Annotated in this window: 45 protein-coding genes, 1 pseudogene and 1 riboswitch; of the genes and pseudogenes, 21 read left to right on the forward strand and 25 right to left on the reverse strand. The window is 33.2% G+C overall.

The features are described from left to right. Positions 1-328 precede the first annotated feature (328 nt). Positions 329-844, reverse strand: coding sequence for a hypothetical protein (locus tag JE46_RS22685; protein ID WP_031457582.1), 516 nt, complete (start codon positions 842-844; stop codon positions 329-331). 166 nt (positions 845-1,010) lie between these two features. Here JE46_RS22685 and rpmH point away from each other — a divergent pair, with 166 nt between their 5' ends. Together rpmH and carB are read left to right on the forward strand one after the other, a co-directional pair. Next, positions 1,011-1,172, forward strand: a complete 162-nt coding sequence (gene rpmH / locus JE46_RS22690) for a 50S ribosomal protein L34 (RefSeq protein ID WP_008464848.1) — start codon at positions 1,011-1,013, stop codon at positions 1,170-1,172. Between the two features lie 143 nt (positions 1,173-1,315). After that, positions 1,316-4,171, forward strand: a complete 2,856-nt coding sequence (gene carB / locus JE46_RS22695) for a carbamoyl-phosphate synthase large subunit (RefSeq protein WP_031457583.1) — start codon at positions 1,316-1,318, stop codon at positions 4,169-4,171. A 76-nt stretch (positions 4,172-4,247) separates the two neighbouring features. On the opposite strand, the gene yiaA is transcribed toward carB, so the two are convergent. From yiaA to JE46_RS22720, 5 genes are all read right to left on the reverse strand, one after another. Further along, positions 4,248-4,646 carry an inner membrane protein YiaA gene (yiaA, locus tag JE46_RS22700; protein WP_031457584.1) on the reverse strand — a complete coding sequence of 133 codons (399 nt, stop codon included), beginning with the start codon at positions 4,644-4,646 and terminating at the stop codon, positions 4,248-4,250. Between the two features lie 150 nt (positions 4,647-4,796). Next, complete coding sequence (locus JE46_RS22705) at positions 4,797-5,333, reverse strand: DUF4252 domain-containing protein (RefSeq protein ID WP_031457585.1); 537 nt, start codon at positions 5,331-5,333, stop codon at positions 4,797-4,799. A gap of 1 nt (position 5,334) precedes the next feature. After that, a complete protein-coding gene (locus tag JE46_RS22710) occupies positions 5,335-5,862 on the reverse strand; it encodes a DUF4252 domain-containing protein (protein WP_031457586.1) in 528 nt (175 codons plus the stop codon). A 15-nt stretch (positions 5,863-5,877) separates the two neighbouring features. Further along, the gene (locus JE46_RS22715; protein WP_031457587.1) at positions 5,878-6,366 is read right to left on the reverse strand and encodes a hypothetical protein; all 489 of its coding nucleotides are present in this window, start codon (positions 6,364-6,366) and stop codon (positions 5,878-5,880) included. Then, positions 6,353-6,862 carry an RNA polymerase sigma factor gene (locus JE46_RS22720; protein ID WP_031457588.1) on the reverse strand — a complete coding sequence of 170 codons (510 nt, stop codon included), beginning with the start codon at positions 6,860-6,862 and terminating at the stop codon, positions 6,353-6,355. Before JE46_RS22720 ends, JE46_RS22715 begins: the two co-directional genes overlap by 14 nt. 247 nt (positions 6,863-7,109) lie before the next feature. On the opposite strand from JE46_RS22720, the gene JE46_RS22725 reads away from it, so the two are divergent. After that, entirely contained in the window at positions 7,110-8,579 is a 1,470-nt protein-coding gene (locus JE46_RS22725; RefSeq protein WP_031457589.1) for a S41 family peptidase, read from the forward strand. 78 nt (positions 8,580-8,657) lie between these two features. Here the strand turns inward: JE46_RS22725 and JE46_RS22730 are convergent, their stop codons facing one another. The 9 genes and pseudogenes from JE46_RS22730 to JE46_RS22770 all read right to left on the reverse strand — a co-directional run bounded on the left by JE46_RS22730 (position 8,658) and on the right by JE46_RS22770 (position 17,393). After that, on the reverse strand, positions 8,658-9,632 hold the full coding sequence (locus JE46_RS22730) for a T9SS type A sorting domain-containing protein (protein WP_031457590.1): 975 nt from the start codon (positions 9,630-9,632) through the stop codon (positions 8,658-8,660). A gap of 52 nt (positions 9,633-9,684) precedes the next feature. After that, positions 9,685-10,716, reverse strand: a complete 1,032-nt coding sequence (locus JE46_RS22735; RefSeq protein ID WP_031457591.1) for a YncE family protein — start codon at positions 10,714-10,716, stop codon at positions 9,685-9,687. A gap of 2 nt (positions 10,717-10,718) precedes the next feature. Next, the gene (locus JE46_RS22740; protein WP_031457592.1) at positions 10,719-12,554 is read right to left on the reverse strand and encodes a TonB-dependent receptor plug domain-containing protein; all 1,836 of its coding nucleotides are present in this window, start codon (positions 12,552-12,554) and stop codon (positions 10,719-10,721) included. A gap of 27 nt (positions 12,555-12,581) precedes the next feature. Beyond that, a riboswitch (cobalamin riboswitch) is annotated at positions 12,582-12,811 on the reverse strand. Between the two features lie 67 nt (positions 12,812-12,878). Beyond that, positions 12,879-13,415: an alpha-ribazole phosphatase gene (gene cobC, locus JE46_RS22745; protein ID WP_031457593.1), complete on the reverse strand. Its 537-nt coding sequence runs from the start codon at positions 13,413-13,415 to the stop codon at positions 12,879-12,881. Continuing rightward, positions 13,400-14,185 (reverse strand): adenosylcobinamide-GDP ribazoletransferase, encoded by a 786-nt coding sequence (locus tag JE46_RS22750; RefSeq protein WP_031457594.1) that lies wholly within the window; start codon positions 14,183-14,185, stop codon positions 13,400-13,402. Before JE46_RS22750 ends, cobC begins: the two co-directional genes overlap by 16 nt. 45 nt (positions 14,186-14,230) lie before the next feature. Continuing rightward, a complete protein-coding gene (gene cobT, locus JE46_RS23930; protein ID WP_031457595.1) occupies positions 14,231-15,910 on the reverse strand; it encodes a nicotinate-nucleotide--dimethylbenzimidazole phosphoribosyltransferase in 1,680 nt (559 codons plus the stop codon). Between the two features lie 173 nt (positions 15,911-16,083). Beyond that, complete coding sequence (gene cobU, locus JE46_RS22760; RefSeq protein ID WP_031457596.1) at positions 16,084-16,593, reverse strand: bifunctional adenosylcobinamide kinase/adenosylcobinamide-phosphate guanylyltransferase; 510 nt, start codon at positions 16,591-16,593, stop codon at positions 16,084-16,086. 36 nt (positions 16,594-16,629) lie between these two features. Next, a pseudogene (locus JE46_RS22765) lies at positions 16,630-17,003 on the reverse strand (four helix bundle protein). Between the two features lie 27 nt (positions 17,004-17,030). Continuing rightward, on the reverse strand, positions 17,031-17,393 hold the full coding sequence (locus JE46_RS22770) for a DUF5522 domain-containing protein (protein ID WP_031457597.1): 363 nt from the start codon (positions 17,391-17,393) through the stop codon (positions 17,031-17,033). Positions 17,394-17,545: 152 nt separating this feature from the next. Between JE46_RS22770 and JE46_RS22775 the strand changes: the two genes are divergently transcribed. The 3 genes from JE46_RS22775 to JE46_RS22785 are packed head-to-tail and all read left to right on the forward strand — an operon-like array spanning position 17,546 to position 20,517. Further along, the gene (locus JE46_RS22775; RefSeq protein WP_031457598.1) at positions 17,546-18,688 is read left to right on the forward strand and encodes an ABC transporter substrate-binding protein; all 1,143 of its coding nucleotides are present in this window, start codon (positions 17,546-17,548) and stop codon (positions 18,686-18,688) included. Position 18,689: 1 nt separating this feature from the next. Further along, on the forward strand, positions 18,690-19,718 hold the full coding sequence (locus tag JE46_RS22780) for a FecCD family ABC transporter permease (protein ID WP_031457599.1): 1,029 nt from the start codon (positions 18,690-18,692) through the stop codon (positions 19,716-19,718). A gap of 22 nt (positions 19,719-19,740) precedes the next feature. Further along, positions 19,741-20,517, forward strand: a complete 777-nt coding sequence (locus JE46_RS22785; RefSeq protein ID WP_031457600.1) for an ABC transporter ATP-binding protein — start codon at positions 19,741-19,743, stop codon at positions 20,515-20,517. Here JE46_RS22785 and JE46_RS22790 read toward each other — a convergent pair. From JE46_RS22790 to JE46_RS22805, 4 genes are all read right to left on the reverse strand, one after another. Next, the gene (locus JE46_RS22790; protein WP_031457601.1) at positions 20,504-21,085 is read right to left on the reverse strand and encodes a hypothetical protein; all 582 of its coding nucleotides are present in this window, start codon (positions 21,083-21,085) and stop codon (positions 20,504-20,506) included. The genes JE46_RS22785 and JE46_RS22790 overlap by 14 nt on opposite strands. 149 nt (positions 21,086-21,234) lie before the next feature. Further along, positions 21,235-21,714, reverse strand: a complete 480-nt coding sequence (locus JE46_RS22795; RefSeq protein ID WP_157505987.1) for a hypothetical protein — start codon at positions 21,712-21,714, stop codon at positions 21,235-21,237. Positions 21,715-21,716: 2 nt separating this feature from the next. Then, positions 21,717-22,172, reverse strand: a complete 456-nt coding sequence (locus JE46_RS22800) for a tRNA (cytidine(34)-2'-O)-methyltransferase (protein ID WP_031457603.1) — start codon at positions 22,170-22,172, stop codon at positions 21,717-21,719. Positions 22,173-22,268: 96 nt separating this feature from the next. After that, positions 22,269-22,835 carry a pseudouridine synthase gene (locus JE46_RS22805; RefSeq protein WP_031457604.1) on the reverse strand — a complete coding sequence of 189 codons (567 nt, stop codon included), beginning with the start codon at positions 22,833-22,835 and terminating at the stop codon, positions 22,269-22,271. A 137-nt stretch (positions 22,836-22,972) separates the two neighbouring features. Between JE46_RS22805 and JE46_RS22810 the strand changes: the two genes are divergently transcribed. The 3 genes from JE46_RS22810 (at position 22,973) to JE46_RS22820 (ending at position 27,929) form a co-directional block, all read left to right on the forward strand. After that, positions 22,973-23,347, forward strand: a complete 375-nt coding sequence (locus JE46_RS22810) for a hypothetical protein (protein WP_031457605.1) — start codon at positions 22,973-22,975, stop codon at positions 23,345-23,347. A 149-nt stretch (positions 23,348-23,496) separates the two neighbouring features. After that, positions 23,497-24,249 (forward strand): SDR family NAD(P)-dependent oxidoreductase, encoded by a 753-nt coding sequence (locus tag JE46_RS22815; RefSeq protein ID WP_031457606.1) that lies wholly within the window; start codon positions 23,497-23,499, stop codon positions 24,247-24,249. Between the two features lie 263 nt (positions 24,250-24,512). Continuing rightward, entirely contained in the window at positions 24,513-27,929 is a 3,417-nt protein-coding gene (locus JE46_RS22820; protein WP_031457607.1) for a T9SS-dependent choice-of-anchor J family protein, read from the forward strand. 72 nt (positions 27,930-28,001) lie between these two features. Here the strand turns inward: JE46_RS22820 and JE46_RS22825 are convergent, their stop codons facing one another. The 5 genes from JE46_RS22825 to JE46_RS22845 are packed head-to-tail and all read right to left on the reverse strand — an operon-like array spanning position 28,002 to position 32,541. Then, positions 28,002-28,535, reverse strand: coding sequence for a MepB family protein (locus JE46_RS22825; RefSeq protein WP_031457608.1), 534 nt, complete (start codon positions 28,533-28,535; stop codon positions 28,002-28,004). 16 nt (positions 28,536-28,551) lie between these two features. Then, positions 28,552-30,675 (reverse strand): hypothetical protein, encoded by a 2,124-nt coding sequence (locus tag JE46_RS22830; RefSeq protein WP_031457609.1) that lies wholly within the window; start codon positions 30,673-30,675, stop codon positions 28,552-28,554. Then, positions 30,672-31,223, reverse strand: a complete 552-nt coding sequence (locus JE46_RS22835) for an RNA polymerase sigma factor (protein WP_031457610.1) — start codon at positions 31,221-31,223, stop codon at positions 30,672-30,674. The genes JE46_RS22830 and JE46_RS22835 overlap by 4 nt, the downstream gene beginning before the upstream one ends. A 51-nt stretch (positions 31,224-31,274) precedes the next feature. After that, positions 31,275-31,673: a hypothetical protein gene (locus JE46_RS22840; protein WP_031457611.1), complete on the reverse strand. Its 399-nt coding sequence runs from the start codon at positions 31,671-31,673 to the stop codon at positions 31,275-31,277. 7 nt (positions 31,674-31,680) lie between these two features. Further along, on the reverse strand, positions 31,681-32,541 hold the full coding sequence (locus tag JE46_RS22845) for a protease complex subunit PrcB family protein (protein ID WP_031457612.1): 861 nt from the start codon (positions 32,539-32,541) through the stop codon (positions 31,681-31,683). A gap of 180 nt (positions 32,542-32,721) precedes the next feature. Here JE46_RS22845 and rmuC point away from each other — a divergent pair, with 180 nt between their 5' ends. The 3 genes from rmuC (at position 32,722) to JE46_RS22870 (ending at position 35,901) form a co-directional block, all read left to right on the forward strand. Then, entirely contained in the window at positions 32,722-34,095 is a 1,374-nt protein-coding gene (rmuC, locus tag JE46_RS22850) for a DNA recombination protein RmuC (RefSeq protein WP_031457613.1), read from the forward strand. A 38-nt stretch (positions 34,096-34,133) separates the two neighbouring features. Beyond that, a complete protein-coding gene (locus JE46_RS22855; protein WP_031457614.1) occupies positions 34,134-34,682 on the forward strand; it encodes an acyl-CoA thioesterase in 549 nt (182 codons plus the stop codon). A 649-nt stretch (positions 34,683-35,331) separates the two neighbouring features. Further along, complete coding sequence (locus JE46_RS22870) at positions 35,332-35,901, forward strand: YceI family protein (RefSeq protein ID WP_031457617.1); 570 nt, start codon at positions 35,332-35,334, stop codon at positions 35,899-35,901. Between the two features lie 10 nt (positions 35,902-35,911). Here JE46_RS22870 and JE46_RS22875 read toward each other — a convergent pair whose 3' ends face one another. Next, the gene (locus JE46_RS22875; RefSeq protein ID WP_031457618.1) at positions 35,912-36,823 is read right to left on the reverse strand and encodes a TIGR01777 family oxidoreductase; all 912 of its coding nucleotides are present in this window, start codon (positions 36,821-36,823) and stop codon (positions 35,912-35,914) included. A 97-nt stretch (positions 36,824-36,920) separates the two neighbouring features. Between JE46_RS22875 and JE46_RS22880 the strand changes: the two genes are divergently transcribed. The 9 genes from JE46_RS22880 (at position 36,921) to JE46_RS22925 (ending at position 43,852) form a co-directional block, all read left to right on the forward strand. After that, positions 36,921-37,583 (forward strand): TetR family transcriptional regulator C-terminal domain-containing protein, encoded by a 663-nt coding sequence (locus JE46_RS22880; RefSeq protein ID WP_031457619.1) that lies wholly within the window; start codon positions 36,921-36,923, stop codon positions 37,581-37,583. After that, a complete protein-coding gene (locus JE46_RS22885; protein ID WP_031457620.1) occupies positions 37,580-38,887 on the forward strand; it encodes an ABC1 kinase family protein in 1,308 nt (435 codons plus the stop codon). The genes JE46_RS22880 and JE46_RS22885 overlap by 4 nt, the downstream gene beginning before the upstream one ends. 11 nt (positions 38,888-38,898) lie before the next feature. Next, a complete protein-coding gene (locus tag JE46_RS22890) occupies positions 38,899-39,165 on the forward strand; it encodes a TIGR03643 family protein (RefSeq protein WP_031457621.1) in 267 nt (88 codons plus the stop codon). Continuing rightward, positions 39,162-39,845, forward strand: coding sequence for an SDR family NAD(P)-dependent oxidoreductase (locus tag JE46_RS22895; RefSeq protein WP_031457622.1), 684 nt, complete (start codon positions 39,162-39,164; stop codon positions 39,843-39,845). The genes JE46_RS22890 and JE46_RS22895 overlap by 4 nt, the downstream gene beginning before the upstream one ends. Positions 39,846-39,851: 6 nt before the next feature. Beyond that, a complete protein-coding gene (locus JE46_RS22900) occupies positions 39,852-41,270 on the forward strand; it encodes an SDR family oxidoreductase (protein WP_031457623.1) in 1,419 nt (472 codons plus the stop codon). Between the two features lie 264 nt (positions 41,271-41,534). Further along, entirely contained in the window at positions 41,535-41,792 is a 258-nt protein-coding gene (locus tag JE46_RS22905; protein WP_031457624.1) for a DUF7660 family protein, read from the forward strand. Position 41,793: 1 nt separating this feature from the next. Continuing rightward, entirely contained in the window at positions 41,794-42,162 is a 369-nt protein-coding gene (locus JE46_RS22910) for a hypothetical protein (RefSeq protein ID WP_031457625.1), read from the forward strand. 174 nt (positions 42,163-42,336) lie between these two features. After that, the gene (locus JE46_RS22915; protein ID WP_031457626.1) at positions 42,337-42,885 is read left to right on the forward strand and encodes a hypothetical protein; all 549 of its coding nucleotides are present in this window, start codon (positions 42,337-42,339) and stop codon (positions 42,883-42,885) included. 481 nt (positions 42,886-43,366) lie between these two features. Next, positions 43,367-43,852, forward strand: a complete 486-nt coding sequence (locus JE46_RS22925; protein WP_031457628.1) for an RHS repeat domain-containing protein — start codon at positions 43,367-43,369, stop codon at positions 43,850-43,852. The last annotated feature ends 178 nt before the right edge of the window (positions 43,853-44,030 follow it).

Here is a 44,030-nt window from a genome sequence, read left to right on the forward strand (position 1 = left end):
CTTAATTACTATTCTGAAGCTTATTCAATAAAACTGACAAAGTCCTAATCAGGGCATAAGTAGCAAACTTTGATAGAAGAGAAGGTTCACTTTGTCAGTTTGGTTGTTGATTAAAATTACTTTAAATCTTCCTAACAAATCTAAAGGATAGAAGTGAAAATCCTTTTGTGGCGCTTCTTTAGCGACACAAAAGATTGCAACGGATAGCAGGAAATAGCTCCTGAAAATTTCAATAAAGAACTTCTAAATTCCAAATTGAAATTATAAAATAAAAAAATCCCAAACTCTTTTGGAATTTGGGATTTTAAATATTGTGGTTTTAAAGAATCTAGATTTTCTTCATTTGCTCTTTCATCATTGTAATTTGTTCTTTCAGCATTCCCTGTTTGTCTAATTTCTTAGCTTCATTAAGTAAATTGGTAGCTTCAAGTTTTCTACGGCGTGACATGGCAACTCCTGCAAGATTTAATTTTGCTACGGCTAAATCCATATCCATAGACAAGCCTAATTCGATTGCTTTTTTAAAGTGTTTCTCAGCCTGGTTTATATTGGTTTGCGACAACATGATTCCGTGTAAGTAATTAAAGTATCCCTGTTGCTTTCTTACCAATGCAGTTTCAGGATTTTTAATGTATGCCAGCCATTTTTTAGCGCCCTCAAAATCTTGTTTTCTTAATTTAAGGAAAGCCAATAGGATAAATTCGTTTTTGAAGTAAAGGAAAACAGGAATTGCAGTCAGTAAAATAAGGAAGATTCCATTTCCGATATTACTTTCTGTAAATTGCCAAACGCCAGCGACTACAAGAAGTCCGGCTAAAATAAGTTTAATATTTTTATGAAACATAATAGGTGTATATTTGTGATTGCAAATATAGTAAAATGAATTAAAAATATTTTTATTAAAGTACTTGCCAGAAAAAAAAGTCTTTGTATATTTGCACTCGGTTTTGGAATAAGGATATTCAAAAACAAAAAAGAGATATTAGATACTATTTTAAAGATACAAAGCAATGAGCAAAAGAACGTTTCAACCATCGAAAAGAAAAAGAAGAAATAAGCACGGATTTATGGACAGAATGGCTTCTGCGAATGGAAGAAAAGTTCTAGCGCGCAGAAGAGCTAAAGGAAGACATAAATTAACTGTTTCTAGCGAGCCTAGACACAAAAAATAATGTTTCTATAAACATAAATAAGGCGTTACTTTTTTTAGTACCGCCTTTTTTTATACCTTGTCAGTAAATAAAGAGGTTAAAATTCTGGTTTTTAACAAACTACTGCAGATTTAAATAAAATATAACTACACAATACAAATAAAATGCCTAAAGACACATCAATAAAATCAGTTTTAATAATAGGTTCAGGACCTATTGTTATTGGTCAAGCTTGCGAATTCGATTATGCAGGATCTCAATCTGCACGTTCTATTCGTGAAGAAGGAATTGAAGTTATCTTGATAAACTCAAATCCAGCGACTATTATGACCGACCCATCTATGGCCGATCATATTTATTTGAAACCATTAACTACAAAATCGATTATTGAAATTCTGAAGGAACATCCACAAATTGATGCTGTTTTGCCTACAATGGGTGGACAAACGGCTCTAAACTTGTGTCTTGAAGCTGACGAAAAAGGAATCTGGCAGGATTTTGGAGTAAAATTAATTGGTGTTGACGTAAACGCCATCAATATTACCGAAGACAGAGAGCAATTCAAGCAACTGCTTCAAAAAATAAATGTACCTACTGCGCCTGCTAAAACCGCTACTTCTTTCCTTGAAGGAAAAGAAATTGCTCAGGAGTTTGGGTTTCCATTAGTAATTCGTCCTTCGTTTACATTGGGTGGAACAGGAGCAGCTTTTGTACACAGCAAAGAAGAGTTTGACGAAAAACTAACCTACGGATTAGAAATGTCACCAATTCATGAAGTCTTGATTGACAAAGCTTTATTAGGATGGAAAGAGTATGAGTTAGAACTATTGAGAGATAAAAATGACAACGTTGTAATTATCTGTTCGATTGAAAATATGGACCCAATGGGAATCCATACCGGAGATTCGATTACCGTTGCTCCTGCAATGACTTTATCTGATACCACTTTCCAAAAATTACGTGATTATGCGATCTTAATGATGCGTAGTATCGGAAATTTTGCCGGAGGATGTAATGTGCAATTTGCGGTTTCTCCTGATGATAAAGAAGATATCGTTGCCATCGAAATTAATCCTCGTGTATCCCGTTCTTCTGCTTTAGCATCAAAAGCAACCGGATATCCGATTGCTAAAATTGCTTCTAAACTGGCCTTAGGTTACAATTTAGATGAACTACAAAATCAAATTACAAAATCAACTTCAGCTTTATTCGAGCCGACTTTAGATTATGTAATTGTAAAAATACCTCGTTGGAACTTCGATAAATTTGAAGGAGCTGACAGAACTCTAGGACTTCAAATGAAATCCGTTGGGGAAGTAATGGGAATTGGACGATCGTTTCAAGAAGCATTACACAAAGCTACTCAATCATTAGAAATCAAAAGAAATGGGTTAGGAGCTGACGGAAAAGGATATACGAACTACGAACAAATTATCGAGAAACTGACTTTTGCAAGCTGGGATCGTGTTTTTGTAATTTATGATGCGATTGCAATGGGAATTCCGTTGAGCCGTATTCATGAAATCACAAAAATTGATATGTGGTTTTTAAAACAATATGAAGAGCTTTATACTTTAGAGAAAGAAATTTCGAACTATAAAGTTTCAAATCTTCCAAAAGAACTGTTGCTAGAAGCGAAACAGAAAGGTTTTGCCGACAGACAAATTGCTCACATGATGAATTGCCTGGAAAGCGAAGTACATACTTTGCGTATGGATCAGAATATCAACCGTGTGTTTAAACTGGTTGATACTTGTGCGGCAGAATTTAAAGCACAAACACCTTATTACTATTCTACTTTTGAGGCTGAAATTGAAAAAGTAAATGGCGAGCGTTATGTAGATAATGAAAGCATTGTGACTGACAAAAAGAAAATCATTGTTTTAGGTTCAGGGCCAAACAGAATTGGACAAGGAATTGAGTTTGATTATTCTTGTGTGCACGGAGTTTTAGCAGCAAAAGAATGTGGTTACGAAACGATTATGATCAACTGTAATCCGGAAACAGTTTCGACTGATTTTGATACAGCTGATAAATTATACTTTGAGCCTGTTTTCTGGGAACATATTTACGACATTATTCAGCATGAAAAACCGGAAGGAGTTATCGTTCAGTTAGGCGGACAAACCGCTTTAAAATTAGCTGAAAAACTATCTAAATATGGTGTAAAAATCATCGGAACCAGTTTTGATGCACTTGATTTAGCTGAAGACAGAGGGCGCTTCTCAGACCTATTGAGAGAATTACATATTCCTTTCCCACAATTCGGAATTGCTGAAACAGCTGATGAAGCTTCTGCCTTAGCAGACACTTTAGATTTTCCATTATTGATTCGTCCTTCTTATGTATTAGGAGGTCAGGGAATGAAAATCGTTATCAATAAAAAAGAACTCGAAGAGCACGTTATCAACTTATTGAAAACAATTCCAGGAAATAAATTGCTTTTAGATCATTATTTAGCCGGAGCAATCGAAGCAGAAGCTGATGCAATTTGTGATGCTGATGGTAATGTGTATATCATCGGAATTATGGAGCATATCGAACCTTGCGGAGTTCACTCTGGAGATAGTAACGCTACATTACCTCCTTTTAACTTAGGAGAGTTCGTGATGCAGCAGATAAAAGATCATACTTATAAAATTGCGAGAGCTTTAAAAACAGTTGGTTTGATCAATATTCAGTTTGCAATTAAAGATGATACAGTTTATATTATCGAAGCAAATCCGAGAGCATCCAGAACAGTACCGTTTATTGCAAAAGCCTATGGAGAGCCTTATGTAAACTACGCTACAAAAGTAATGTTAGGTCACAATAAAGTAACGGACTTCGATTTTAATCCACAATTAAAAGGATATGCTATCAAACAGCCGGTATTCTCTTTCAGTAAATTCCAAAATGTAAATAAAGCATTAGGGCCTGAGATGAAATCAACAGGGGAGAGCATTTTGTTTATTGATGATTTAAAAGATGATCAATTCTATGAATTGTATTCAAGAAGAAAAATGTATTTGAGTAAATAATACAAGATTCTAATAAAAAAAGCCTCAAAATCTAAAATTTTGAGGCTTTTTTGCATTTAATAAAAATATTAATTTTTTATTCGTTTTGGCTAAATGACATATTATCTCTTGTGTTTTTTTGAACAGAAATAGCGCCAAACAACGCTAGTAAAAAAGCAAAAGCATAAAATCCTTTTTCACTTGGTAAAATAGTTGCATTCCAAAGTCCAACAACTAAAAGTACAATTGATAAAAGTGTTCCAAACCAGCAAATCCCATAATAAATATCAGTTACAGGAAGATTTTCAAGTCGGTCCCTAACACTTTTCTGCAATGAAACTACTGCAAATAATCCGAACATTAGAACGGTAAAATAATATCCTTTTTCATTTAACAGCATTTCGGCTCTTGCTAATCCAACTATAAATCCAATTGTTCCTGCCCCAAGAGCTACCCAAGATGCCGCTATAAAGGCATTTGATGTTTTTTGTACCATGTTTAATAATCTAGTTTTGGTTATAGGCAAATATAATTAAATTCGGCACACATTAAAATAAAAACCGAACTAAATTATAACGTATAATCTTTCAAATGTATACAGCAAAAAAGCTCCTGAATTGGAGCTTTTGTTGAAACCTGAGATAGATTATTTAACCAATTCCTGTAATGGTTTTAATTGTTCCATGTCGATTTTTGATTCTTTCAAAACCGATATTAAAGTTATAATGTTATTTGGATTCATATTCTTTCCTAAAACACGAACAACAGCAAAACCATTTTCTTTTCTGTTGGCAAAAATTATAAATTCTTCGATGTTTTCATCAGTGCCAACATAACTTATTGAGGCGCCATCTTTACCGGAACCAACTTTCATTAACTCCTGATATTTGGCATTTTTTAAAATCGCTTTTACTTTTGCCCGCTCTGTTTCAAATTGTGCCTGATTTTTATCATTGGCTTTGAAAGCGAGAATATTCATCTTGTCGAAGGACTTTAAGGCTTCGTTTTGCTCTGGTGATAATTTAGTTTTTTCTAGGTTTAGAATGCTTGGAGAAACATCCAATGCAATAAAATCCTTATTCTCTGTATTTTCTACAAAGTATTTTTGTAATGAAGGTTCAGAATTACAACTTATTAAAGTTAGCAATGCTAAAAGTGCCGGGATAAAAATACCAACTTTCATCTTATTTTTTGCCTTTAGAGGCTTTTTTTAAGTCTGTACCGCCCGGTAATTTCATTTTATCTGTCAGGACAGCAATTTCATTTAAATCAAAGTTTCCTGTCAAGGATAATAAAACGGTGTCTTCATTTTTTGCACCATCGATAAACATGAATAATTCTTTGATTTTAGTATCAGTAGCGCCTGATTTAACATATATTTTCACGTTTTTCCCGCTATCATTTATGCGCATCAATTCTTCTAAATTTGCTGTTTTGATATATTTATCAGCAGAAAGCTTCATATCGGCTTCAATTTTTGAGTTTTTTGTAGTAAACACTTTTAAATTGTCCAGTTTTTTAATAAGATTCATGTATTGTTGAGTTTCTTTATCAGATGGATCTACTTTTACCTTACTCATTATGTCAAACATTTTTTTATTGACAATTACTGATGTTACGTCGTCCTGCCCGTCAAATTTATCAAATGCATTTTGTGCATAAAAGGCATGTGTAAAAAAAGCCAAAATTACTGTTATGATGAAATTTTTCATATCTGTTTAATTTAATTATTGTTTGAAAATTTTATTTTTTGATTGTTCGTATTCTTTAATGTATTGTACACTTTCAATACCTACATTAACATTATTTGACAATAGAGCCAAAGCTTTTTGTGTTTCGGCAAAGGCTTTTTCAGGATTGTCATAGGTTCCTAATTCTGATTGCGCAACAACCGGAGTTGTGGTTTTTTCGCTAGTATAAAAATAGGTTCCAATTCCTAGTAAAACAACAACAGAAGCTGCAATTGATAACCACCCCACATTTTGTTTTTTAGTTTGTAGCGGAATTGCTTTGCCTGTTTGATCGAGGTCCTCGAGTTCATACGTCGATTTTTGTTGTTTTACCTGGGAGAAATAACTGAAAATTGGTTGGTATTGCTCCAAATGCTGCGCAACATTTGATGAGGAAAAATAGTCTCGTAATTCATTTTCTTCAGCAATACTTGTTTCTCCCTGAAAGTATTTTTCTAATATATTTTCTATTTTATTTAATTCCATAACGGTGTGTGTTAATCATTGATTCTCTTATTTTTTTTCTCGCTCTTGAAAGTGCTACTCTTATAGCTGTTTCATTCATGTTAACAATTTTTGCGATTTCATCGAATTCATATTGTTCAACATCGCGGAGCTGAATTAGTATTTGAAGCTGTTCAGGCAACTGGCTTATTATTTTTTCTACCCATTCTAAACTATCCGAGTCTTCTAGTTTTTTGTCTAATTGAGGTTCACGATCCGTAAAATTATTATGTACAATTTTAAGATTATCTGCTCTTTTAGATTTTAATTGATCCAGACAATAATTTTTAGTCATTGTCATCGCTACAGCCTCGACATTATTATACGTGCCTAAATTGTCTTTTTTGTTCCATAATTTTACCATAACTTCCTGAGTTGCATCTTCAGCCTCTTCAGTGCTTGTCAATAATCTTTTTGCCAGACGAAAAACTTTGTCTTTAAAAGGATTTATTAATTCTATAAATACAACTTGGTTCATTTGTGGTTTTTTATTGATTTTTGGCCGGTAATATAGAATTCACATATTTCTATTTGTCTTTGATCTGTTTATGATCATATTCATTTCATAAATCAAAGATTTGGTTGGCTTATATATTCAAGACGAGGCAGTATTATTTTTGTTACAAGACAAGTTAAAAAAATGTTGTAAAAAAACCCTGTACATTTATATAGTTAAAACTAAAGGTACTATTTTTACGTTTATACTATATTGAAACCACTATTTTATGAAAAAAACATTAAGAAGTCTCGTTTACTTTCTTTTGATTGCATCTAGCCTGCAATCTTGTGACGATAAAGATGATGTTGCTACTCCAAAAGATCTGCAAATAAATAATTTTATATGGAGAGGATTGAATAAAGTTTATTTATGGCAAGCCGATGTTCCTAATTTGGCCGACAATCGTTTTACGGGTCAGGAGGATTTAAATTCTTTTTTGGAAGGCTATTCAACGCCAGAAGATTTATTTCAAGATTTGCTAAATAAACCTAAAAGCAAGTACCCTAATGGAGATGCTATCGATCGTTTTAGCTGGATTGTAGATGACTATACCGTTTTAGAGCAAGAATTAAATGGTATTACAAAAAATAGTGGTATTGATTTTGGATTAGGAAGGCAAGCAGAAGGATCAAATGATTTAGTAGGCTATATACGTTATATTATTCCTAACTCTGATGCTTCAAAGAAAGATATTAAACGAGGTGATTTATTTACCAGTGTGAATGGAATACCACTTACAGAATCAAATTATAGATCATTACTTTTAAATTCTGAGTATGATAGTTATACCTTAAATTTAGCCAATTATAATGGTAGTACTTTTGAGTTAAACGGTAAATCTGTAGCGTTAACAAAAACGGTTTTAGAAGAAAATCCAATTTTAATCAATAAAATAATAACTTCGGGAAGCCATAAAATAGGATATTTAATGTATAATGGTTTTTATGCTGAATATGATAATGAACTAAATCAGGTTTTTGGCAAGCTGAAAACTGAAGGAGTTACTGATTTAGTTCTGGATTTAAGATATAACCCAGGAGGTTCAGTTCGTTCTGCGATTAGATTAGCAAGTATGATTACAGGACAATTCTCAGATGATATTTTTGCAAAAACACAGTATAATGCCAAACAGATGAATAGTCTAAGCAGTTCACAATTAGAGTCATTAAATAGCAGATTTGTATCATCCTTTGACGGAAAGGCAATAAATAGTTTAAAATTAAACACACTGTATGTTATAACCACAGGAAGTACAGCTTCTGCAAGTGAGTTAGTTATTAACGGTTTAAAACCATATATTAATGTAATTCAGGTTGGAGAAACAACTGTAGGTAAAAATGTTGGATCTTATACCGTTTATGACTCCAAAACTTTATCTAAAACACGAGTAAATCCGATACACAAATATGCGATGCAGCCTTTGGTTTTTAAAATTTCGAATTCTGCTAATTTTGGGGATTATACAGGAGGATTGGCGCCCACTTTTGCACAAGATGAACGTGTGAGCAGTTACGGAGTTTTAGGTGATGCGTCTGAACCTTTATTGAATCTGGCCATTTCTAAAATAACAGGTTTAACGTCAAAAAGAATTCAAACTGAAAAAGGACTTGTTCTTCCTTATTTTACAGATTCAAAATCAATGCGTCGCTTTGGAAAAGAAATGTATTTTGAAAGTATTCCAAAAGAGTTTCTATAATTGTAAAAATATAAAAAAGGCTTTCATTTCTGAAAGCCTTTTTTTTCCAAAACAATTTTAAAAAAAAAACAAAATTAACTAATTGATAATTATTTTTTTAACCGCTTTTCTATCCTGAGCGGTTATCTCAAACAGGTATGTTCCGGGAATTATATCAGAAACTATAATATCGTTGTAATTTGATGTAGGGAGATTTTTCACAATTTTTCCGGTTATATCAAAAATGATAATACTGGTTTTTTCGTTGCTATTTAAATAAACAATATCTGAAGCAGGATTTGGATATAACATCACAGAATCAATATTAAAGTCTTTACCCCCTAATGTTGCTGATTTCTGATTAATCACGCCCACGCCATTCAAATCAAAACCTCCTGCCGCAAAACCAGTCGAGTAAGGATCATTGATTATATTTCCTTTACTGTCATAAGAGGCATACAAAGGATTAATTGTACCAATTACATCGATTATTTTAACATATGTAATATTGTTTTTATCTAACAGAGTATTATCCTGAATGTCTGATAAATCAAATGGAGTTCCAAAACCAGTACGATATTTTCCGGCTAGGTTATTAATGTATCTGCAATCAACTGCTCCAAAACCTCCAATTTGAGTTGTGGTTTGTGTTTCGCTATGTGAAGGAAACCTGAAAAAATTAATACCATCTGAGCTGACTTCTACAAAGGCCAATTCTAAAAAAGTATCAGAAAAACCATTTTCAAAAACAGCAAAATCAAATCCTGAACCATTAACGATTGGAGTGTCGAAAGTTAAGGTTGCGCTTCCCCCATCACCCAGACACACAACACCTGATCCTGATGTACCGCCTTTCATTCCGTCTTCGGGTGTTCCGGTAGAAGCTAAAGGGCTATTTGCTATAGCAATATCCTGAGGACCTCTTACAACTGTAATCCCTGTTGCCCAGCCTATAAAAACGGAACTGTTTTTTGCTATAGCTGTACTGCCGGTCTGACCTGCTGCCGGGGCATATGATTGTGCAGAAATTAGCGATGATGTAAGTAATAAGGTAAAAAGTAATTTTTTTATCATAATGGTTGTTTAAAAATGCCCTTATAATTTTGTTATAAGGGCATTTTGTTTTTTAATTGTTTGAATAAAAACCATTTGGTCCTATGCCAACAGTCAAAGTTTTTAATGCTGTTCCTGTAGTAGAATATACTGTAACAATTCCGTCTGCAGTAAATCCATTTGCATCTCCGGAATATATTTTACCATCAATTACCCCAAATCCATAAAAGGTAGACCAGCTGTTATCTGTAACTGAAAATAAAGGTGTGTTTGAAAAAGCTGTAGCATTTGTATTTATTGCATATACGCCAGTTCCTTGGGTATAATATATTTTATTTCCGTCAATGTCCATGTTTAAAGCGTCTTTCAATGTAGTGGACTCGATTGATGTTACAGCGTCATTTGCAGCATTAATTTTAAAAAGTTTAGTCCTGTCTTTGTTTCCGCATAATACATATACGGTACCATCATACACCTCAATAGAGTTTACTCCTTCTTCAACAGTGATAGTTGTAGAAACTGTATTAGTTGATTCATTTATTACGGTAACTTCATTTCCTTTTCCAAATGCACCGTTTGTTACGTATAATTTTCCATTTGCAGCTACGATTTTTTCAGCAGTTTTGTTTAATGAAATCGAGGTAATATAAGCATATGTTGTAGCGTTATAAACTGTTACGGCATTTGAGATAGCATTAGTTACATATAATTTATTGTTTAAAACGACACTGTAACGCGGGTTTTCTAGTTTTTCAGTAATGGTTCCAAGGCTTGCAAAAGTATATCTGTTAACAACCTCTACTTCATTAGAATTGTTTATAACAATAAACGCTTTGTCATCACTGAAGCTTAATGATTGTGCTACATCTCCTAATACTTTTGTAGGGTTTACAACAGAAAATATGTTGTTTTGTGAAGTCATTAAGTCGTTAGATATATAAGATACCGATGCATTTGGATTTCCAAAATTTCCTTCGTTTAAAATCAATACACCATTGTCATATGCTCCTAATGGGGTGTCAATTATAGTATTATCATCACTGCTGCAGGAAGCAAATAAAAAAGCAGATGCAATAAGTCCTAAATAAAGATTTTTAAATTTCATTTTTAATAATTTAAGTTTAAATAAATGGTTGCGTTTCTTCCAGGCATATAGCGGCTTGGTTGCGCTTCATATTTTTCGTTCCATAAATTGGCCATTCTGACACCAATTTTAAAAATATTTTTTTTGCTGAAATTATAATCTGCACCAACGTTTGAAACATTATAAGCATCCAAAATGTATTTTGGATTGTTATCTGATGTGGTGAAAATTTCTCCTGTATACATAATTTGATAATAAGCCGAAATCTTTTTGTAGTAATAAGATAATGAGCCGGTAAGTTTATGGTATGGTACGTAAAAAAGCTGTTTGTCAGTTTTATCGTTTAATGAAACTGTATAAGCATATGTTCCGCTAAAATCAAATGTATGCTTATTAAAGTTTTTCTTCCATCCCAAGAGTGCTTCAGCACCATAAATAGTAACACTGTCTGTGTTTTCCGGAGACCAGTTTCCGGTATTGTTCGGCAGCCATCGAATCATATTTTTTATTTTCATTCCATAGGCAGTAACCGTTAATCGGAAGTCTTTATGTTTAAATTCATTTCCTATTTCTGCCTGAAAAGAGCTTTCAGGTTTTAAGTCAGGATTACCACTTCCTGTCCAAAATAAATCGTTAAAGGTTGGAATCCTGAAATTTCTGGATATATTAAATTTAAGCTGATAAAAATCTGAAAAATTATATCGTGAACCTGCAGAAAAAAGAACAGGACTTTTATAAACGTCTGAAATCTCTTTTCTGGCACTCAATTCGTAATTCCATTTTTCGTTTAAATTATGTTTCCATAAAATACTTGCTCCGCCAATTTCACGATTGTTTCTGCCAACTCCTGAACCTAATCCATTATTTTTTGTATAATCTAAAATTGCACTAATTTTTATTACAGAAGAGATTGCATAATCAATATCATATTTTCCGATAAAACTTTTTACACCCCCTGAAGTAAAGCTTTCATTTTTTATATCTTCATAATATTTATAATGTTCTGAGATATAAGCAAGTCTTAAATTGGTTTCAAATTTGTTAAAACTGCTGCTCCAGGTCAATAAATTACGGGTATTGTAATCCTGATATTTTGTTTTTGTTGCATTTGGAGATGTCAAAGAAAAGTGACGCTCTCCATCAAAAATTTCGCTGTAAAATTTGATACTGTTATTCTGGTTTATTTTGTATCCAATAGCTGCGTCAAATGTATTGTTGTAATATTGTCCATTAGTATTCCATACTTTCTGACCTATATATTTAAAATCGTTGTCTGAATTGTTTCTGGTAAAGCTAGCATCCACACTCCATTTTTCGGTAGATGCTGTAATACCATAAACTGCACTTAACGTATTAAATTCGCCATAGTAAATCTGAAATTCATTTTTGAATGTATTTGTAAATTTCAAATCATTGTTTAAATGAATCGTACCGCCAATTGCACCACTGCCATATACTACACTTCCTCCGCCTGCTTTAACATCAATAGAATTAAAACCACGTGTAGAGATAGTGTTAAAATCAGCCTGACCAAGTAATTGAGAGTTTATATTTATTCCGTTCCAGACCACAACTGTTTGTTGTGATGTTGTTCCTCTAAATGACGGAGATGAAGTCATTCCTAAACCATTCTCTTTAAAATAAATAACGGTGTTGTAGTTTAAAAGAGAAGTTAATGAAGATTCATTTTTACTGATTATAGAGTCACTTAATCGTTGAATCGATTGTGTATTTGCAAATCTTTTAAGATTTGAATCCGAAACAATAACTTCTTTTAATTTTGTAATAGAGTCATTCTGCGCCCAAATAATCTGGCACAAAAGCAGAAAGGAAAAAATAAATCGTTTTTTTAAAGTCATAATTTCTACACTCTTTTTCCCGAGAGTTCGATATTTGTTAATAAGGCAGGTCTCCTGGCTTGCGTCTTGCTGTTTACCTTCCCATCACGGATGACAGTGGTTTTGTAGATAACAACAAGCATTCTTTAAAAAGAATTAAGCTTACAGTTGCGGGTACAGCTCAAGATTTATGGTTTTAAAATATTTAAAATCAGTTACTTGATTCCCTTTTAATGTGTTTTGATAAATAAAACACAACCTTAATTGCGTGCAAAGATAAAGTTAAAAATATGTAAAAATCAAATTTGTTTTACTTTTTAAAAGAAATTCTAAACAAATGATACTTTAAAAAATTATTTTGATGACTTCTCCAAAATCTACTTTATTTTGAAAAGCATCTTTTAATGGTAATGACGAATGATGACATAAAAAGCTCCTGATAATACCTGCATGAGCGATTATAATAACCGGATGATTTATTTTTTTTGATTTTTTTTCGGATAAGAAATCATTAGCCCTTTCATGCAATTCAACAAAGGATTCTCCATTTGAAACTTTAATATTGACAAAATCTTCCATCCACGGATTGAGCTGTTCTTGCGGAATACTATTCCAGTTTTTCATTTCCCAATCACCAAAGTTCATTTCCATCAGGCGTTTATCTTCCTCATAAGAAATAGTTTTTATATTATTTTGAATGTATTTTGCCAAAGTAACACATCGTTTCAATGGACTCGAAAAAATTATTGCTTTAGAAGGTAGTTGTGAAAGAATGTTTTCGAAAACAGACTCAAAAGGCTCCGCTAAATCCACATCAGATTGTCCGTAGCAAATTCCTTTTTCGCAGGTCGTTTCGGTATGGCGAACTAAATAAATTTCCATATAAAAAGAATGCTTAAATAATAAACCACTTCGCAAACTTGTTGGGTAGCGCCCAGACAATCACCGGTATAGCCGTCAATCCATTTTTGAAAATAACGAGCCAGAAAATAACGGGTTAAGAAAACAGGGATGAGGGCTAAAAGTAGTTTGTATTGAAAATAGGAGAGTGCCAATAAAGGAAGCAGTCCGAAGAAAAAGGAACCGAAAACTTCTTTCCAGCTATGGTTTTTTGCAATGGGCTTGCTTTTACTCGAAGCATCATCGCGCGAATATTGATGTGTAAAAATAATTGAGATTGCAGCCAAGCGACTTAAGGAATGTGCAGAAATAAACAGCAGAAAAACCAAATATTTTTCATTCGAAAAAAGCAAAACAGATTCAGAAAGTAATTTGAATTTCAATAAAAAAAGCAGCACTAAACCAATCGCACCATAAGCGCCAATTGCACTGTCTTTCATAATCATGAGGATTTTTTCTTTAGTCCAACCTCCGCCAAAACCATCGCAGACATCAGCAAAGCCATCTTCGTGAAAGGCGCCTGTTGTGAGTATAGAAGCAATGATTGCTAAAATTACAGCTGTTTCTGTAGAAAGAAAAAGATAAGAAACATAGAAAGCAACAAATGATATGCTTCCCACAATCCAGCCAATTAAAGGGAAATATCGTGTGGCTTTGTTTAAATATTCAGGATCGTGACTGATGTTTTTCGGACATGGAATCCGGGTGTAAAACATTAGACATGTAAAGAAAATATGTAGTTCTTTTTTCATTAAAAGATTTGATTTTTATATTTTAATTGAAATTTGCAATTGCTTTTATTTCCTACTCACTCCCGCACTTTCAAAACTTGCCATTTCATTCAAAAAAGCCTCGGCAGATTTCAGAATAGGAAAAGCAACAGCACAGCCTGTTCCTTCTCCAAGGCGCAAATCTAAATTTAAAATTGGTTTTACCTGCAGATAGTTTAATAATTTTTGATGTGCTTTTTCAGCAGAGCAGTGGCAGAAAACAGCATTTTGCAAAATATCAGGATTTATTTTCGAAGCAATTAAAAAGGCAACACTGCAAATAAAACCATCAACCAAAATAATCATATTGTTCCCGAAAGCTGTTAACATTCCGCTTGTCATTTGTATGATTTCAAAACCTCCAAAGTAAGCGAGCTGCTGCATTAATTCGGCCGGACCAGAATAATTTTCAATCGCTTTTTTAAGAAGATTTTGTTTCTGAATTAATTTTTCGTCAATAACTCCTGTTCCTTTTCCAACACATTCTTCAATCGGAAAACCGGTTAAAACGCTCATCAGAACTGAAGCTGTCGAAGTGTTTCCAATTCCCATTTCGCCAAAACCAATGCAATTAGAACCTGTTTTGGCAATAGTTTCGACAACTGATTTTCCTTTTTCAAAACACAACTGCAATTCGGTTTCACTCATTGCAGGTGCATGCAAAAAAGATTGGGTTCCTTTAGCAATTTTAGCATTGATCAATTTAGCATTGGTTGGAAAATCATAGTTCACACCAGCGTCTACGATTGATAGTTCGATATTATTCTGCTTACAAAAAATATTGATCGCAGCACCGCCTTCCATGAAATTGCCAACCATTTGTCTGGTTACATCCTGCGGATAAGCACTTACACTGTGATTTGCAATTCCGTGATCAGCTGCAAAAACGACAATATTAGGATTGTTTATTTTTGGATTTAAAGTTTTAAAAACTGTACCTAACTGAAAAGCCAAAGTTTCTAAAGTGCCTAAAGCACCAACAGGTTTGGTTTTAGAATCTATTTTTTCCTGTAGCAGTCTGCTGAAATTGGTTTCGTCTTCAGTTTCAGATTGAGGTTTTAAAACAAAATCCGACACATGATTCAGAGCAACACTTTTAATTTCTGTACAATCCGGAGTTTCAGATTTTTGTTTCCAATGCAGTTGCTGTAACATCGGTTGATTATCGTAATTGGTTGCAGGTTTTCCTATGCAGAAATAACCAAGAGGTTCAATGTTTTCGGGTAGGTTAAGTATTTTTTTAAACTGATAATAATTTAAAATCGAAACCCATCCCATCCCATATCCTTGCTCTGTAAGGGAGAGCCAGATATTTTGAGCTGCACAAACCGAACTAAATTTTACTGCCTCATTGCTTCCAACAGTTCCAATTGTAAATTGATTCAGAACCGATCTGTCGTACGCAATGATAAGCCCGATTGGGGCTTCTTCAATCGCTTCCAGTTTCAGGGATTTGTAATGTTCTTTTTGCTCGGGATTATCTGTAAGTTCTTCGGCCTTTTTATTATAATCCAAAAATAAATTTTTAACTGCACTCTTTACTTCTGCAGATTTGATGATATAATATCTTGTAGCATCCGTTAATCCTACAGAAGGTGCCCAATGTCCGGCCTGTAAAGCTTTTTCGATTACTTCATCAGGAACTTCATCGGCGGTAAAATGTCGGGTATCACGGCGTGATTTTAATATATCGTCCAGATTGCTCATTTTCAAAAATCAATTACAATGTCAAAATCAATATTAATTACAATTTCAAAAATCAATTGCAATAATCTTGATGTTTGAATTTATGTAAAGTTAAGGCAGAGCTTTGGAATTTGGAATTTAAAATGTTGGAATTTGTTTGTTAATTGATATTGATTTTTGCCATTGAAATTTGCCTAACCTTTTATTTTAACCGGAATACCTGAAACCATCAAAACCACTTCGTCTGCATTTGAAGCCAGAAACTGATTCATCCAGCCTTGCAGTTCGGTAAATTTTCTGCCAATGTGAGTATCGGCATGAACACCCATTCCAATTTCGTTTGTTACAATAATCAGGTTAGTATTGGGTTGACTGGCTATTTTTTCAAATTCGCTTTTTGCTTCTTCAAGTGATAATGAAACATCATTTTTGGTATCAACAAAAAAATTAGTCAGCCAGAGCGTTACGCAGTCAATCAAAGCTGTTTTGTCTGAAAAGTCAATTTCACTCAAATATTTTTCTTTTTCAATATTGGCCCATCGTTCGTCGCGTTCCTGTTGATGACGGTCAATTCGGTTCTGGAAATCAGCATCCCATTTTCTGGCTGTAGCGACATAAATTGGCGCATTTGAAAGTTGTAAAGCTAAAGTCTGAGCGTAGCTGCTTTTTCCGGAACGTTCACCTCCGGTAATTAAGTAAATCATTATTTAAATTGTTGATTATAAATTGTTAGTTATTAATTAAGAAAGAACTTGCTTAGCCATAACTTGGCTTTTAGTATTTTTAATTATGCTGGTTATTAATTTTAATATTGTAATTGCATTATTGTTAATGTTCCCGAATTCTTTTTCATTTAAATAGTCAGTTGCTTTGAGAAGTTCCAACCAATAAATTGTTTCATTGGCTTCTTTTTGAGCTATTGCAAATTTATGAATAAAATCATTTTTACTTTCAGCGTGCTCTGCTTCTCTTATCATAGCACCAATACTGGTTTCGGATCGCAGGAGCTGTTTGGAGAGAGTGATTTTTTTTTCTCAATGCATAAATATTGATGTAATTTGACTATTCGAATAGCAAAATCAAAACTTTTATCTTTTACAATGTTATTTTTCATTAACAACTAACAATTTATGATTTATAATTAATAAGGGCAATGACGACAGGCATTCCCGCAGCAGGTTCCTCTTTTTAAATGAAACCAGGTTTTAAAAACATAATTGCCATTTTCAATGTAATAATCAATGTCTTCAATTAGTTTTTCAGTTTTTGGTAAGCATATAGCTTTGTTTTTAAGTGCTTTTTTAGGAGTAATAGTTTCTACATAGGCATCAATTTTGTCGATACATGCTTCTTTAAAACATTCTGGACAAAGACAGTCTCCTCCTTCTGAAAGATTAAATATCGGAGGAAAGTCATTGCACCAGCAATTGTTTTCAGGAGAAATATTTCCGCAGCTAAAGGAAGATTCACAGCTTGAACAAACTTTCGTTTTTATATTATTCATAAATATTTAAAAATTGGTTTGTCTAAATTTGTAAGAATAAAGGTAGATAAAAAATAATAATAAATTACGTTACCTTTGTCATTATTGATAAAGACATTATTGGGAAGCAGACAATAATAATGCCATATTTCCTGAAACAATATAACATGCATATGAAACATTTATTTTCTAAATTTATTTTTATTGTCTCATTTTTTATACTGACAGGATGTAAGAAAAATGAAAGCAATCAAATTGTAACTTCTAAAATTCCTAAAAATACTATCGAGTATGCTTCCGGACTTTCTATTGTAAAACACGAAGGATACTCAATTGTGACAGTTTCGAATCCCTGGCCGGAAGCCAATAAAAAGTTTAAATATATTTTAAAAGAAAAAAATGCTGAAGTGCCTGACAGTCTACAGAATTATACAACGATTAAAGTGCCTTTGGAATCAGTTGTGGTGACTTCAACAACCAATATTCCGTTTCTTGAAATGCTCGATGTCGAAAACAAACTGACGGGGTTTCCGCATACAGATTATATTTCTTCTGAAAAAACCAGAGCATTAATAGATAAAGGTGCTGTTAAAAATGTGGGGCAGAACGAAAAATTAAATATGGAACAATTAATAGAATTGTCACCGGATTTGATTGTGACTTTTGGAGTAGACAATAATAATCCAATGTTGGATAATTTGAAAAAAAGTGGCTTAAATGTACTAATTCAGGCTGATTGGATGGAGCAGTCTCCACTTGGCAAAGCAGAATGGATTAAACTTTACGGGGCCTTATTTGGAAAAGAAGACAAAGCAAAAGAATTATTCGATAAAATTGTGACAAGTTATGATCAGGCAAAAAAATTAGTAGCCGGAAAACCTGTAGCTTCTACTGTTTTGTACGGTTCAATGTATGAAGATGTATGGTATGTGGCAAAAGGAAACAGCTGGGTTGCCAAATTTATGAAAGATGCTCAGTCTAATTATTTATGGTCAGATTTAGAAGGCACCGGAAGCCAGGGCTTGTCATTTGAAAAAGTTTTAGACAAAGCCCAAACCGCAAACTTCTGGATTGTTTCAGGATCCTTTAAAACTTTAGACGAATTACAAAAAGCAAATCCGCATTATAATGAATTTGATGCTTTTAAAAACGAATCAGTTTATTGTTTAGAAAGTAAGTTTGGAGCCACAGGCGGAACTATTTATTATGAATTATCACCAAGCAGGCCTGATTTGGTTCTGAAAGATTATATTAAAATTTTTCATCCGGATTTATTGCCGGGTTATGAGTTTACTTTTGCAACTAAACTGAACTAAATTGCCGAACAGAAAAAGAAATACGATTTTATTTAGCATTTTAGCTTTAGGACTTCTTCTGATGTTTTTTGCGAGTATTAGTTTGGGTTCGGTGAATATTCCGTTTAAAGATGTTTATGCAAGTTTAACGGGAGGTGAGGCTAGTAAATCGACTTGGGAATATATCATTATTAACTATCGTTTGCCAAAAGCCATTACCGCCATTTTAGTTGGAACGGGACTTTCAATAAGCGGTTTGCTGATGCAGACTTTGTTTAGAAATCCGCTTGCAGGACCTTATGTTTTAGGATTAAGTTCAGGTGCAAGTTTGGGCGTAGCTTTTGTGATTCTGGGGGCAGGCTTTTTGCCGTCCTTTTTGAAAATAATTGCATTATCATCATACGGAATTGTTTTGGCTTCGACTTTAGGAAGCACACTCGTTTTACTCCTGGTTTTGTTAGTTTCACAGCGATTACGGGATACAATGGCAATTTTGATCGTTGGATTAATGTTTGGAAGCTTTACAACGGCAATCGTAAGTGTTTTGACCTATTTTAGTACTGCTGAACAGCTTCAGAAATTTACTTTTTGGTCCTTAGGAAATCTTGGAAACCTTTCATGGAAATCAATCATTGTTTTAGCTATTAGTGTGTCTTTTGGCTTAGTTTTAAGTGCATGCAGTATCAAGCCTTTGAACGCTTTGCTACTGGGAGAAAATTATGCAAAAAGTATGGGGCTGAATTTCAAGAAAGCCAGATTAATAATCATTTTTGCGACCAGTATTCTAGCCGGAAGTATCACCGCTTTTGCAGGTCCGATTGCTTTTATTGGCCTTGCAGTTCCACATATTGCAAAACTGACTTTCCAAACCAGTAATCATATGATTTTGTTTTGGAGTACTTTGCTTTTTGGAGCTATTATCGTGCTATTCTGTGATATAGTTTCTCAAATGCCCGGTTTTGATGTGACGCTTCCAATAAATGCTATTACGTCTATAATTGGGGCACCGGTTGTGATTTGGTTATTGGTACGAAAAAGGAATTTCAAGTAATTAGTTTAAATCAATGGCAAAAATGAACACAATCCTCTCCACTTCAAATTTAAGTATTGGCTACAAAACCAAGAAAGTTGCTGTGACTATTGCTCAGGATTTAAATTTGACTTTTGATTCAGGAAAACTCATTGCTTTAATTGGAGCCAACGGAGTAGGAAAGTCGACATTGCTGAGAACGATTACAGGAATTCAGCCAGCATTAGAAGGAAGTGTCTCTCTAAATGATAAAAATATAAACACCTACAAACCATTAGATTTAGCACAAAGCTTAAGTTTGGTTTTAACTGAAAAATTGCCTCCAAGCAATCTTTCGGTATTTGAATTGGTTGCCTTGGGCCGCCAGCCTTATACCAATTGGGTAGGAACTTTAACAGAAATCGATATTGAGAAAGTAAGTCAGGCAATGCAGTTGACACAAATTGAACATTTAGCTGCAAAAAGGCATTTTGAAATAAGCGATGGTCAATTGCAAAAAGTTTTAATCGCAAGAGCTCTGGCACAGGACACTCCTTTAATTATTCTGGACGAACCCACAACGCATCTCGATTTACTGCATAAAGTTTCACTATTCAAATTGCTGAAAAAGCTAACACAGGAAACTCAAAAATGCATTTTATTTTCAACGCACGACATTGATCTGGCTATTCAGCTCAGCGACGAAATGATTATCATGACTCCGGAAATGGTAGTTCAGGACGAACCTTGTAATTTAATTTCAAAAGGATGTTTCTCTGCTTTATTTAAAGACGAACATATTGTTTTTGATGCTGAGAAAGGGAAGTTTATTGTGACTTAATTTTGGATATTTTCCAATCCTTTATTTTCCAATCTATAGTATAGAAAATCCCAACCAACACTAATAAAATAAAAACCTTCATTAAAATCTCCAAAAATATATTGGAAGGATAGATAAATAAAGAAGATTTTATTCGCCACGAACTTGGCAGATAATCACGATTAAAAAGACTGTAAAAAGAGATTATATTTTCTATTGTTAGAATAAATATGAAACTGAAAAGCAATCTTAAAAAAACATTTCTTCTTATTTTCTTAAACCTAAGCAACTGTGTCATCAAGATCCAGACCAAAGGTTCGATCCAGAATGTTACCCAATATTTTCCAAAAATCAACTCATAATAAGAAAACCGTCCTTCCTGATCAGAACTATTGAGATTTATAAAAATTTCGACAACTAAAAGCACTGCATAAATTATTCCCGTAAAAACAATAAAACGCGAAACTTCTTCGTCCAGATTTTTTAAAAATGCTTTTTTGCTAAAAATTGAAACAATAAAAAACAGCAAAGTAAAAATGCTGAAAGCAAAAAATAAATCAGTAAGAAAGAGTTTTAATTCGAATATCATTTTCTGTTTCTATTAGAAGCTATTCCCGCTCTCCGCTGTATCTTTTATTTTTTTAAAGGAAAAAAATAAAAGGATGCCGCTTCGATCTGGGCTAGGGCAATTGTTTTCAAAAGGAATTAATATTTTCAAATTTAAAGAAAAAGATAGCTCTAAATCTTTCCGGCTTTTTCATTCTCAAAACGGCCTCGCTGTATATAAAGACAATGTTTTAATTCGCTGCTGTCAATGCTTAAAGAAGCAATATCAAATTTCATTACTTGTCCAGAATCTTTAATAAAGTAAACAAAATAGTGATCACTTCCTTCATCAGTGTATACACTCTCGACTCTTTCATTTTCAATATTGTCCCAGCTTTCTAACATGTCATCTTGGTATTGAATCCCTTTAGCATTAATCCTAAACTGAATTTCGTTTATTCGCTTTATAGATTCTGTTAAATAAGGAATTTGAAATAAAAATATACCCGCTGTCAAAAGTGCGACCCAAAATTTATTATCTACAAAATAATAAATTGAAACTCCCATTAGTGCCGTCATAATTACTATTCTAAGGAGAATATTCATTCGAGTGAAATAAATCTTAGTTTCTTTAGAATAGCTGAGGTTATTTAAATCAATAATGGGTCTCATAATTATTTCTTCAAAGCAATTTGTCTTTTAGCTTCGCCCACTACAAAAGCAACAGAATTGGCAATATTAAAACTTCGTATTAATTTTGACATCGGGATAGTCAAATGATTTTCGAATCTTGCCATAAACTCCTTACTCAAACCAACACTTTCTTTACCAAAAACCAGCCAGTCACCATCCTGAAATTCATTTTCGAGATACGATTTATCAGAATGTGAACTCATTAAAAACACACGCGATTGATCCGGAATCTGTGCTATCCATTCTTCAGCATTTTGATATTCGGTTACGTCAAGGTGAACCCAATAATCCAAGCCGGAACGTTTTAGGTTTTTATCATTAATTACAAATCCAAACGGATGAATTAAATGCAGTCTGCTTTCTGTGCCTACACACAAGCGGCCAATATTTCCGGTATTGTTTGGTATTTCCGGTTCTACGAGAACAACGTTTAGCATCTTTTTGAGTTATAAGTTATGAGTTATAAGTTATGAGTTATAAGTTATGAGTTATGAGTTTTTTGGAATTATCTAATGGACTAATTGTCACATTATCTAATTCTCAAATTGATCTACCTCTCGGACTTCTCCGGCTTTTAAGCCTTGCAAATATACATTTCCTATCCGAACTCGTACAAGCCTTAAAGTCGGAAAACCAACTGCTGCTGTCATTTTTCGAACCTGACGAAATTTTCCTTCATTAACCGTTATCGAAGCCCATGAGGTTGGACCATGACGTTCGTCCCTGATCTTTTTGGCTCTTGGACCAAAATCAGGAATTTCGGTAACGATAAAAGCGGTACAGGGTTTTGTTTTGTATTTTAATCCTTCAAAACCAATTTCTACACCTTGCTGCAATTGTTCAATTGCTTCGGGAGTTATAATTCCGTCAACCTGAACGTAATATTCTTTGTCAACTTTTTTGCTTCTTATCTGTTCGCTGACTTTTCCGTCTGTAGTAAGCAAAAGCAAACCTTCAGAATCTTCATCGAGCCTTCCTATTGCCATTGTCCCTTCCGGAAAATCATGCAATTCACCTAAAAGCTTTTTCTTCCTTTTTAATTCATAAATAAATTGGCTGAGGTAGCCATAAGGTTTAAAAAGAATAAAGTGTCTGTGCATTTTTAATTTTTTGCAAAGATAGTTTGTTTCATCTTCATTAAAAATAATCGTATAATAAACTAAAGGCAATGTTAAACCATTTAGTTTTAAAATTTAGAATTCGTAATATTATAATAGTAATTTTAAATAATAATGATATGAAAACTAATAATTTAGGTTCAAAAAAGATAAATGGAGTACAAAAAAATATAGACGAATCGAAAGGAAAAAATATTTCGCACGACGGCAAATCTGAGGATGCAAATTTAAAAAAAGAAGTTGTTACGGATGTGCAGGGAAATAAACAAATAGTAGAAAGGGCAAGGAATGAAAACAAAGAGATTCAGAAAATTGAGAATGCAACTTCAAATAATCCAAATTCAAGTCGTGGAGTAGAAACTGAAGAAGAGGCAAAAAAGACTGTCGAAAACAAAGACCGGAATTCGGATATAACGCCAAACCGCTATCCAAATTCAAATCCGGACAACCATGAAGATCGCGGAAACATGAAATTGGATGAGGAAGAAAATTGATTACGGATTTTTTTGTTAGTTGATGTAATTATATTGTCAAATAACATATCATTAGCAATTACAGTTAATTTTATTGTAAACTCAGTTTTTATATTTTCTGTCCATTAATATGTTTGTAACTTGTATATACAAATTTAAATTTATTAAAAATGGCACTTTTAGAAAACAAAGTGGCTTTTGTATCAGGAGGAGGTTCAGGAATTGGACGTGCTGTAGCAGAAGCCTACGCTCGTGAGGGAGCAAAAGTAGTAATTTCGGATATAAATGCTGAGCACGGTGACGAAACCGTAAAAGCTATAAAAGATGCAGGAGGAGAAGCTTTTTTTATTAAAGGAGATTCTTCGAGCGCAAGTGATAATAAAAGAATGGTTGAAACAGTGGTTGAAAAATATGGCAGTCTGGATATAGCCTGCAACAATGCGGGTACGGGTGGACCGGCAAAACCTACAGGTCAATATGAACCGGAAGAATGGGACAAAGTAATTGCATTGAACTTAAATGGTGTTTTTTATGCTTGCCGATATCAGCTGGAACAAATGGAAAAAAACGGTGGCGGAAGTATTGTAAATATTGCCTCTATTCATGGGCAGGTTGCTGCTCCAAACAGTCCTGCTTACACAGCTTCAAAACATGCGGTTGTGGGATTAAGTAAAAACATCGCAGTTGAATATGCTCAAAAAAATATTCGTTGTAATGCTGTTGGACCCGGTTATATTGAAACGGCTTTGCTGAAGAACAATTTAGACAAAAGCGCCATGGATGCAGTAGCTGCAAAAGCGCCTATGAATCGTTTAGGAACTTCAGAGGAAATTGCTGAATTAGTTGTTTTCCTAAGTTCTGAAAAAGCTTCTTATACAACGGGAAGTTACATTATTGCAGATGGCGGTTACACTTCAGTTTAGGTTTTTTTTGAAATATATTATTAGGCTGTCTGTTTTTCAGATGGCCTTTTTTGTGCTCTTTTGTTAAAAAGGAATAGCGTAAAAAATGTAAATTTAGCTGTTTAATTGTTGTTTTGTTAAAAATATTAAATAGAAGTTTCTTGAAAAGAGTGTTTTGTTGTGAAATGTTTATAAGTTTAGTGTGTTTAAGTTTATGGTTTTATAATATTCTCTTAACTTTAAAGGGTATAAATTTATTGTCTTAAAAATTTATTTTAAAGCTTATGAAAAACATTTACTTCTTCAGGCATCTAATGGTTTTTTTATGTCTGTTCGGCTTGTCAGCTAATCTGACTGCACAGACAATGCCAGACCCGGTAGGATCATTACCATACACGGAAACTTTTATCGGCCTATCAGCGAGTTCTATAGTTTATCCATCTGGATTTCAGGGATGGAACGCAGCATCTGCTCCAGGATCTGTTTTTAATACAAGTGCGACACTTGCAGGAGACAAACCACTAACAGCGAGTAGTTCTGCAAGTACCACCAGTGGAAATATTCATAATTATAATGGCAAAATTGGTTTCCTGAATAATAGCAGTTCAGATTTAACAATTGGTTTTGCATTTAATGCAACAGGACAGTCTGCAATAATGGTACAATATGATGCCATGACAATCCGTAATCCTTATGACGGAGGGAGCAATATCCGTATTAATGAAATGGTTCTGCAATACAGGGTAGGTACTACTGCGCCTTTTACATCATTATTAGAAACTGTCTATAGAAATAATACGACTACACAAACTGGTTCGGGAGTTGTTACACCACAAAATCCACAAACTATAAAAGTAACTTTGCCTGCAGCATGTAATAACCAGCCTGTAGTGCAAATCAGATGGATTTCAAGACAAGTATCAGGCAGCGGGTCCCGACCATCTTTTGCAATTGATAATTTTGATATGAGGAGTGATGTATATGCTCCGGTTAATATTACTGATTATCCAAAAATAAATAATATCCTGGGGGAAAGTTTTGATTTTGTCAATAAAATAAATGAAATTGGTAAAACGTATTATGTTTTGTTGCCTGGAGGAAGCACAGAACCATCAGTTGCTCAGGTAAAAGCCGGTCAGGATGCATCCGGAGCTGTTGCTTTACAGTCAGGTTATTTAGATATTACAGATTTCTCTCAGGAATATTTGAAAAGTTTTACAGGATTAAATTTGAATACAATTTACGCTGTTTTTTCAGTTTCTGAGGATCTTTATGGAAATATTCAGTCCGTTGTAAATAAGGTAGATGTTACAACTTCTAGTGTAGTTACTCCATCTTTGTCAACTTCAGTTTCTTCTCTTGATTTAGGTTTTTCCGAAGCCAATTACAGCTCTGAAAGCTTAAGTTACCAAATTCAGGGATCAAGCCTTACTGCTGATGTAACAGTTACAGCACCGGCCAATTTTACTATTTCTAAAGATAATAACACATTTGGTTCTTCTTTAATATATGCTGTATCAGATTTTGCTTCAAATACTACACCAACAGTTTATGTTCGGTTTACACCAACTTCTGTATCTGGTTTTTCAGGATCGATAGTACATGAATCAGCCGGAGCAGCGGTAAAAAACATCACTTTATCAGGTGTTGGAATCAATCCTTATGTTCAGGGATTTAATGATGTAAATGTATTAACCAATAGCGGCTGGAAACAATATAATGCAGCTGGTAACTTAAATGCATGGGGACATACAACGACTGTAAGAAATGTAAATTCAGGAAGCGGTGCTGTACTTATAAACGGATATTCTGATACAGGTGCGAGCAAAGACTGGTTGATTTCGCCGAGATTGCGTTTGAATAATTTTAGTCAATTTGCATTGCTGTCTTTTTCTTCACGTAAATTTTATGCAGGTCCGGAGTTAAAATTAATGGTTTCGACAGATTATGATGGTAAAAGTAATCCTGAAACAGCAACCTGGACCCCGTTAAACGGTAAATTCCCAACAGTAACCGGAATTTATACTGCTTCAAAATACATTGATTTAAGCGGGTTTAAAACCAATAATACTTATTTAGCCTGGGTTTATGAAACTACAGCAGGAGGATCTAATTTTGCTGCAGAATGGTCATTGGATGATGTAGCAATTACTGATGAGGCAGGTTATGTGGATGCAAATCCTGTTTTAGATTTTGGTGATGTAAATGTAAATGCGGTATCAGTAATTCAGTCTTTTATTTTCAACGCAGAAGGTTATGGCGATATTACACTTACTGCTCCTGCAGATTATAAATTGTCTTCAGATAATGTTTCATTTCAGTCCAGTATTGTTGTTGATGCTACTGAAGCGGCAAACAATAAAACGATTTATGTACAATTTTCTCCTACGGTAAAGCAATTAACTATTTCCGGAAGTTTAACAGTCACTGGCACTTCGTTGAATAAACAAATTGGATCATTTACAGGTTCTTCACTTCCAAAAGCAGATACTTTTGATGTCGTAACCTATAACTTAGAATTTTTTGGTACTGATGTGAAAGGTACTGATAATGTAGAATTTGGCCCAACAGATGATGCCCTGCAGATTGATAATGTAGCGAAAGTAATGAATAAACTAAATGCTGATGTTTATGTAGTTCAGGAAGTATCTGATGATCCGTCTTTGGATCTTTTGATTCAGAAACTAAATATTAACGGCAAAACATTTGACAAAACAATTTCGACATCATGGTCGTATTCATTTAATGCTCCTGACCCGAATTTTCCTCCTCAAAAATTAGTGGTACTTTATAATACACAAACAACAACTGTAAAAAAGACTCGTGTAATGTTCAAAGAATTGTATGATGATGTGCGTGCTAATACAGTAACTTTATCTGGTTATCCGGGCGGAAATGATGATAGTTTTTTCTCTTCAGGACGTTTGCCGTATCTGGTTCAAATAGAAACTAATATTGGCGGAGTTACAAAAGAGATTAACCTGATTGACCTTCATGCCCGTGCGAATAGCGGAACAGATATAGGGAGATATAATATGCGTAAATATGATGCTCAATTTTTGAAAGACAGTCTGGATGTTCATTATCCAAACTCTAATTTGATAATTTTGGGAGATTTTAATGATGATGTAAAAGCGTCTGTTATTACTCCAAATCCTTCATCTTACGAATCGTTTGTTAATGATACCAGTAATTATAATGCGCTAACTTTGGGAATCAGTCAGGCAGGTGCCTATAGCTTTTTAAGCTCTGGAGGATTTCTTGATCATATTGTTATTTCAAATGAGTTAGCAGATGAATATATTCCCAATTCAATCGCTGTTTATGATCCGCGTGTGGATATTGCTAACTATACAACCACAACTTCAGATCATGGTCCGGTAATTGCCCGCTTTGAACTGAGTGCAGATAATCTGGGAACAATTGATTTTGAAACTAATAAAGCATTTGCCGTAAAAACATTTCCTAATCCGGCAACAGATGTGATAAATGTTGTTGTAAAAAGCAATACAGAAAAAAAATTAAAATTAAGATTGTATGATAGCAATGGACGTTTAACAGGGAATCCTGTTGACGTTAGAGCAAATGAGGATATAAATACTACAGCGGTTCCTGTAAATTATTTACAAAGTGGATTTTATATTTATACTTTGACTGAAAATAACAAAGTTGTGTTTAAAGGAAAGATTATAAAAAAGTAGAACAGAAAATAATCAATTACTCAAAAGGCAGTTCAAATCCGAACTGCCTTTTTTGATTCTTTTAAAAAGTACTTATTGAACATCAAATATTTTTTTTATTCTTGAAACAAAAGATTGGTTTTCTGATATTTCTAAAAAATAATCCAACTGCCACTGTTGTGTTTTTTGAGCCTGTTTACTTGTTGTAGTATCCCATGGCGGATAAACTCTCGTAGCTCTTTTGCCTTCTTTGGTTGCTGTAGAAAAAATCCCTTTTTCTAGCAAAACAGCTTTGGGAAAAATAAATTGCCCAAAACTATTTTCTTTTCGCACACTAATAATTACAAAATCTATTGTGTCCGAAAAGTCAAAGGGTTCAATGGTTCCTGATATATTACGTTTCCATAAAGTGACAAATTGCCCCGTCTTTGTTGGCGTAATTTTAGCTTCTCTATAGCAGATTGTCTTTTTATTAATCTCAAAACGATAAGCACTATATTCAGCACTTTCTGCTTCTGGTTGAGGTTGTGTACATTCTAAATTGCAATAATCGTAAACCAGTTCTTTAACTAAAATTAAATCATCTGGAAATGTCTTCAGATTAATCCAACTGTCCGGAATTTTCATAATTTAATATCTTGATTTAAAACGAAACATTCAAACCAAAATTAAATGCCCACTGAAATTGATTAAAAGTTTGTTTGGTTAATGGATTGATGTAGTAATTCATACCAGGCTGAACAAAAACATTTGTTTTTTTGTATAAACGATATTGTAAAGTACTGCTTAGTAAAGTTCCGTAAACAAAGTCACTGGCATTTAAATTATCACCTATTGAATCTCCGTTTAAGGTCACATTGTTTGAAATTAATTTCCCTACAAAACCACCCGTATTTAGACTTAAACTGGTTTTACTTTTGCTAAAAATCGCATAAGAAACTTCAAGGGGCATCTCAATATATTTTAAACTCTGTTCGATATTCCCATTTTCTGAATTATCACTTTTTAAAGCGTTTTGAGTATTTTTTGAAACAAAAACATAGCTGGAGTTGGTTGTTATCTTTGGCGCAACTACTGCAGAACTCTGAATTAAATAGTCGCTTATTGCAGGATATGAAGCTGTTTCAGATGTTTGGTAATAAGAAACATTAGCGATACTTTGACCTAATTCGTTAATTTTTAAACCAGAACTTACAGCCCATTTTTTATTGAGTTTGTAATTTGTCTTTACTCCGTATGCGTTCGTTTGTTTGGATTCGTTAACATTTCCTAAAGTCTTTTGCTTACCGTAATTTTGAGAATTTGCAACTCCTGCAAAAACGTCCAATGACCATTTTTCAGAATTAGGAATAGATTTACTTTCTTTGTCTTTTTCAGTTTTAACCTCTACAATTCCCTTTTCTAAATTTTGTAATTCTACTAATTGAAGTGAATCCACTTTGGTTAACGAATTCGTATATTCAGAATTTTTCTTTTGATTATTTTCAGCAAGAATTATTTTTGTTGTTAGGGCTTCGTTTGAAACTTCTTTTGTTGTATTTTGTTTGTTTTCTGAAATTAAATTAGAAGAGTTTAAAACAGTAACAGCATTGTTTTTTGAAGCTAATTTTTCTTCAAAAATAGAGTTTGGTACTTGATTGTTTGAAAAAGAATTGAAAAAAATTTGCTTTCCTGCTGTGAATGTTTTTTCAGCTACCGCCTGATTCTCATTTCTTTTTTCAGCTTGTAAAGCCTGATTGTTTGAAGAAGAATTGAATGAATTTTGTTTTCCTGCTGTGAATGTTTTTTCAGCTACCGCCTGATTCTCATTTCTTTTTTCAGCTTGTAAAGCCTGATTGTTTGAAAAAGAATTGAACGAATTTTGTTTTCCTGTTGTAAATGTTTTTTCAGCTACAGCCTGATTTTTATTTCTTTTTTCAGCTTGTAAAGCTTCATTATTTGAAGAAGAATTGAACGAGTTTTGTTTTCCTGCTGTGAATGTTTTTTCAGCCACAGCCTGATTTTTATTTCTTTTTTCAGCTTGTAAACCTTCATTATTTGAAGAAGAATTGAAAGAGTTTTGTTTTCCTGATGTAAATGTTTTTTCAGCTACAGCCTGACTTTCATTTCTTTTTTCAGCTTGTAAAGCCTGATTGTTTGAAGAAGAATTGAACGAATTTTGTTTTCCTGCTGTGAATGTTTTTTCAGCTACCGCCTGATTTTCATTTCTTTTTTCAGCTTGTAAAGCCTGATTATTTGAAGAAGAATTGAACGAATTTTGTTTTCCTGCTGTAAATGTTTTTTCGGCTACAGCCTGATTTGTATTTTTTGTTGTATTGTTTGATTCCTGGTCAGAAATACCGGAATTGATTTTATTCCTGAAATTTTTAGGAGTAATTGTTGTTCTATATGGATTGTTGTTTTGAGGATTATTAGATTCTTTTACTGTATTTTCTAAAGATGAATTTTCAACAACATCAGCCTTTTTTTCTGCATTATTTTCTTCAGTGCTTATTATTTTGTTACTCTCTGCGTTTTGTTTGTTTTCGTCAAGAACAACAGATTCTTTATTTGTTGTTCCAATTCCTGAATCAGAATTAAAACGTAAAACAGAAGGAAGCAATAACCCTAGTAAAAGGCATGCAGCAGCAGACCACCAAAGAATTGCTCTTTTTTTCTTTTTAGGTTTATCAAGTTCTTCTTCAATTTTATTCCATAATTCGGGTGGTGGGACACTCGAAAAATCTTCCATTGATGAAAAAATATCTTCTATTTTCTGCTTTTTCATGCTGTTTTAAAATTTTTAATACTCAAAATTCGTTTTTGTAAAATTCGTTTGGCCCTGTTTAAATTTGATTTAGAAGTACCTTCTGAAATTTTGAGTTGTTCTGCAATCTCTCTATGTTTCATTTTTTCAAAAACATATAAGTTAAAAACCATGCGATACTGATCAGGTAAGTCCCGGATATATTCGAGTAATTTTTCTTGTGCTATCGGAATAATTTCTAATTCCTCTTCTTCTATAAAATCGGTATCAGGATCAAAAACATCCAAAAAGAAACTTTCTTTTTTTTTCTTATTTAATGTTTCGATTAGTTTATTGATAAAAATTCGTTTTAACCAACCTTCAAAACTGCCTTCAAATTTGTACTGATGGATTTTTTGAAAAACAATTATAAAGGCTTCCTGAAAAACATCTTTAGCATCGTCTTCATTTTTCATATACTTTAAGCAAATACCATATAAAACAGGTGAGAACAACTGATAAATTTTCAGTTGTCCTGCTCTGTCATTCTGTATGCATTGTTTAATGTATATGTCTAAATCGTCTTTCAAAAAGAGGGGTTGTTTGGTTTAGGCAAAAATAACTTTTTTTAGACTCTTAACCTATTTTTTATAGATAGTACGTGTGCCTTCAGAGTCATTACTTATGATTGTTAAGTTTTGATTATCAAGGTTTTCTATAATGTATGTTTTGCCTTCAAAAGAGATCAGATCCTTTTCTGACTGGTCAAAAAAACTGATCCCTTTTTTGATTTCATACGTACTGTTGCGAATCTCAACATCATCTTTGTAAGTGATGATTTTTCCATCATTGGTAAAAACTATTTTTTTATTGAATCCTATTGTTTTAGGAGTAGAAACATATGGATTATTTTCTCCGCCAATCGTTTTTTTCCAGACCCAGGTATCAATAATGGGATTGGTTTTAGTTGTGTTAACTTCAAATGAATAAGCAGTTGTAAAAATGATAAGTACAATAAAAAGGAATAGTTTTTTTGTCATGATTTGTTTAAATTTTTAAGAGTACAATTTTGTCTTTAATTGCCTTCTTGAAAGCTTTCACTTCTGTACTTTGATCTGCTGTATCAGTGTTGTCGATATAGATTTTTGTTGTACTGGCACCTTGGTGTAATTCAAAATAAACACCACCCTGATTTGCCGGGTCTGGAGATCCGTAGGTTTTGGTTTGGCCTTTTAAGTTTAAGATTTCAGTTGGGACACTTTTCAGGAACAACGTGTATTCACCCCTTTTTATTGTAGCAGTATATTTATATTGTCCAAATTCATAAATTCCGGTAGCTACATTTAGATATTTAAGAATATTGTAATCATTTAGTTGGAAAAAGTCATTAACACTGCCAAAAGTTCCAATTACAATATTGTCTTTGTTTTCTGTAGTTTTGTTAAAATAAATAGGTTTTGTCGTTTTAGGAATCAAAACATAATCAGCAGGATAGGTTGCAGTTGGAGTAGTGGTCTCTCCGCTTTGTGGTCCGTGCTCATAAAAATTAACAACAATCTGGCAATTGTTTTCTACAATCGAAGTGATTTTTATACCGTAACCTGTGGTTGATTTTTGACCAGAATAAAGTCCAATCAAAAAGTTATTAGTGAAATTAATATTTGGATCACTGGCAACAGTACATGAATTAGCATGTTGTGTAAAATACTGATTCAGTTTTTCCTGACTATTTACAATTATAGCTGCAGGATTGGGTAAGGCCTCTTTAATTGTATAGTTGCAGGAAAGAGGAAAGCCGGTAAATGAAACGTTAGTATATGTTCCACACGTATCTTGAGGTAAATCATCATTCAGTGAACACGCACTGAATCCAAAAGCTATAAATAAGCTTAACATTAACTTTTTCATGAATTTTATTATTAGGTTTATATTTAGTAGATGTAATTGTTTTAAAATGGTTGCGTTGAAATTTTTTAGATGACTGAATTGTTTATTTAATTTAGATTAGATACTAATTCGTGAAATATTAATTGTAAAGAATAAGAACTACGTATTATTGCGTACTTTTACTTAAAAATTTACGTGTTTATGTTCGATTTTGTTCCGTTTCTGATGGTTTTCGTTTTGGCTTTATTCCTGGGCATTTACTTAGGGAGAGTTTTATCTTCGGCTAAATTTGAATCAGAGAAAGTAAGTTTGAATGAAAAACTTAATGGAGCAAATTCACAATTACTATTCCAGAGAGAACAATTTTTAAACGAAAAGAACAGTTTTGAAAAACAGCTCCATTTAATCCATTCAGAGAAAGAAAATATTCGAAATGAGAAAGATAGTTTAGCAATTCAGCTCTCAAAAAAAGAAGTTGATTTTGAAAATTTATGGGAACGCCACAAAGAACAAAAAGCAGAAATAACAGCATTGCAGGAAAAATTTACTAAAGAATTCGAAAATTTAGCCAATAAAATCCTCGAAGAAAAATCAGCAAAATTTACTGAGCAGAATTCCGTAAATATGAAAAATATTCTGTTGCCTCTGCAGGATAAAATTCAGGGTTTTGAGCAAAAAGTAGAACAAACTCATAAAGAAAGTATCGATTACCACGCAGCTTTGCGCCAGCAGATTTTAGGCTTGAGCGAAATGAATATTCAGATGAGCAAAGAGACTTTAAATTTGACCAGGGCGCTGAAAGGAGACAGCAAAATGCAGGGAAATTGGGGCGAACTGGTTTTAGAACGTGTTTTGGAAAAATCAGGACTGGAAAAAGGAAGGGAATATGAAGTGCAGCAAAGTTTTACCAATGCCGATGGAAATCGGGTTTTTCCTGATGTAGTCATTAATCTTCCCGACGGAAAAAAAATGATTGTCGACTCAAAAGTGTCGCTAACCGCTTATGAAAAATGGATTAATGAAGAAGAGGAATTTCTTAAAGCAGATCTTTTAAAAGAACATGTCAACTCCATCAAACGGCATGTTGAGCAATTAGGGAGCAAGAATTATCATGATCTGTATCAAATTGAAAGTCCGGATTTTGTTTTGCTTTTTATTCCTATTGAACCCGCTTTTGCCATTGCTTTAAATCAGGATTCTAATTTGTACAATAAAGCTTTTGAGAAAAACATTGTTATTGTAACACCAACTACCTTATTGGCAACTTTACGAACAATCGACAGTATGTGGGCCAACCAGAAGCAACAGGAAAATGCTTTTGAAATTGCACGTCAGGCCGGAGCATTGTATGATAAATTTGAAGGGTTTGTTACGGATTTAGTAAAAATTGGAAACAAAATCAAAGACACCAAAACCGAATATGAAAATGCAATGAATAAACTTGTTGACGGAAAAGGAAACCTGATTGTGAGTGTCGAAAAATTGAAAAAAATGGGTGCCAAAGCAAAAAAATCGCTTCCTGAAAATATTATTGCCAGAGCTGCCAATACTGATGAAAATCAATTATTAAATTAAACTACCACTTAAATAAACAAACCAAAAACAGATTATTAATGACTACAGATTTCAAACCCGTTTCTTCATCAAAAATTAGTATTTCAGAATTAATGCTTCCGTCGCATACCAACTTTAGCGGTAAAATTCACGGAGGATATGTTTTACAATTATTAGATCAGATTGCTTTTGCTTGTGCTTCTAAATTTTGCGGCAATTATTGTGTAACCGCTTCGGTTGATACCGTAAACTTTTTAAAACCTATCGAAGTTGGTGAACTGGTAACAATGAAAGCTTCTGTAAATTATGTAGGTCGCAGCTCGATGATTGTAGGTATTCGTGTTGAGGCAGAGAACATTCAGACCGGGGCTGTCAAACATTGCAATTCATCCTATTTCACGATGGTTGCGAAAGATAAGGAAGGTAAAAGTGTTCAGGTTCCGGGACTAATTTTAACCAATTTGGATGAAGTACGCCGTTTTAGAAAATGTATCAAACAAATTGAAACCAAAAAAGAAATAGAAGAACATGCCAAAGAAGCAAAAGTTAATTCTATCGAAGATTTGGCTAGTTTAGATAAATATAATGTGCTGTTGGAAATTGGATAGTATTTATGATAAACTTTATTTCAGGAAAACCATATTTTCTATTTGCCGTTTTAATTCCTGTATTCCTGCTATTTAGTTTTATAATTCCAAATGAAACTTTAGATGTTAATATTCATGATACTTATTTAGTTATCAGATATTTTGATTTAGGAATCCTGCTGTCATTGTTCTATTTTTCTTGCAATAATATATTTTATTTTGATAAAATTAAATTTTAGTTTAATAAAATGGATTGTAATCACACATACGTTATTCACAATTAAAGGAGTATTTCTTTTAGTGCTGTTTTTTCAAGTGATTAGTATGATAAAACCTGAAGGAATATCGTTTTTTTTGGATCATAATAATTTTTACGAAAGAATGAATTGGGGAATATTTATAACTTCATTTATAATCATCATCACTCAGATTTTATTCTTTATAAATGCAATTTATGCTCTAATAAAAGGCAGAAGATAATAGTAAAAAATTCACAAATATTTAGCATTAAATCCTCAACTCTATCCCTCGAATTTTCGTAACTTTAAGTACATGGTTGTATTACTATGTTTCACGGAGTTACGCCATTCGATTTTTTTAATCTGATTCATTTCAGCTTTTCTTTTTTTAAATAAAACCGAATGACATAATTGTTTAATTGCAGACGATTATGAAAAAAACTATTTTACTTATTCTGCTATTTACTACTTATTCTATTATTGCTCAGGAAAAAATAACTACCAGCAAAGCAATAATAAATTTTGAAGCTTCAGTGCCATTTTTTGAAGAAATAAAAGCGGTAAACAGTTCGGTTTTGATTATTTTGGAGCCCAAAACAAGTACTTTTTTATGTACTGTTATTATGAGAGATTTTCATTTTAAACTAGATTTGATGGAAGAGCATTTCAATGAAAATTATATCGAAAGCAACCGGTACCCTAAAGCTTTTTTTAAAGGAAAAATCGAAAAATTTGATTTAAAAGACATTGATGAAGTTGAAAAAGAATACGTAATTAAAGGTAGATTAATGATTCGCGGAAAATCTAAAGAAATAGTGGTAAAGGCAATGTTAAAAAAAGCCAATGGAGGAATACGAATTATATCAGATTTTCCAATTTCTACTGCTGATTTTGATATTGACATTCCGGAAAGAATAGCTTCAAAAATTGCAAAAATTGCAAAAACTCAATTAAACGGAGTTATTGGAGGTGATGAACAAAATCTACTGACTCTAAAATAAAAATTAATTTTTAAGGCAAACAATTAGAAAGCGCTGTTTTTAAATCTTCATAAAGGAAATGAACACCTGCTTTTTTAATTTTTTCAGATGAAACTCTTTGACCGTTTAGGACGGCAACACTCATTTCTCCTAAAAATAGTTTAAGGATAAATGCAGGGATTTTAGGAAGCCAAATCGAATATCCATACAAATTGGCAAGTGTTTTAGATAATATTGCGTTTGTAGTATTGTCTAAAACAGTTGCATTATAAGCACCATTTATTTGCTCATCCTGAATAGCTTTTAAATAAATGATGCATAAATCTTCAATGTGAATCCAGGGCAAATATTGTTTTCCGGTTCCTAATACTGTTCCAAATCCGATTTTAAAACCCGGTGTAAGTTTTTTTAAAAAACCTTCATTTCTTCCTAATACAATTCCTGTTCTGATTTTTACGGTTCTAATTCCTAAAGATTCAATTTTATCAACAGCATGTTCCCATTTTTGACAAGTTAAGCCTAAAAAATCATTGGCATGAGGGCTGTTTTCCGTACAAATTTCATTAGAAGTTTCAGCTCCGTAAATTCCAACTGCTGAGGCCGAAACAAAACCTTTCAGTAATTTATTGTTTTTTTCTAAAACAGAATATATAAGTTCTATGGGTTGTGTGCGGCTTTCCAGGATGTTTTTTTTGCGTTTGGCAGTCCATCTTTTTTCGACAATTCCTTCCCCGGCTAAATGGATGATGTAATCAGCCTTAAGAATCGCATTTTCATCAATCAAATTGCGCTCTAAATCCCATTTGTAATATTTGATAAAATCAGTGTTATTTCTGTCACTTCTGCTTAAAATAGATACAGAAAAACCATTAGCAATCAGTACATCGGTAAGGTATTTTCCAATAAATCCGGTTCCTCCGGTTAATAAAATATTTTTAGCCATGATAGTTTATAATATATTTAACAGTGCATTCTGTTTAACGATAAGTAAAGATACTTAAACATTGCTTACCTTTAAGGCAAATTCTAAATTTTAAGAAATGGCAACTACAAAAAACAATATTACAAGAGATGACATCGTTTCAAAATACATGAATGAGGTTTTAGAAAAGGGACAAAAACCAAAATCAGTTTATCATTTTGCCAAAGAAAATGATTTTACAGAAGCTGAATTTTATGCTTTTTTTGGAACACTTGAAGGTTTGGAAAAAGAAATTTTCAGATTGTTTTTTGTCAATACTGTTGATCTGTTGCATAAAAACACGGATTATTTAGAATACGACATGAAAAATAAAATGTTGAGTTTTTACTTTACATTTTTCGAAATACTTACAGCCAACAGAAGTTATGTGCTGCAATCCCTAAAAATGGACAGAAATCCGTTGAAAAATTTGGTACAGCTTACCTCACTTAGAGATAGTTTTAAAGAATACGTTTCTGAAATCCTGACTGATGATTATAGACTGGAACTGGAAAAACTTCAAAAATTTCAGGAAAAAGCCATTCAGGAAAGTGCCTGGCTGCAATTGATGCTGACGATAAAGTTCTGGAAAGATGATGAATCTGCGGCTTTTGAAAAAACAGATATTTTTATTGAGAAATCTGTAAATGCTTCCTTCGAATTAATGAATGTAGCGCCAATGAATCACCTAATTGATTTAGGAAAATTTCTGTTCAAAGAAAAAATATACAGCAAACAATGAAAACAATAGATTATATCCCAACGTCAAAAATAGAACGAGCAGGAAAATTGGTGCAGACAGGGGCTAAAATAGGCGTAAACTACGTAAAACATTATGCTGAAAAAATAGTCAATCCAGATTTGACCCGCGATAAACTCAATGAAAATAATGCCGAAGACATTTACGACGGATTAAAAAGCTTAAAAGGAAGTGCCCTTAAAGTTGCCCAGATGCTGAGCATGGACAAAAACTTTCTGCCACAGGCGTATGTAGAAAAATTTTCGTTATCGCAATTTTCTGTTCCGCCACTTTCTGCGCCATTGGTTTTAAAAACATTCAAAAGTAATTTTGGCAAAACGCCTTATGAAATCTTTGATGAATTCAATGCCAATTCTGTAAATGCGGCTAGTATCGGCCAAGTGCATTTGGCTGTTAAAGACGATAAAAAACTAGCTGTAAAAATCCAATATCCGGGTGTTGCCAACAGTATTTCCTCAGATTTGGCTTTGGTCAAACCTATTGCGATCCGAATGTTTAATTTACAGGGAAAAGATTCTGATAAATATTTTAAGGAAGTCGAAGACAAACTGATCGAAGAAACAAATTATCTTCTTGAATTAAAACAAAGCCAGGAAGTTGTAGAAGCCTGCAGTAAAATCGAAAACATACTTTTTCCAAATTATTATCCTGAATATTCATCAGATAAAATAATTACGATGGACTGGATGACCGGAATCCATCTTTCGGAGTTTACGGCTGTAAATGCAAATCAGGAAACGGGCGATAAAATAGGGCAGGCGCTTTGGGATTTCTACATGTACCAGATTCATGTTTTGAGAAAAGTGCATGCCGATCCGCATCCAGGAAATTTTTTGGTTAATGAACAAAATCAGTTAATTGCTCTTGATTTTGGGTGTATGAAAGAAATACCGAATGATTTTTATATTCCGTATTTTGAATTAATCAATAAAAATATCATTACCGATAAAAAACGTTTTAACGAAAAATTATTCGAATTAGAGATTCTTCGTCAGGACGATTCACCTGCTGAAATTGAATATTTTACAGCAATGTTTCATGATTTACTGTCTTTATTTACAAAACCTTTTCAAGAAGAAACTTTCGATTTTGCCGATGAAAAATTCTTCAATGCTATTGCCGAATTAGGAAAACGTTTTTCAGAAGATACCAATCTGAAAAAAATGAACGGAAACCGAGGATCGAAGCATTTTATTTACATGAACCGTACATTTTTCGGGTTGTACAATCTGATGTTTGATTTAAAGGCAAAAATTGTAGTTGAAGAATTTCGAAAATACAAATAACAAAAGAAGAAATGACCGATCTGGAAAAAGACAGAATCATAGAAATGGCATGGGAAGACAGAACAACTTTTGAAGCTATCTTTATGCAATTTGGTTTAAAAGAACAGGAAGTTATCGATTTAATGCGAATCGAAATGAAAGCTTCAAGTTTTAAAATGTGGAGGGAACGTGTTCAGGGAAGGAAAACTAAGCATGAAAAATTGAGGGATTTTAAAGAAGGGCGTTTTAAATGTTCCAGACAAAGAACCATAAGCCATAATAAAATTTCGAAAAGATGAAGTATATTCTAATCATCGGAGGAAGCAAAGGTATTGGAAATGCTGTTTTGCAGCAGCAGTTAGAGCATAACAGTGTTTTTAATATCAGCAGAACCGAACCCGGTTTTACTCATTCAAACCTGAAACATTTTAGTTTAGATGTTTTGAAAGACGAACTTCCTGATATCGAAAATATTGACACCTTGATTTATTGTCCGGGCTCTATTAATTTAAAACCTATCTCAGGTCTGAGCGTTGATGATTTCAGAAATGACTTTGAAATTAATGTGATAGGTGCCGTAAAAGCAATTCAGAAATATCTCCCTGTTTTAAGAAAAGGCAATCAGTCTTCAATCGTTTTGTTCAGCACCGTTGCCGCAAAATTAGGAATGCCTTTTCACGCCAGTATTGCAACTGCAAAAGCAGGTGTGGAAGGTCTGGTAAAATCACTTGGAGCGGAATTGGCTCCCACAATACGTGTCAATGCAATTGCACCCACAATTACCGACACTTCACTTTCAGCTTCTATTTTACGAAACGATCGTATGAAAGAAAATATGATAGAACGCCATCCCATGAAAAGTTATTTAAAACCTGATGAAGTAGCGAACATGGTTGATTTCCTGATTTCAGAAAAAGCAAATTCTATTTCAGGTCAGATTTTCGAAATGGATTATGGCCTGGTGACATTTAAAATCTAACGGCTCATGAAAATTCTCTTAACAGGTGCTACAGGTTACATAGGGAAACGCATTTTGCCTATTTTGGTAACGCATGGACACGAGGTAATTTGCTGTGTAAGGGATAAAAACAGATTTTACATACCGGAAGATTTTCAGGAAAAAACACAGGTTATCGAAGTCGATTTTTTAGATAAGGAAACTTTAATAAATATTCCGACAGATATTGATGCGGCATTTTATCTTATCCATTCGATGTCGGGTTCTGATACCAATTATGACGAATTAGAAAGCATTTCGGCAGCGAATTTTTTAGAAAGGATCAATCAAACCCAGGCACAGCAAATTTTATATTTAAGCGGAATTGTAAATGATAAATCGCTCTCAAAACATCTTTCTTCACGAAAAAATGTCGAAAGTATTTTAGCAAAATCAAAAGTTCCGTTGACCACTTTAAGAGCCGGAATTATAGTAGGTTCCGGAAGTGCTTCTTTCGAAATTATCCGTGATCTGGTCAACAAACTTCCTGTCATGATTACGCCCAAATGGCTCAATACAAAATGCCAGCCGATTGCGATAAAGGATGTTTTGGAATTCCTTTCAAAATCACTTTTAAATCCGCTTACGTATAATCACAGTTTTGATATTGGAGGTCCGGATATTCTAACGTATAAGGAAATGTTACTGGCTTTCGCCGAAGCAAAAAATCTAAAAAGATATATTTTTACCATTCCGGTAATGACACCCAAACTGTCATCATACTGGCTGTATTTTGTAACCTCGACATCTTATAAACTGGCAACAGCCTTAGTTAGCAGCATGAAAGTTGAAGTAATTTGCAGCGATCACCGCATCAATGAACTTTTAGGCGTTCAGCCAATCTGTTACAAAGAAGCACTTTCAAGAGCCTTATTGAAAGTTGATGAAGATAAAGTAGCGTCAAGCTGGAAGGATTCACTCATCAGCGGCAGGTTCAGCCACAGTATTTCTTCACATATAAAAGTGCCTAAAAAAGGCTGTTACATTGACCGGCGAAAAAAAGAAATTCGGGATCGTGAGTATACCATTAATCGAATTTGGTCAATAGGAGGTGAAACCGGCTGGTATTATGGTGATTGGCTCTGGAGTTTGAGAGGTTTTATCGATAAGCTGTTTGGAGGCGTTGGTTCCCGTCGTGGCAGAACCAATAAACATAACATTTATGCCGGCGATGCACTCGATTTTTGGCGTGTACTGTATGCCAATAAAAAAGAAGGAAAACTGATTTTATATGCCGAGATGAAACTGCCCGGCGAAGCATGGCTCGAATTCAAAATCATTCACAATACCTTATATCAGGCAGCGACTTTTAAGCCAAAAGGAATTTTGGGAAAATTATACTGGTATTCCGTATTGCCTTTTCACGGCTTTATCTTCAACGGAATGCTGAATAAATTGATTAAGTAGTTTCAGGAGCTTAATCCAGCTGTACACTGTATCTTTTGTTTGCTCGCGATAGTTATCGGGACCGCCACAAAAGGATGCCGTTCCCATCCGGACTAGGGCTTGAGGTTTCATAAGAGTCATCAACAGAATTGCATCTCATAATTTGTAGATATTTATTTATATATTCGTAAATAAATATTTTATGTAGTTGTCAGACATAGCCACCCAATTTCAGGTAGATAGGTCGGATATTGTGAGACATATATACGAGTTATAGCCAATTTTATGAACGAGACACATAACGACTTTAAAGTAACTGACAGACAAACTTTCATTCAGTTTCTTGACTTATTACGCAAGGATTTTTTGGACAATCCTGAAGACTGGGAAAACAAAAGGTTGCCTGACTTTTTAGAGGCATTAAGTACTTACACAGAAGACATTCAAGGTTATTACGACAACATGAAACTAAATGTAAATGCTGACAAGCCAGAATGGTCAACCTTTGCCGACATTTTTAAAGGAGCAAAAATTTACGAATAAGATGTGGAGCGACAGATATAATTACTATAACATTCAATATAACGAGAACTTTAGTCAGAAACTTGATAAATCAGTTGTGGTTCAGTGTCTATTAGAAACAGAATTCTTTAAGCAGACAAATCACCAATCGTTTACAAACACTGATAAATACCCGTGTGTTAACATCATATTGGCAGAAACTTATAATGGAAATTATTCATCTTCTGACAACGTGAGTCAATTCGTAACTTTGGTTGCAATTGTTTGCTCAAAAGGACAAAATATAGACCAACAAATATATATTGACACATTTAAGCAAATTGCTAATAAACTAAATTGGAAACTATATTTGGAAGAAGACGATGACGGAAATGAAAACATTGAACTATAAAAACTGGCTATAACAGCTACTACAAACGATTTGGGCATTTGACTTAATGGAAAGATGGTTTTGTATTTGGAATGATTTGGCAAATCCGAGAATAGGGCTTAATTTAACTGCAAACCCGCTGTAGTACCAGAACGTTAGTGGAAAGCAAACCTAAAAAACGCAGAAAAACGAAATATGAAAATTAGAATCTTAATAGTTATTATTCTAGTTTTTATTTCTTGTAAAAAGGAAGTAAAAGAAGAATCCGAAAAAGTCCAAAATAAAGGATATAACACGTTAGTAAAAAGAGAAACCAAAGTTAAAAATATTGACACAATAGAAACTTCTAAAAAACACAAAACAAACAAAATTCTGTGTGATTTAGATGGAGATAATTTGAATGAAATAGTTGAAATTGTTAGGAGTACGAAAAACGGAAAAAGCGGTTTGAGAATAATCTTTGGAAACGGAAATAGAACTGATTATTTCGGAATGGGAAATAATATATTAGAACAAGGTTTTGATGAAATTGATTGGGCAGGAATTTTTGAAAAAGCACCGAAAAATGAAATCTATTGGAATAATGTAAATAAAGATGGAGAATTATTATCCGAAGAAGAAATAAAAGAAGTTGATAAAATAAAACTATTAAATGACGGAATATATATGCACGCTAAAGAAAGTTGCGGAGGCGGAATTATATATCTGAAAAATGGAAAATATGAATGGATTCAACAGGAATAAATTGCCAGCCACTAACAGCCACTACAACGGATTTGGGCAATTAGCTTAATGGGAAGTTGGTTCTGTATTTGGGATGTTTTGGCAAATCCGAAAATAGGGCTTAATTTAGTCCCAAACCCGCTGTAGTACCAGAACGTCGGTGGTAATTATAAAAATCTGCAATGACAAGAAACATTATTTTAATAATTCTATTCTTCAATTTTATTTCGTGTAGAAATATTGAAGAAAATAATTTACTGAAATATTCTGAAGAAAACAAATCTTACGAAATAACTAAAACTGAAAAATACTTAAACGAAAAAGATTCATTAATCCGAAAAGAACGCAAATTAGTTAGTGTATATGACTCAAAAGACAGATTAATAAGTACTAATAATAACAGTTTTAATTTCTATAATTCAAAAAACAAATTATCTGAAACAAAATCAGTTTATAGACGAAAGGGAAATGGCATTATTGTAAATATACAGAGAATAAATATTTGTATAATGAAAAAGGAAACTTAATAAAAATTGTTAATCCTGCTGAGAAAGAAAGCATTATTAAAACCTTTGGATATGATGAATTTGGAAATCTTATTTCTGAAGTTGGTTTACGTGAAATTATAAATTATGAATATTCAAATGGAAAAATTGCAAAAAAAACAATACTTGAAAACAACGAAATTTCAGAAATCTCAAAGTATAAATATGACAAATTGAATAGAATAATAACCGAAGATTGGGTTTTTAGTGAAACAAACCAAATGAAAACTTATTATAAATACTATCCAAACAATAAACTTTTTAGTAAAAGAGATAGTAGTTATTCAAAAGTTATAAATCCAAATCAATATGTAGAGTTTCTAAAGGAATATTATTACAACAAAGAAGATTCAATTATCGAAATTAGGGATTTAGGAAGAGTAGCCAGCGAAAAAGATTTTAAGTTACGTGGAAAAACAAAATTTGAATATCTAAAGAAATAACTACCACCAACACACGTAGCTGTTGCGCAACTCTCTTAAAAAAGTAAAATTTCAAGATAAGCATAAAAAACAACCTCGTTTAAACATATTTAAGCGAGGTTTATTTTTGTTTTTAAGTTGTAGTCTTTAAAAATTGAGGCGCTTAAAAACATGTTTTTTAAGTCATAGATAGCCGTTT

This window comes from Flavobacterium chungangense LMG 26729 (assembly GCF_000735715.2).
Lineage (GTDB): Bacteria > Bacteroidota > Bacteroidia > Flavobacteriales > Flavobacteriaceae > Flavobacterium > Flavobacterium chungangense.

What these genes read in the sequence shown, in the direction of transcription:
- JE46_RS22685 (WP_031457582.1), bottom strand. Translation starts at nt 844, where the DNA reads ATGTTTCATAAAAATATTAAACTTATTTTAGCCGGACTTCTTGTAGTC.
- JE46_RS22895 (WP_031457622.1), top strand. Translation starts at nt 39,162, where the DNA reads ATGAAGTATATTCTAATCATCGGAGGAAGCAAAGGTATTGGAAATGCT.
- JE46_RS22820 (WP_031457607.1), top strand. Translation starts at nt 24,513, where the DNA reads ATGAAAAACATTTACTTCTTCAGGCATCTAATGGTTTTTTTATGTCTG.
- JE46_RS22880 (WP_031457619.1), top strand. Translation starts at nt 36,921, where the DNA reads ATGGCAACTACAAAAAACAATATTACAAGAGATGACATCGTTTCAAAA.
- JE46_RS22805 (WP_031457604.1), bottom strand. Translation starts at nt 22,835, where the DNA reads ATGCACAGACACTTTATTCTTTTTAAACCTTATGGCTACCTCAGCCAA.
- cobT (WP_031457595.1), bottom strand. Translation starts at nt 15,910, where the DNA reads ATGAGCAATCTGGACGATATATTAAAATCACGCCGTGATACCCGACAT.
- JE46_RS22815 (WP_031457606.1), top strand. Translation starts at nt 23,497, where the DNA reads ATGGCACTTTTAGAAAACAAAGTGGCTTTTGTATCAGGAGGAGGTTCA.
- carB (WP_031457583.1), top strand. Translation starts at nt 1,316, where the DNA reads ATGCCTAAAGACACATCAATAAAATCAGTTTTAATAATAGGTTCAGGA.
- JE46_RS22845 (WP_031457612.1), bottom strand. Translation starts at nt 32,541, where the DNA reads ATGAAAAAGTTAATGTTAAGCTTATTTATAGCTTTTGGATTCAGTGCG.
- JE46_RS22790 (WP_031457601.1), bottom strand. Translation starts at nt 21,085, where the DNA reads ATGATATTCGAATTAAAACTCTTTCTTACTGATTTATTTTTTGCTTTC.
- JE46_RS22910 (WP_031457625.1), top strand. Translation starts at nt 41,794, where the DNA reads ATGTGGAGCGACAGATATAATTACTATAACATTCAATATAACGAGAAC.
- JE46_RS22800 (WP_031457603.1), bottom strand. Translation starts at nt 22,172, where the DNA reads ATGCTAAACGTTGTTCTCGTAGAACCGGAAATACCAAACAATACCGGA.
- JE46_RS22720 (WP_031457588.1), bottom strand. Translation starts at nt 6,862, where the DNA reads ATGAACCAAGTTGTATTTATAGAATTAATAAATCCTTTTAAAGACAAA.
- JE46_RS22825 (WP_031457608.1), bottom strand. Translation starts at nt 28,535, where the DNA reads ATGAAAATTCCGGACAGTTGGATTAATCTGAAGACATTTCCAGATGAT.
- JE46_RS22730 (WP_031457590.1), bottom strand. Translation starts at nt 9,632, where the DNA reads ATGATAAAAAAATTACTTTTTACCTTATTACTTACATCATCGCTAATT.
- JE46_RS22875 (WP_031457618.1), bottom strand. Translation starts at nt 36,823, where the DNA reads ATGGCTAAAAATATTTTATTAACCGGAGGAACCGGATTTATTGGAAAA.
- JE46_RS22710 (WP_031457586.1), bottom strand. Translation starts at nt 5,862, where the DNA reads ATGAAAAATTTCATCATAACAGTAATTTTGGCTTTTTTTACACATGCC.
- yiaA (WP_031457584.1), bottom strand. Translation starts at nt 4,646, where the DNA reads ATGGTACAAAAAACATCAAATGCCTTTATAGCGGCATCTTGGGTAGCT.
- JE46_RS22785 (WP_031457600.1), top strand. Translation starts at nt 19,741, where the DNA reads ATGAACACAATCCTCTCCACTTCAAATTTAAGTATTGGCTACAAAACC.
- JE46_RS22830 (WP_031457609.1), bottom strand. Translation starts at nt 30,675, where the DNA reads ATGAAAAAGCAGAAAATAGAAGATATTTTTTCATCAATGGAAGATTTT.
- JE46_RS22795 (WP_157505987.1), bottom strand. Translation starts at nt 21,714, where the DNA reads ATGAGACCCATTATTGATTTAAATAACCTCAGCTATTCTAAAGAAACT.
- JE46_RS22890 (WP_031457621.1), top strand. Translation starts at nt 38,899, where the DNA reads ATGACCGATCTGGAAAAAGACAGAATCATAGAAATGGCATGGGAAGAC.
- JE46_RS22740 (WP_031457592.1), bottom strand. Translation starts at nt 12,554, where the DNA reads ATGACTTTAAAAAAACGATTTATTTTTTCCTTTCTGCTTTTGTGCCAG.
- JE46_RS22735 (WP_031457591.1), bottom strand. Translation starts at nt 10,716, where the DNA reads ATGAAATTTAAAAATCTTTATTTAGGACTTATTGCATCTGCTTTTTTA.
- JE46_RS22840 (WP_031457611.1), bottom strand. Translation starts at nt 31,673, where the DNA reads ATGACAAAAAAACTATTCCTTTTTATTGTACTTATCATTTTTACAACT.
- JE46_RS22855 (WP_031457614.1), top strand. Translation starts at nt 34,134, where the DNA reads ATGACTACAGATTTCAAACCCGTTTCTTCATCAAAAATTAGTATTTCA.
- JE46_RS22915 (WP_031457626.1), top strand. Translation starts at nt 42,337, where the DNA reads ATGAAAATTAGAATCTTAATAGTTATTATTCTAGTTTTTATTTCTTGT.
- JE46_RS22900 (WP_031457623.1), top strand. Translation starts at nt 39,852, where the DNA reads ATGAAAATTCTCTTAACAGGTGCTACAGGTTACATAGGGAAACGCATT.
- cobU (WP_031457596.1), bottom strand. Translation starts at nt 16,593, where the DNA reads ATGATTTACTTAATTACCGGAGGTGAACGTTCCGGAAAAAGCAGCTAC.
- JE46_RS22715 (WP_031457587.1), bottom strand. Translation starts at nt 6,366, where the DNA reads ATGGAATTAAATAAAATAGAAAATATATTAGAAAAATACTTTCAGGGA.
- JE46_RS22775 (WP_031457598.1), top strand. Translation starts at nt 17,546, where the DNA reads ATGAAACATTTATTTTCTAAATTTATTTTTATTGTCTCATTTTTTATA.
- JE46_RS22885 (WP_031457620.1), top strand. Translation starts at nt 37,580, where the DNA reads ATGAAAACAATAGATTATATCCCAACGTCAAAAATAGAACGAGCAGGA.
- JE46_RS22750 (WP_031457594.1), bottom strand. Translation starts at nt 14,185, where the DNA reads ATGAAAAAAGAACTACATATTTTCTTTACATGTCTAATGTTTTACACC.
- JE46_RS22725 (WP_031457589.1), top strand. Translation starts at nt 7,110, where the DNA reads ATGAAAAAAACATTAAGAAGTCTCGTTTACTTTCTTTTGATTGCATCT.
- JE46_RS22870 (WP_031457617.1), top strand. Translation starts at nt 35,332, where the DNA reads ATGAAAAAAACTATTTTACTTATTCTGCTATTTACTACTTATTCTATT.
- rpmH (WP_008464848.1), top strand. Translation starts at nt 1,011, where the DNA reads ATGAGCAAAAGAACGTTTCAACCATCGAAAAGAAAAAGAAGAAATAAG.
- rmuC (WP_031457613.1), top strand. Translation starts at nt 32,722, where the DNA reads ATGTTCGATTTTGTTCCGTTTCTGATGGTTTTCGTTTTGGCTTTATTC.
- JE46_RS22770 (WP_031457597.1), bottom strand. Translation starts at nt 17,393, where the DNA reads ATGAATAATATAAAAACGAAAGTTTGTTCAAGCTGTGAATCTTCCTTT.
- JE46_RS22905 (WP_031457624.1), top strand. Translation starts at nt 41,535, where the DNA reads ATGAACGAGACACATAACGACTTTAAAGTAACTGACAGACAAACTTTC.
- JE46_RS22705 (WP_031457585.1), bottom strand. Translation starts at nt 5,333, where the DNA reads ATGAAAGTTGGTATTTTTATCCCGGCACTTTTAGCATTGCTAACTTTA.
- JE46_RS22810 (WP_031457605.1), top strand. Translation starts at nt 22,973, where the DNA reads ATGAAAACTAATAATTTAGGTTCAAAAAAGATAAATGGAGTACAAAAA.
- cobC (WP_031457593.1), bottom strand. Translation starts at nt 13,415, where the DNA reads ATGGAAATTTATTTAGTTCGCCATACCGAAACGACCTGCGAAAAAGGA.